The sequence below is a fragment of the Cupriavidus sp. FW306-01-F10A genome (assembly GCF_058782785.1).
The window spans coordinates 1-44,541 of record NZ_JBYSYA010000035.1 but is presented as its reverse complement, the minus strand read 5'-3'; the positions used below and the strand labels follow the sequence as shown (position 1 = coordinate 44,541).

Genomic DNA, 44,541 nt, shown 5'->3' with positions numbered 1-44,541 from the left:
AACGCCATGGTCAGAACCAGCACTCCTTGGGACAAATCGCTTCACCGAACTTGACTTTGAAGACGGTTACTCAGGCGCCGTTGTTCAGGCCGAGGAAGTGGCGGGCGTAGCGCGGGTTCATGTCGTTCACGCGCAGCAGCGTCAGGAAGTCCGCCACGTTGAAGTCCGGATCCCAGGCCGGCTGGCCGCAGATTTTTGCGCCCAGGCGCAGGTAGCCCTTGATCAGCGCGGGCGGCTCGACATCCAGCTGCTGGTTCAGGTCCTCGACCGGCAGCGGCACGCGCGGGAAGGCGTGGTATTCGATCGGCGCCAGCGAGCGCTCGCTGAACAGCCGGTGCAGGCTGGCCGCATAGTGGCCGCCGTCGTTCATCGGCACGCTGGCGCAGCCCAGCATCGATTCGATGCCCCAGCGCTGCAGGTACTCGCCCAGGCCGCCCCACAGCGCCATGATGACGCTGCCCGAACGGTAGTCGCGGTGCACGCAGGAGCGGCCCAGTTCCAGCATCTTGGGGCGCAGGTGGGCCAGGCGCACCAGGTCGAATTCAGACTCCGCGTACAGGCAGCCGAGGCGCTTGGCCTGGTGCGGCGGCAGCACGCGGTAGGTGCCCACCACGCGCAGCGTGGCCATGTCGCGCACGATCAGGTGGTCGCAGTAGGCATCGAACATGTCGATGTCCAGTTCCGGCACCGAAGAGGTCAGGCGCGCGCCCATTTCCTCGGCAAAGACCTTGTAGCGCAGGCGCTGGGCTTCGACTACTTCGTCCTGGTGGCGCGCCCACGCCACGCTGAGAACAGGCGATTCATGTGCCGGTGTATCTGATTGGCGATGAAGACGGCTCCGCGCCGTCTGGCCGCCAAGGCCATTGGGCAGAGAGTCGAAAAGCGGCTGGGTGGGCGTCGGCAGATCTCGCATCAGTATGTCCTTTTGGTGACGAAACTGTTGCGATGCAATGTAGTGAGAGCGGGTGACAGTGCCGTGACCCGGGGATGACGGTTCCGTGACGTCCGCTGCCAGGGCGGATGGTCGGGCGCTTTCGCGAGATGGGTCAGGGTGTGCGTTGCGATCCTCGACAGCAATATGACGATCAGCCGGGCCATTCATGGGGAATCTCCGTGACAACTGCTATCGGCACCGGAAGAGGCGCCAAGGCCACTCTAGTAACGGTAGATTCCGCCCGCCATCAGCTATTTCTGATTTTGACGGGAGAAAATGGGCCAGGTGCCGTCAGGCGGCACCTGGCACGCCGGGGGCTCAGAGGAATTCGGGGTTGATGACGGCGCGCAGCACGGTCTGCGCCTCGCTTTCGCGGGTGCGGCCGGTCAGCCACCAGATGCCGCTCTTGCGCACGCTCCAGTTCATCTCCGAGCCGGCCAGCAGCAGGCTGGCGACGCGGCCGATCCAGGGCTGGTGCCCGACTACCACCACGTGCTCGGGGCGTTCCGGCCACTCGACTGCTGCAAGCACTGCGCTGACGTCGGCGCCGGGCGCAAGGGCGTCAATGATCTCCGCCTCGGCAGACAGCGCGGCCGCCGTTTCACGGGTGCGCAGCGCCGGGCTGCAAAGGACGCGGGTGTCGGCCGGCAGATGCGCGCGCAGCCATTTGGCGGATACCTCCGCCTGCTTGCGGCCGCGGCGTGTCAGCGGGCGCTGCAGGTCGGCATGGCGGCTCAGGCTGAGCGCGTCGGGGAGGTCTTCGGCTTCGGCGTGGCGCCACAGGATCAGGTTCATGTCGGGCAGGGCAATGAGCGAGCTTCGAGTATGGTGAAGCGGCCCGACCGGTGCAAGCGCCAGCTGGCCCGCGCCGATGGCGCAGGCCAGGCTGCGCGCGGCGCGTAAACGGAAGCAGGCTGCCTGTCGGGCAGCCCGCAAGTGTGTCCGGGCGCGGTGTCAGCGGCGTGACAGCGCGTCGGCGCACAACGGCCGCGGCGCGGGCGACAGCCGCGTATGCGGTATCGCCGGGGCCGTGCAGAAACTCAGGACTTGTGGCGGAAGTTGATGCGTCCCTTGGTCAGGTCATAGGGCGACATTTCCAGGGTGACACGGTCGCCGGCCAGGATGCGGATGCGGTGCTTCTGCATCTTGCCCGAAGCGTATGCCCAGATTTCGACACCGTTTTCCAGCGTGACACGATAGCGGTTGTCAGGCAGGGCTTCCGACACCACGCCGCCAAATTCAATGAGTTCTTCCTTAGCCAATCTGTCTTCCTTTTCGGCAGCCCGTGAAGGCTGCGTGGTTGCGATTTCAAAAATCCTGTTCGGTTCGCCCGGCACGGCGCGGAACCGCGGCATGTTTCGCCGGTTGCGGCGAAGCGCGCCTTGGGTTGTTCGGGGCAAGCTCACGCGGACTGCGGCGCGCGGCGCCTGATGCTCGGTCCTGTCAGCGGTATCGCCCAACGGGCGCGGATGGCTTGGGCGACGGCCTGGCCGCTGACGGCCGGGGAGACCGTGTGCTTTGCGGAGCAGGCGGGCAGGTTGTACCCGGTGGTTCGCCAGTTTGGTGTCGTCGCGGAAGGCCCGCGCCGGCGGCTGCTGTTCGCTCGCGAAGAGCGCGCTGGTGAGAACGCCCGGTTACAGGGATGCACGGACACCCCGGGGGCTACTTTGACATTGTATCACGTACGCAGTTGCAGCATGACCGGCACGTTGCGGCAGATCGCCGGCCGCGACGGTTGCACCGTGCCGGGCAGGTCGGCAATTCATGTGCCTTGAAAGGCGTGTCTTGCGGCCTGGCCGGCTTGGTATTTGCCCCGTATGAGCTAGAACTAACTCGTACGGCCTTGCCGGGCCGGATCTCGCAAGGAGACTGCCATGGAACTCCATCTGGAATCGCACCGCTACGTTCGCTGCCGGCCGGACTGGCGGGCCGCAGTGGTGGCGGGGCTGATTGCCGGCGCGGTCTACATGGTGCTGGAACTGCTGACGGCGCGCTTCCTGCTGTATCAGGGGGCCTGGGGCACCGTGAAGATGGTCGCGGCCATCATCCTCGGGCGTGAAGCCCTGTCTGCCGATGCCTTCAACTGGACAGTCGTGCTTTCGGCGGGGACGGTGCACTTCGCGCTGTCGATCATCCTGGCGGCGGTGCTGGCGATGATCCTGTCGTCATTCCGCTTCGATTCCAGCCTGTGGCTGGCCTCGGTGGTCGGGATCGTGTTTGGCGTGGTGGTCTACCTGGTCAATTTCTATCTGCTGGGAACCTACTTCAACTGGTTCGACGAGGCCCGCGGCTGGGAAAGCCTGTTTGCCCACGCGCTCTTCGGGCTGGTGGCGGCCGACGTCTACTGCAATCTCGAGCGACGGCGCGGCGAGGCGGAACAGCAGCCTGCCTGAACCACGTGGTGGGGATGAGGGAGGACCGGCGGCAGCCGGCACCCTCCCGGCCGGCGCCTCCAGCTAGCCCATCTGGTTGATATGACGTTTAACGCGCTCGCACTAACCTAAAGGCAAACAATCAGAGCGGCCGCCGCCAACCATGCCCGCGGACGGCTACACCGGAGTACCGAGCCCATGCGGGTCGCCATCGTCAGTACCGAAACCACCGGGCTCACGCCAGCGGACGAGCCCGTCAGCATCGGCCTGTTGCTTGTCGAAGTGGCGCCGCGGGCTGGCACGCTGTTGCGCGAGATCACCGACTATTACGGTTCGCAGGAGCCCACCGTGCCGATCAGCGAAGCGGCCACCGGCACGCACGGGCTGACCGCGGAGATGCTGCGCGGGCGGCGCTTTGACGTCGATGCCATCCGTGCCATCGTTGACGACGCGGATGTGCTGGTCGCCCACGGCGCCGAATTCGATGCGCGGATGCTGGGAAAAGTGCTTCCCGACATCCAGCACAAGCGCTGGCGCTGCTCGGTGCGCCAGGTCCGCTGGTCCCAGTACTTCCACGTCCCTAACCACAAGCTCGATACACTGTGCGAGCACCTGCGCATCTTCCGGCCCCGTCCGCAGGTTGCGCTGGATGATTGCCTGGCGCTGTCCAAGCTGCTGTTCCAGCACATGGGTGCAGCCGGCCAGGCTACGCCCATGGGCTTCCTGCTGGCCGAGTCCGACTTTGTGCCGCGGGTTGCATTCATCGTGCCTGCGCCGCCCGCGCCGCCGCCGTCACCTGCGGCCCCGGCCGAGGCCGAGGCCGGCCAGTCGTGGATGCCAAAGGTCGAGACCGGCCATGCTGGCCCAAGCCGGCGGCTGGTCATCGTCGCGGTGATGCTGATGCTGTTCGCGGGGGCGCTGATCTGGCCGGACTTGCTGCGGTGGTGAGAACAGATCGTGCCTGTCCGGCTATTGGACGCGGTTGGCAGAAAAGAAAAACGGCTTGGATCTTTCGATCCAAGCCGTTGTTTCCGTTACATATTTCTGGTCGGAGCGATAGGATTCGAACCTACGACCCTCTGATCCCAAATCAGATGCGCTACCAGGCTGCGCTACGCTCCGAAGCCGGCCATTGTAGCCGGCCCCCGCGATCGCGGTCAATCTAATGTGATGATGCCCGCTCTGGCGCACTCAACCTTGCCGGCCTGTTCCCCCTTCTGGCGGGGACGCTTTGGCTTGACTTGGGTTTGCGCGCTGGGATAATCCGCACACCGCACCAGTCCGACCGGCGTGCTTTTGGGAACGCCCGGTTTGCCTATTCCTTCCGGACTGACCTGATCACCACAACAATAACGGCGCTCCCGCCCGCGGCGGGCGCCTCGGCGTGTTTGCGTCTGTCGGCTGGCGGCGCCAGCCGGCCTGAAAACGGGTATGCGGCTTTGATAACAACGGTCCGACACAGGACCGGTAAAGAGCAGGTAACAGCGGCGCCATGCGGTGCACCGCTGGTCGCCTTGGACGGGAATGAAGATGTTTCAGTCGCACATAGTTGTGCTCATCGCGGGGTTGTTCGCCCTGCAGATGGCTGTGGTTTGCGTGGTATTGCGCCGCTCGGCGGGCATGGATCGCAGCGGCCTGACGTCGTGGGCGCTGGGAAGCGTGCTGGCCGCAATGGCAGCGACCCTGGCGGCGGTGCAGGAACTGCGCCCGCTGTGGCTGGTACTGGAATCGAGCGACCTGGCGCTGCTGGCGGCGCTCTCGGTCATGGCCGTGGGCGCGCGGCATTTCGCTGGCCGGCCCGGCCGCGCCGCGCCGTTGCTGGCGCTCAACCTGGCGGCCGCAGCGGCGGTGGCCTGGCACGACCTGGCGCCGCAGTATCTTGCCGTGCCGGCGCTGATGCCGGAGATGGCACCGCTGCTGACGATGTGCCATATCGCACTGCTGCTGGACCTGGCCCGCAGCGCCTTGCCGTCGGTGCCGGCCACGCGCGGCACCGGCCGGCTGGCGGCGTTGTCGCTGGTATTGATCGTCATCGCCGTGGCGGCCATCAACGCATGGACCGTGGCGCTGCCGCTGGCGGCAGTCATGCAGGGCGGCGCCTGGCCGCGGCCGATGCCGTGGGACGGCGAACTCGCCATGCTCAACGTCTTTGCACTGGTGGGCGTGTCGGTCAGCTTTGCGCTGATGGCACACGACCGGCTGCGGCGTATGCTGGAGCGGCGCGCGCGCCATGACGACCTGACCGATGTGCTGCTGCGCGGCGCGTTCTGGGAAGAGCTGGAGGCAGCCTGCCTGCGCGCCGAGCGGCAGCGCAAGCCCCTGACGGTGGCCTTTGTCGACCTCGATCACTTCAAGGCAATCAACGATGTCTACGGCCACCTGGCGGGCGACAGCGTGCTGCGGCATTTCGCCGGGCAACTGCGCAAGAATTTTGGCCAGCTCGAGGTGGCGGGGCGCCTGGGCGGCGAGGAATTTGCCATCCTGATGCCGGATACGGCGCTGGAGCAGGGCCGGCTGGCCTGCCTGCGGCTGGCCACGGCGGTGCGCGCCACGCCATGCCCGTCTGAACCCGATCCGATCGCCTATACCGTCAGCATCGGCCTGGCGGCGCGGCAGCCGGGCGAAGGCGCCGATGTGCTGATGCGACGCGCGGACCGTGCGCTATACGACGCCAAGCTGAAAGGGCGCAACTGCGTGTCCCTGCATCCGGCAGGCAGCGAGGCGGGCGCCGATGGCGGCGCGGACGATGGCCACTACATCACGCGCGGACAGCCGCGTGCCGCCTCCTGATATGCGCCGCTTGTCACTGCGCAGCGGCGCTGCGGTAGAATGCACGCCTTCGCGTCCTTAGCTCAGTTGGATAGAGCACTCGCCTTCTAAGCGAGCGGTCAGAGGTTCGAATCCTCTAGGACGCGCCAGCCCCTTGGGGTCATCCCATGGATTCAGGTTACTGATTCCCGCCGGGCGATTCCCCGCCTGGTCTGTCACGCTCGTGGCACCGACGTCCTTCCCATGTAGCGATTGGCATACGTCTTGAGGTTGTTCCGGCCGGGTCACTCGTCTAGACTGGATTTCACCTTCCCAAGAGACCGGTACTTAACCCGGCTTGGTGAGGGCCGGCGGTGAGGCTGCCGATCCGATACCTTTGCGGTGATCTGCAGGGAGACCAGCGATGTTGCCCACGCCCACTTCAGAGAGAGCGCTGTCCCGCGGACTACTCGATGTCCTGATCCGTGCCGGGCTGATCGCGGTGCTGGCCATCTTCTGCTTCCGGATATTCCGCCCCTTCCTTGATCTCATTGTCTGGTCCGTGATCCTGGCGGTGACCATCTACCCGCTGCAGGTCAGGCTCAGGCGCCGGCTGGGCAACAAGGACGGCCGCGCCGCCACGCTGATCGTGCTGGCCGCCATTGCCATCATTGCGCTGCCAGCCTACCTGCTGGGCGCCGCCATGATTGACTCGATGGAGCATGCGATCGCCATCGTCAAGAGCGAAGGCATTCATATTCCGCCACCGCATGAGTCGGTAGCCAGCTGGCCGCTGGTTGGCCAGCGCCTGTATGACTTCTGGCTGCAAGCCGCCTCGGACCTGGCCGGCCTGATGCAGACGCTGGCGCCTCAGCTCAAGGCAATCACTCTGGCCGTGCTGGCCGCAGCCGCCGGCATCGGCAAGGGGCTGCTGATCTTCGTCTTCGCGCTGATTATCGGGGGCATTTTCATGGCCTACGGCGAGGCCGGCAACCGTAGCGCCGTGCAGATTGCCTCGCGCATTTTCGGCCTGGAGCGGGGCCAGCGCATCGCCACGCTATGCACGGCGACCATCCGCGCGGTGGCGCAGGGTGTGGTCGGCATCGCCTTCATCCAGATGCTGCTGATCGGCATAGGCTTTGTGATCAAGGGGGTTCCTGCCGCGGGCGTGCTGGCCATGGCAGTGCTGCTGCTGGGCATCGCGCAGTTGCCGGCCACGCTGATCACGGTGCCGGTAATCATCTATGTCTTTGCCACGGAAGGTGCCAGCGTTGCCACCATCGTCTTCTCCATCTACGTCTTCGTTGCGGGACTGGCCGACAACGTGCTCAAGCCACTGCTGCTCGGGCGCGGCGTCGATGTGCCGATGCCGGTGGTATTGATCGGTGCCCTGGGCGGCATGGTGACAGGCGGCGTGATCGGCCTGTTCATCGGTCCGGTGGTGCTTGCGGTCGGGTATCAGCTGTTCTGGCAATGGGTGGAAGACCCGCCGCTGCAGGCGGATCCCGGCAACCAGCAACAGACCTGAAGTGGTCCGGGCCGCCCATGTCGCGCTGGAATCATCCATTGCGCGCATTGCTGGCCGGCGCCTGCTGCCTTGGCGGCTGCGCGCGCCTGGGGCCCGATTTCCAGCCGCAGCATGAACCCTGGACGCAGCAGTGGCACAGCCCGGCGCTTGAGCAGGCGACCGAGCAGCGGGCCCAGCCCGACATCCGCGAGTGGTGGCAGGTCTTTGCCGACCCGACGCTCGAACGCCTGATCGCCGAAGCCGACGCGCACAATGCCAGCCTGCGGATTGCCGGCCTGCGCGTGATGGAAGCGCGCGCCCAACTGGGCATTGCCCAGAGCGGGCGCTTCCCGCAACTGCAGCAGGCCGGTGCCGATGCCCTGTACACGGACCGCCGGCAGGCCGGCGGCCTCAACCCGCAGAACAGCCGCTTCTGGCAATACAGCGCGGGCTTCGATATCGGCTGGGAACTCGATTTCTGGGGTCGCTTCAGCCGCGCCATCGAGTCTGCCGATGCTGTCTATTTTGCCGCCCGCGCCAACCGCGACGATGTGCTGGTGCTGCTGCGCGCCCAGGTGGCAGAGACCTACTTTGCGCTGCGCACGGCCGAGGCACGGCTGCGCATCGCTCGCGAAAACGCGGCGCTGCAAAAGCGCAGCCTTGAAATCACCGAGCGGCTGTTCAAGAGCGGCGAGACCGACGAGCTCGACCTGCAGCAAGCGAAGACGCAGTACCTGGGCACCCTGAGCACCATCCCTGAGTTTGAAAGCCAGATCATGCGCACCCGCAATGCCCTGGCGGTGCTGATGGGCCGCCCGCCAGGCCCGTTGCCGGAGCTGCCGGAACTGGCGGGCAAGGAAGGGGTGATTCCACTGATCGATCGCGCGGTACTGCAGGACGTGCCCGCCAGCCTGCTCTCGCGCCGTCCGGACATCCGCGCCGCCGAGCTGCAGATCGCCGCGCAATCGGCGCTGATCGGCGTGGCCGAAGCCGATCTCTATCCGTCGCTGACGCTGCTGGGCAGCATTGTCTGGTCTGCCAGCACGCTGGCCGGTACGCCCAACAGCCTGGCCCTGATCGGCGGCCCCAGCCTGCGCTGGAACGTGTTCGACTATGGCCGCATCAAGAACACCGTGCGCGTGCAGGACGCCCGCCTGCAGCAGCTGATCGTCGCCTACCAGGATGCCGTGCGCCAGGCGGCGCGCGAGGCCGACGATGCCGCCAGTGCCCTGATCAAGGCGCTGGAGCGCGAGCAGATCCTGCGCGACAGCGCGCTGGCCGCCAGGCGTTCGCTGACGCTGGCCAACGCGCTCTACCGCGAAGGCTACTCGGACTTCCAGCGCGTGCTGGATTCCCAGCGTGCGCTGGCCGCCCAGCAGGACACCTACCTGGTCAACCGCAGCAATGCCGTCAGCAACCTGATCGCGTTGTACAAGGCGCTCGGCGGCGGCTGGCACAGCGAGCAGCCACTGGTGGACCCGGCCACCCGTGAGCAGATGCAGCACCGCACCGACTGGGGGAACCTGCTGGATGAACCAGGCCCGCCGTCCGCCGGTGCCAGCCTCCCTGTGAAGCAGAGGTAGATCTCCCTGAGCGAGTGCCGATGAGCGATGCCCCGCAACCCCCCGCAGCCCCAGCGCCCAGCGCACCGCCGCCCGCCGCCGACCCGGCAAGGAAGGGCGTGCGCTGGGTGCTCTTGCTGATCGTCATCAGCCTGGCCTGGTACCTGTTTGCCGACCGGTTGACCCCGTACACGCAGCAGGCGCGGGTACAGGCTTTCGTGGTGCCGGTTGCGGCGGAAGTGTCCGGGCGCGTGACCAAGGTCCATGTGCGCAACAACCAGGACGTCGCGGCAGGCACTGTCCTGTTCGAGGTCGATCCCCAGCACTACAAGATTGCCGTGGACCGCGCCCGCGCCGATCTGGAGTCGACACGCCGGCAGATCGGCGCCAGCACCGCCGGCATCGAATCGGCGCAGGCATCGCTGCGCGCAGCACGCGCCAACGAGCTCAAGGCGCGCCAGGACAGCGATCGCCTGGAGCGCCTGTACAGCGATGATCCCGGCACCATCTCCCTGCGCCGTCTGGAGGTGGCGCGGGCCAGCCTCGAGCAGGCTGTCAGCCAGGTCGCCGCCGCCAAGGCCGAGGTCCAGCGTGCGCGCGAACAGCAGGGGGGCAGCGAGGAAGAGAACGCCAAGCTGCGCAGCGCCGCCACCGCCCTGGAAAAGGCCGAACTGGATCTTGCCAATACGCGGGTGCGGGCGCGCGCCGCCGGGCTGGTCACCGACCTGCGCACCGACGCCGGCCAGTTTGCCGCAGCCGGCAACCCGGTCATGACGCTGATCGCGATCCACGATCTGTGGATCAGCGCGGAGATGACCGAGAACAACCTGGGCCGTGTCGAACCCGGCACGCCGGTTGCCATCGTGCTGGATGCGCTGCCGGGCAGGATCTTCGAAGGCCGTGTGCGCAGCGTTGGCTATGGCGTCAACGTCGGCCCGAGCACGCCGCCGGGCAGCTTGCCGACGGTGCAGAACAGCCGAGACTGGCTGCGTCCGGCACAACGCTTCCCGGTGGTGGTCGAGTTTGCCCAGGGCGAACTCGCCTCGATGCGGGGCATTCGCGTGGGCGGGCAGGCCGAAGTCATGGCGTTTCCCACCCAGGGCAACCCGCTCAATCCGCTCGGCCGCGTATTCCTGTACCTGATGAGCTGGCTTTCCTATGTCTACTGACGCCCCGGCGCTGCCGTTGCCCGCGCGCGATCCACGCGCCCAGCGTTCGCTGCGCCTGGCCAGCGGCACCGCGCTGTGCCTGGCGGCCAGCTTCGGCCTGGGCCTGCCGATCCCCATGCTCGCGCCGGTGCTCGGCGTATTCCTGCTGGCCAGCGTCAACCAGCCGATGTCGGCCAAGGCCGGGCTGGGCCTGGTGCTGGTCGTGATGCTGACCACCGGCACCGGCCTGCTGCTGATCCCCTTGCTGCGCTACTATCCCGTCAGCGGCGTGCTGATGATCGGCCTGTGCCTGTTCCTGGCCTTTCGCTACGGATTGCGCGGCGGCAATAACCTGGTCTCCACCTTGCTGGTGGTCGGCCTGACCATGATCTCGGCGGCGGGCACCATCGATTTCGGGCTGGCGGTCATGGTCATCGATGCCCTGGTCAAGGGACTGCTCGTCGCGGTCGCGGTGCTGACACTTGGCCACTGGCTGTTTCCCGAACCGTCCGGCGCGCAGGCGCGGCCTGCGGCCAAGGCTCTGCCGGATGACCAGGCCGCCTGGATTGCGCTGCGCGCGGCGCTGGTGGTGATGCCGGCCTTCCTGCTGGCGCTGAACGATCCGGCCGCGTACATCCCGATCATCATGAAAGCGGTCAGCCTCGGCCGGCAAAGCTGCACCACCACGGCACGCGGCGCCGGGCGGGAGCTGCTTGGCTCGACCATGTTCGGCGGCGTGCTGGCCATCGTGTTCTGGTGTGCACTCAGCCTGTTCGTACATTTGTGGATGTACTTCCTGTGGATGCTGCTGTTCGGCCTGCTGGCGGCGCGCAAGCTGTATGGCCTCAGCCCGTCGCGGTACCCGCCAGGCTTCTGGGTGAACACTCTCGTGACGCTGATCATCCTGCTGGGCCAGTCCGTGCAGGACAGCGCGGCCGGAAAGGATGTCTATACCGCCTTCGCCGTGCGCATGGGCCTGTTTATCGGCGTCACGCTGTATGCCTGGCTGATGATCGAGCTGCTCGACCAGCCGCGCGGCGCACGACGGCGCGCCCGCTGAAGAGGCCGGTCGTGCTGAGCAACCTGCTGATCGGCCTTCCCGTAATGCTGCTGTGCCTGCTGCTGCAGGCGCTCTTCGTGGCCATCTGCCTGCGCTACTACGTGCGCTTCAAGCATGCCCGGCAAGGCCGCGAATCGCTGTGGCAGGACGTCCTGCTGTTGTCGGTTGTGATGATGCTGATGCTGCTTGGCAATTTCGTGCAGATGGCGATCTGGGCCGTCTTGTTCATGCTGCTGGGCGAGTTCGGCGATTTCGCTACCGCGCTCTATCACTCGGGCGTGAACTTCGCCACGCTGGGCTACGGCGATATCGTCATGTCCGAAGCCCGGCGCTTGCTGGGGCCGCTCGAGGCGGCCAACGGCATCCTGATGTTCGGCGTCTCCACCGCAGTGATGACCGCGGCGGTGCTGGACGTGATCAAGCGCAACCCGGCCAGGCTGCGGCAGGACGAGCGGCCATAGGGATGGGGGCGTCGGGCGCAGCCCGGGCCGGGACTGGGACGGTTCTAATATCGGATGCCGAATCGCGGGCGGGGCTGGGCAATCGATGCATCCCGATCTCTGCGAAAGCTGGCCCGCCGCGCTGCGTTTTTCCGGTCAGGAAATCGTGTAGGTGGTACGTTCCCCGGGGTTGTAGAGGTCCCTGGCCAGTTGCAGGATCTGGTCCCGATGATGGTCGAAGGTGGCGAGAAGGGCGGATTCTTCCGCGGCACCCTGGTGGCTCAGGCGCAGAAGGATTTCGTCAGTGACCTGAAAGGCCACTTCGCGCGCGTTGTCGTAGCCCCAGAAGCAAACGCAGTGCCGCGCCGCATCGTAGCTGCGGCTGGGATTGGGAAAATTCAGTGCCATTGCAGACTCCTGTCCGGTCACGGTACGCCGTGCGTGTTGGGCTTGCTGGCGCCAGCCGGTGCTGCCGCCCCTAGTATGCGCCTGTTTCCCGCGAGCTGGGCATGTGTCCCCGCGGCCTGCTGGAGCGCATGGCCGCGGTCTTCGCGAAAGATATTTCTTTCGCCGGCGATTTAGCGCGTATGCTGGGATTGCCATTATCTCCAGGCAAGCCATTCAGGAGCCCATCATGGCCAAGAGTCAACTACGCAGCAGCCGCGAAGCCAAGAAACCCAAGCAACCGAAGAAGCCATCCGTGCCGGCCTCACCCTTCAGCACGGTCCAGTTTCGCGGGCACGATGAGGTCGCCAAGAAGAAGAAATGACTGAGACCGACAGTGCAGGGATCGTCTGGTCCCTTGTGTTCCTGGCCGTGTTGGTCGGGGTCTACGGCTACATCATCCGGGTGGGCATCCACCACAAGCCGGTGTTCGGCATAGCGAAGCACTCGCTTCGGTACTGGTGGCACCGGCTGGTCCACGTGACCAAGTAAGCAACGCCGGCCAGTCAGGCCGGCGCGGGCAAGATTTGCGGTTTTGCCGCACAATACAGCCTGCGCGCCGCACAGGAGCACGCTGGATCGATCAGAGGCGAGGGCACTGACCTCGCCCGTCAGCGGGCGGCATTTTGTTGAACATCCTGCAATCCTGTACATGGCCGCCCCGCATGCACATTCCGCCGCGGATCCCGTCCGCGGCGCAGACGCTTCCGTTTCTTCCCGCGATCGCAATCCATCCGGCCGCCTGCCGCTGCTGGCGCTCGGGGTCGGCAGCTTCGGCATCGGCACCGGCGAATTCGTCATCATGGGCCTGCTGCCCGATGCCGCCAGCGACCTCGCCATCTCCATCCCGCAAGCCGGCCACCTGATCAGCGCCTATGCGCTGGGCGTGGTCATCGGCGCGCCGCTGCTGGCGGTGCTGGGCGCGCGCTGGCCGCGGCGCAACCTGCTGATCGCGCTGATGGCGGTGTTTGCCGCCGGCAATATCGCCAGCGCGCTGGCGCCTTCCTATCTGTCGATGATGGTGGCGCGCCTGCTCACGGGTTTTCCGCATGGCACGTACTTTGGCGTGGCGGCGCTGGTGGCCGCCAGCCTGGTCCCGCGCGAACGGCGCGCGCAGGCGGTGGGGCTGGTGATGCTGGGCCTGACCACTGCCACGCTGGTGGGCGTGCCGATCGCCGCCACGGTCGGCACCTGGCTGGGCTGGCGCTCGGCCTTCCTGATTGTCGGTGCCCTCGGCGCACTGACGGCGCTGCTGGTGTGGCGGTGGGTCCCGTTCGTGCCGGCCGACCGGTGCGCCAGCCCGCTGCGCGAACTGTCGGCGCTCAAGCGCAAGCAGGTCTGGCTGACGCTCGGTATCGGCGCGATCGGCTTCGGCGGCATGTTCTCGGTGTTCAGCTATATCAAGCCGACCATGCTGGAGCTGGCGCATATGCCGGCGGCGGGCATCCCGGTGGTGCTGGCCTTGTTCGGCATCGGCACGGTGGCGGGCAACCTTGCCGGCGCGAAGCTGGCCGACAAGGCATTGATGCCGACCATCGGCGGCGTGCTGGTGTGGGCGGCGCTGGTGCTGGGCGCCTTCGCCTTGACCGCGTCGCATCCCTGGCTGGCTGCCATCAATGTGCTGCTGGTGGGCACCACGGTGGCACTGGGCCCGGCCTTGCAGATCCGGCTGATGGATGTCTCCGGCGACGCGCAGACGCTGGCCGCGGCCCTCAACCACTCGGCCTTCAACATGGCCAACGCGCTCGGCGCGTGGCTGGGCGGGGTGACCATTGCCGCCGGCTACGGCTGGGAGTCCACCGGCTGGGTCGGCCTGCTGCTGGCGCTGGGCGGCCTGGTGGTCTATGCGTGGTCGATGCTGAGCATGGGTCGGCAGGGCGCGCCAGCCGCGGCGCAAGCGTGATGCAGGCGGACCTGGTGTGCGCACCAGGTCTGCAAGGAACAAAAAAGGGGTGCCTCATCGGGCACCCCTTTTTCATGCATCCGCTGGCGGGACGGGCTTACTCTGCGTCCGCGACGCTGGCGCCGACCACGTTGAAGCCGCCGTCGACATAGGTGATCTCGCCGGTCACGCCGCTGGCCAGGTCGGACAGCAGGAAGGCGGCCACGTTGCCGACTTCTTCGATGGTGACGTTGCGGCGCAGTGGCGCGGCCTGCTCGAAGTGGCCGAGCAGCTTGCCGAAGCCTTTGATGCCCGAGGCGGCCAGGGTCTTGATCGGGCCGGCGGAGATGCCGTTGGCGCGGATGCCGCGCGGACCGACCGACGAGGCCAGGTAGCGCACGCTGGCTTCCAGCGAGGCCTTGGCCAGGCCCATGGTGTTGTAGTTGGGGACCACGCGCTCGGCGCCCAGGTAGGTCAGCGTCAGCAGCGAGGCCTTGTCCGACAGCAGCGGCAGCGCGGCCTTGGCCAGCGCCGGGAAGCTGTAGGCGGAGATGTCATGGGCGATGCGGAAACCTTCGCGCGACAGGCCTTCCAGGAAGTCGCCGGCGATCGCCTCGCGCGGCGCGAAGCCGATCGAGTGCACCAGGCCGTCGAACTTATCCCAGCGCTGGCCCAGCGCGGCGAAGGTCGCGGCGATCTGCTCGTCGCTGCCGACGTCGCATTCGAACACCAGGTCGCTGCCGAATTCCTTGGCAAAGTCGCTGATCCGGTCCTTGAACCGTTCGCCGACATAGGTGAAGGCTAGTTCGGCGCCTTCGCGTTTGCACGCCGATGCGATGCCATAGGCGATCGACCGGTTAGAGAGCAAGCCGGTGATCAGGATCCGCTTACCTGCCAGAAATCCCATAAGTTCTCCAAGGTGGTGTATCAGGCACGCTTCGTGCGTCCGCCGTGCGGCCGTGTGCGTGCCTTTGCTGTCTTGCGGTCGTTTTTATTGCGCCGCGCAGAGGGAATGTCCGGATGGCTGGCGCCACCCCGGACGCATGTAAAATTGTCTCATACTTGGCCCGGCCACAGAATGCCGGGCCCCACAGGTCATAGTGGAGGAATCCAACGGGATGCCTATTCAAGCACGTTGGCCGCTTCAGGCGGCATGGCAGTGCTTCCGGCGGGATGCGGTACTGCGCGGTTGGGTTGCAAGCGGGCTGGCCATGGCGCTGGCGGCGGGGGTCTCTCTCTTTTCCAATCCGGCGCTGGCGGCGCATGGCTTCGCGCTGCACGGGGACCTGAAGTACCAGGCGGATTTCCGGCATTTCGACTATGCCAATCCCAATGCACCCGCCGGCGGCACGCTGACACTCGCCAATCCGGACCGGCGCACCAGTTTCGACAAGTTCAATCCGTTCACGCTGAAGGGCACGTCGGCGCCCGGCCTGAACGCGCTGATGTTCGAGTCGCTGCTGATCAGCAGCGCCGACGAGAGCGCGAGCGCCTATGGCTTGCTCGCCGAGGACGTCACGGTGGCGCCGGACGAGCTGTCGGTCACGTTCACCATCCGGCCCCAGGCGCGCTTCTCCAATGGCGACCCGGTGCTGGCGTCGGATGTCAAATATTCTTATGACATGCTGATGAGCAAGGCCTCGAGTCCGGGCTATCGCAGCATGTGTACCGATGTGAAGGCGGTGATCGTCGCCGGCGAGCGCACGGTGCGCTTCGAATTCAAGCAGCGCAACCGCGAGCTGCCGCTGATCGTAGGCTCGCTGCCGGTGTTCTCGAAGAAATGGACGGCCAAGGTCCCGTTCGAGAAGCTGACCTTCGAGCCGCCGGTCACCAGCGGCCCCTACCTGATCGAGCGCTATGACGCCGGCCGCGGCATCATCTTCCAGCGCGACCCGAAGTACTGGGGCAAGGATCTCGCGGTGCGCCGCGGCACCTTCAATTTCGCGCGCGTGGCCTACCGCCTGTACAAGGACGAGACCGCCAAGCTCGAGGCCTTCAAGGCAGGGGAGTTCGACGCCATCGTCGAATACAAGGCCAAGAACTGGGCCAAGAGCTACCAGGGCACCCGCTTTCGCAACGGCGAGCTGCTGAAGACCGAGTTCCCGCACCGCAACGGTGCCGGCATGCAGGGCTTCGTGATGAATATGCGCAAGCCGGTGTTCCAGGACGTGCGCGTGCGCCAGGCCCTGATCCTTGCGCTGGACTTCGAATGGCTGAACCGGCAGTTGTTCTACGGCGCCTACAGGCGGCTGGACAGCTGGTTCTCCAACAGCGAGCTGGCCGCCAGCGCCACCTTCGATGGCCGGCCCGGCCCGGGCGAGCTGGCGCTGCTTGAGCCGCTGCGCGCGGAATTGCCGCCGGAGGTGTTCGGCCCGGACGTGGTCCAGCCCAGCACTGCGGCGCCGCGTTCGCTGCGCGACAACCTGCGCCAGGCACGGCGCCTGCTGGCCCAGGCCGGCTGGACCTATACGGATGGCGCGCTGCGCAACGCCAAGGGCGAGACGCTGGTGTTCGAGTTCCTCGACGACGGCGGCGCCATGAGCCGCGTCATCACCACCTATGTGCGCAACCTGGAGAAGCTTGGCATCCAGGTGAACCAGCGCACCACGGACTTTGCGCTGTACCAGAAGCGGCTGGAGGATTTCGACTTCGACATGGTGTCGATCCGCTTTCCCGACTCGCAAAGCCCCGGCAACGAGCTGCGCGACCGCTTTTCCAGCGAGGCGGCCGGCACGCCGGGCTCGGACAACCTGTTCGGGCTGAAGTCGCCCGTGGTCGACAAGCTGGTGGACAACGTCTTGCACGCCCATACCCGGCAGGAGCTGGTCACCGCCGGGCGGGCGCTGGACCGGGTGCTGATGCATGGCTACTACATCGTGCCGAACTGGTACAGCGCATCGCACCGCGTGTCATACCGCAAGACGCTGGCCTACCCGGAGCGCCTTCCCTATTACTACACGGCCGAAGGCTGGATCCTGAGCCAATGGTGGCGCACGGACCTGCAGCCGCAGGCGCGCTGACGCGCCCGCCGCGACCAAGACAAGGAAGAGGACCGGCCGATGCTTGCCTACCTGCTCAAGCGCATTCTGCTGATGATCCCGACGCTGATCGGGGTCATCACGCTGACCTTCGTGGTGATCCAGTTCGTGCCGGGTGGCCCGGTCGAGCAGATGATGATGGAACTGAAAGGGCGGGGCGGTGCCGGCGAAGCCAGCGGCGGCGGCGCCGAATACCGCGGGCGGCGCGGCGTCGACCCCGAGAAGATCAAGGAGATCCAGGCCCTGTACGGCTTTGACAAGCCGCCGCTGGAGCGCTACTTCCTGATGCTCAAGCGCTTTGCCCAGTTCGACCTGGGCCAGAGCTATTTCCAGCACCGCAGCGTGTGGGAGCTGGTCAAGTCCAAGCTGCCGGTGTCGGTCAGCCTGGGTTTGTGGACCTTCTTCCTGACCTACCTGATATCGGTGCCGCTGGGCATTTCCAAGGCCATCCGCGCGGGCAGCCGCTTTGACGTGGTGACCAGCATCATCGTGCTGGTGGGCTATGCCATCCCCGGCTTCGTGCTGGGCGTGCTGCTGCTGGTGCTGTTCGGCGGCGGCACCTTCGTGCAGTGGTTCCCGCTGCGCGGGCTGACCTCCGACAACTGGGAGCAGCTCTCGCTGATGGGCAAGGTGATGGACTACCTGTGGCACCTGGTGCTGCCGATCACGGCATCGGTGGTGGGCAGCTTCGCGGTGGTCACCATGCTGACCAAGAATGCCTTCCTCGAGGAAATCCGCAAGCAATACGTGCTGACCGCGCGCGCCAAGGGCCTGGGCGAGCGCCGCGTGCTGTGGAAGCACGTGTTCCGCAACGCGCTGATCCCGCTGGTGACGGGATTCCCGGCCGCGTTCATCGGCGCCTTCTTCACCGGCTCGCTGCTGATCGAGACGCTGTTCTCGCTCGACGGGCTGGGCCTGCTGTCCTATGAGGCGGTGCTGCGGCGCGACTATCCGGTGGTGCTGGGCACGCTCTACCTGTTCACGCTGATCGGGCTGGTCACGCGCCTGATCTCCGATGTCTGCTACGTGCTGGTGGATCCGCGCATCCATTTCGAGGGCTTGCACCGATGAAACTGTTCACGCACGCGGCCCCCAACGGGCTGCCGCATTCGCCTTCGCCGCGCCAGCGCGCCTGGCAGCGCTTTCGCCGCAACCGGCGCGGCTACTGGAGCCTGGTGATCTTCGTGGTCATCTTCGTGCTGAGCCTGGGCGCCGAGCTGCTGTCCAGCAACCGGCCGCTGGTGGTGCACTACAAGGGCGAATGGTATTTCCCCATCGTCAAGGTCTACCCGGAAACCACCTTCGACGGCGATTTCGCCACGCCCGCGGACTACCTCGATCCGTATATCCGCGACCGCATCACCACCAACGGCAACTTCGCGGTGTTCCCGCTGAACCATTATTCGTACGACTCGCTCAACTACTTTGCCAAGGAGCCCAACCCGGCGCCGCCGTCGGCAGAGAACTGGCTGGGCACCGACGACCGCGGCCGCGACATCCTGGCCCGTCTGCTGTACGGCTTCCGCGTGTCGGTGCTGTTCAGCCTGGCGCTGACCGTGATCGGGGTGCTGGTGGGCACGCTGAGCGGGGCGCTGATGGGCTTCTTCGGCGGGCGCTTCGACCTGTTCTCGCAGCGTGCCATCGAGATCTGGAGCTCGATGCCGGAGCTGTACCTGCTGATCATCTTTGCCTCGATCTTCGAACCCAGCCTGGCGCTGCTGATCATCCTGCTGTCGCTGTTCGGCTGGATGGGCCTGTCCGACTACGTGCGCGCCGAGTTCTACCGCAACCGCTCGCTCGACTACGTCAAGGCCGCGCGCGCGCTGGGCCTGTCCAATGTGCAGATCATGTGGCGCCATATCCTGCCCAACAGCCTGACCCCGGTGATCACCTTCCTGCCGTTCCGCATGAGCGCCGCGATCCTGGCGCTGACCAGCCTGGACTTCCTCGGCATGGGCGTGCCGCCGACCACGCCCAGCCTGGGCGAGCTGCTGGCGCAGGGCAAGGCCAACCTGGATGCGTGGTGGATTTCGCTGTCGACCTTCGCGGTGCTGGTGGTCACGCTGCTGCTGCTGACCTTCATGGGCGACGCGCTGCGCGATGCCTTCGATACCCGCCTGGGCCTGGCGGCGCTGCGCGGCCGGGTCGAACCCAAGATCCCGGCCGGCGCGCCGACCGGGGCGGCACCGGAGGCCACGCCATGACCGCGGTGTCTCCCGTGATCCAGCCGGCCGAGGCGCCGGCCGCGGCGCCGGCGCCCGGTTCCACGCTGATGTGCGTCGACAAGCTTTCCGTCACCTTCGGCCACGGCGAGCATGCCACCCGTGCCGTGCGTGAAGTCAGCTTCGACCTGCGCGCGGGCGAGCGCTACGCGCTGGTGGGCGAGTCGGGCTCGGGCAAGACCGTGACCGCGCTGGCGATGCTGCGGCTGGTGGAAGACGCCTACTACGACGGCGCGATCCGCTTCGAGGGCAAGAACCTGCTGGAGGTGTCGGACCGCGAGATGCGCGGCATCCGCGGCGCCGAGATCGCGATGATTTTCCAGGAGCCGATGACGGCGCTCAATCCGCTGTACACCATCGGCAACCAGATCGTCGAGACGCTGGCGCTGCACGAGGGCCTGGACCGCCGCGCCGCGCGCGAGCGCGCCATCGCGCTGCTGGAGCGCACCGGCATCAGCGACGCCGCGCACCGCTTCGACAGCTTCCCGCACCAGCTCTCGGGCGGCCAGCGCCAGCGCGCCATGATTGCCATGGCGCTGGCCTGCCGCCCCAAGCTGCTGCTCGCCGACGAGCCGACCACGGCGCTGGACGTAACCATCCGCGCCCAGATCATGGACCTGCTGCGCGACCTGCAGGCCGAGTTCGGCATGGCGGTGATGCTGATCACCCATGACCTCAACCTGGTGCGTTCCTTTGCCCAGCGCGTGGGCGTGATGGAGAAGGGCGTGCTGGTCGAGACCGGCGAGACCGCGCAGCTGTTTGCCGCCCCCCAGCACCCCTACACCCGCAAGCTGATCGACAGCCGCCCCAGGCGCGAGGTGCTGCCGCTGGTGCCGCTGGCGCCGGTGCTGCTGGAAGCGCGCAAGCTGAGCGTCAACTACGCGCGCAAGCGCCGCGGGCTGGCCGGCTGGTTCGGCAAGGACCAGTTTGCGGCGGTCAAGGACGTGGACTTCCAGCTGCGCGAGGGCGAGACCGTCGGCATCGTCGGCGAGTCCGGTTCGGGCAAGACCACGCTGGCGCATACCGTGCTGGCGCTGCAGCGCAAGAGCGGCGGCACCATCCATTTCCTCGGCCGCAGCTTCGACACCGCGACGCGCGACGATCGCCGCCAGTTGCGCGCGCGCATGCAGGTGGTGTTCCAGGACCCGTTCGGCTCGCTGGCGCCGCGCATGACCATCGAGCAGATCGTCGGAGAAGGCCTGGCGCTGCACCAGCCCGGCCTGTCGCACGAGGGCACGCGCCAGCGCGTGATCGAAGCCCTGCGCGAGGTCGGCCTGGACCGCACCGCGCTGGGCCGCTATCCGCACGAATTCTCGGGCGGGCAGCGGCAGCGCATCGCGATTGCCCGGGTGCTGATCCTCAAGCCGCAGATCCTGGTGCTGGACGAGCCCACCTCGGCGCTGGACGTGTCGATCCAGCAGCAGGTGCTGGCGCTGCTGTCCCAGCTGCAACACAAGTACAACCTCACCTACCTGTTCATCAGCCATGACCTGGCGGTGATCCGCGCCATGGCGCATCGGGTTTTCGTGATGAAGGCAGGGGAGGTGGTCGAGGCCGGCGACACCGAAGCGGTGCTGGGCGCACCCCAGCACCCCTATACGCGCAAGCTGATGGCGGCGGCGCAGGTCGGCGCTGGCTGACCCGCAGGTGTGCGGCGCAGCAACGCCGCGGCCCCGCCTGGCTAGCATCCGGTGGTTCGGATCAATCCGATAAACAAGGTGCGAATTCCCGCCTATATCCTTGATTCGCCAGTCAAATCCGGCGAATTTGTAACGAACTTTGACATGTGAATGACAACCCTTTACCATCCCGCGAGAACTAGTTTTGGGGTGGTCCGTCCGACGCATTGGATCGTGCATGGCACGATTGCGGTGCAAAACAGGCCCGGTAAGCCTGGTGCGGATGTTGCATAGGGTTCACCCCGCAGGTTCACATGAATTTCTCGCGAAGTTCACGCGAATTTCACAAATACCCAGCTGCCCCGGACTTGTGCCGGGGCTTGCTGTGGAACGATCAACGGGAGAACCAATGCAGCGATCGGTACTTCATTCCCTGGCGCGTGCCGCCGTCGGAATTGCCATTGCCTGCGGTGCGACTGTGTCGAATGGAGTGCTGGCGGATACGGTATTCAAGGATGCCGACGCCCGTATCGATGCCACGGCCCACGCCGCGGATTCGCATGCGGAAGGCAAGCGGGGCTTGCTGTCGTCGGTGGTGAATTCCACCAGCAACGTTGCCAGCAAGGCTGGCGACCTGGTCATGAATGCGCTGGGCCTGATTGGCGTGCGTTACCGCTTCGGCGGCAACAGCCCCGAATCCGGCCTGGACTGCAGCGGCTTCGTCCGCTACGTGTTCCAGGACACCTTCGGCTTCATGCTGCCGCGCCGCTCTGTCGAAATCAGCCGTGTCGGCACCACCGTGGCGGCCACCGACCTGCGTCCGGGCGACCTGGTGTTCTTCAACACCATGCGCCAGACCTTCTCGCACGTCGGTATCTATATCGGCGACAACAAGTTCGTGCATGCCCCGTCCACGGGCAGCAAGATCCGTGTCGACGACATGCGTGCGTCTTACTGGGTGACCCGCTACAACGGCGCCCGCCGCATCGAGGATGGCAAGGAGGGCGGCGCCGATGGCCTCAGCGACATGGTCGAGACGCTCAAGCGCTACGACCCCAAGGTCGTCCGCGCATCGATGTACGGCGGCTGAGGTTCCGGCACGCTTCAAGCAAAAAGGACTGCTGCGGTAGTCCTTTTTGCTTTGGCGAGGCGTGCTCTCCCGGCTATTGCACTGCGACCGTTCCGGCCGGTGCCAGGCGGGCCTGTTCCAGCCGCTGCCGCAGCGTTGCCATCACCGCCGTGGTGGCCTGTTCGCCGGCCAATATGGCCCGGTTGCGGGCGTTGAAGTCGCTGCCGCCCATATCGGGCAGCTCGGGGCGGATCACCACGTCGGCGCGCGCCAGTGCCATCTTGTTGATCGACTGGCCCATGATCGCGGTGGTCTGCAGCAGCACGCCGCTCTGGCCCGCGTTCTTCTGCGCCGACGGGTCGGCCGAGATGTTGACCGCGATGACAAAGTCCGCGCCCATGCCGCGCGCGGAATCCACCGGTACCGGCTCGACCAGGCCGCCGTCGACATAGTCGTGACCCTGGATCGACACCGGCTGGAACACCCCGGGCACGCTGCTCGACGCGCGCACGGCCTGGCCTGTGTTGCCGCGGCGGAACAGAATTTTCTCGCCGCTCTTGAGATCGGTGGCGACAATGCCCAGCGGCAGCTTCATGGTCTCGATGGTCCGGTTCTGCACCAGCCGGTTGATGTAGTTCTGCAGCGCCTCGCCCTTGAGCCAGCCGCCGAAGCGGGTGCCGAAGGGCAGGGCCCAGTCGGCGATGGCGGCCTCGTCCATGGTCAGCGCCAGCTTGTTCAGCTGGAAGCCATTCAGTCCGCTGGCGTAAAGCGCCGCCACGACTGCGCCGGCGCTGGTGCCGGTGACCAGGTCGGCATGGATGCCTTGCGCTTCGAGCGCCTTGATCACGCCGATATGGGCAAAGCCGCGCGCCGCGCCGCCGCCCAGCGCCAGGCCGATCTTGACGGGCCGCGGCGCGGGCGGGGTAGTGGCGAGCGGCGGCGCGGGACGCGGGCCGAACGAGCAGCCCGCCAGCAGGGCGGCCGCGGAGATGCCGAGGAAATGACGTCGTTGCATGAAGCGGGATCAGTAATCAGGTGGGACCGGCGGATACGGGATGTGATGCGGGCGCTCCTCCAGGGAGGCTGGCATCGCATAGCCTGAATCAGCGGCATCACCTCAGACCGGCGCAAGCATAAATGATTCCGCGCGGCGCCGGCACGCCGGGCGGGGCGAGGGATGCGCGTTGGTATAATGCAAGGCCTGCACATACACCAGCCTGCGCGCCGCTGCGCGCGGGCTTTCTTGTTTCTGCCCCTGACCATGACCCAACGCGTCCGCACCCGCTTTGCGCCGAGCCCGACCGGTTTTATCCACCTCGGCAATATCCGCTCCGCGCTCTATCCCTGGGCCTTCGCCCGCCGCATGAAGGGCGACTTCATCCTGCGCATCGAAGACACCGACGTCGAGCGTTCGTCGCAGGAAGCGGTCGACGTGATCCTCGAGAGCATGGCCTGGCTGGAGATGGATATCGACGAAGGCCCGTTCTACCAGATGCAGCGCATGGACCGCTATCGCGAAGTGGTCGCGCAGATGGTCGAATCCGGCCTGGCCTACCGCTGCTACATGAGCACCGAAGAGCTGGATGCCCTGCGCGAAGCCCAGCGCGAGCGCGGCGAGAAGCCGCGCTACAACGGCTTCTGGCGTCCCGAGCCGGGCAAGGTTCTGCCCGAGCCGCCGGCAGGGGTCGATCCGGTGATCCGCTTCAAGAATCCGATCGGCGGCAGCGTGGTGTGGGATGACGCGGTCAAGGGCCGCATCGAGATCTCCAACGACGAGCTCGACGACCTGGTGATCGCGCGCCCGGACGGCACCCCCACCTACAACTTCTGCGTGGTGGTGGACGACCTCGACATGAAGATCACCCACGTGATCCGCGGCGACGACCACGTCAACAACACCCCGCGCCAGATCAACATCATCCGCGCGCTGGGCGGCACGCCGCCGGTCTACGCCCACCTGCCGACCGTGCTTAACGAGCAGGGCGAGAAGATGAGCAAGCGCCATGGCGCGATGGCCGTGACCGGCTACCGCGACGAGGGCTATCTGCCCGAAGCCGTGCTGAACTACCTGGCGCGCCTGGGCTGGGCCCACGGCGACGCCGAGATCTTCTCGCGCGAGCAGTTCGTTGAATGGTTCGACCTGGAGCACCTGGGTAAGTCGCCCGCCCAGTACAACCCCGAGAAGCTGGCCTGGCTGAACAACCACTACATCAAGGTCGGCGACAACCAGCGCCTGGCCACGCTGACGCAGCCGTTTATCGAGGCGCTCGGCGGCAAGGTGGAAGGGGCGGACCTGGCCGGCGTGGTGGCGCTGGTGAAGGACCGCGCCAATACGCTGAAGGAGGTCGCGCAGGCGGCGCTGCTGTTCTATCGCGGCGAGCCGCAGGCGGAAGCCGCGCTCAAGGCCGAGCACCTGACCCCGGAAATCCAGCCCGCGCTGGCGGTGCTGGCCGCCCAGCTGGCCGCGCTGCCGGAATGGAAGCGCGAAGCCATCAGCGCCACCTTCAAGGCCGTGCTCGCCGAGTTCGGCCTGAAGATGCCCAAGCTGGCCATGCCGGTGCGCCTGCTGGTGGCCGGCCAGCTGCAGACGCCGGGCATCGATGCGGTGCTGGAACTGTTCGGCCGCGACACGGTGCTGCGCCGCCTGGCGGCAGCTGCATAAAAAGTCGTAAAAAGTCCGCGCCGGGGGCTTGCGCTCCGGGCCGGACTTGCGCATAATCTCTTTCTCCCTGCAGCGCGGTCCCTGACCAAGCTGGCTGGTGGATCCGCAAGGATCTTCGCAATCTCCGAACTGATTTTTGAAGTGACGGGAAAGCGAAAAAAGCTGAAACGGGAGCTTGCAAAGATTAATGGTTGATATATAATCTTGGCTTCGCCTGAAACGGTAGTTAATTCAGGCGAAAGCGCAGCAAGTTGCAGTAAATGGCAGTACCATGGGGCTATAGCTCAGCTGGGAGAGCGCTTGCATGGCATGCAAGAGGTCAGCGGTTCGATCCCGCTTAGCTCCACCAAGATTTAGGTGTCATCCAGGTTGTTTGGGGTGGCGCCAGACGGAACGTGTTGAAAGACAAGTTTCTGTCCCCTTCGTCTAGAGGCCTAGGACATCACCCTTTCACGGTGAGTACAGGGGTTCGAATCCCCTAGGGGACGCCATAACAACAGGGCGTAATCAGACGCCCAGTCGACTGAAGCGAAGCTTCGGAAGACGCCGACTAAGGAGTGGTAGTTCAGTCGGTTAGAATACCGGCCTGTCACGCCGGGGGTCGCGGGTTCGAGTCCCGTCCACTCCGCCAAAACTGAACCCGCATGGTTTGCACCATGCGGGTTTTTCTTTGGGTGAGGGATTATGTCGTTAATCGCTGCAAACGCAATAAAAAATGTTGCATTCGTTGCGAAATTCGCTATATAATCCTGTCTTCGCTGCAAATGCTGCGGTAAGCGGCAGGCAGCGAAGGTGGTTCCAGCAGTAACCGTCCAGCCGTACCGGATACGGGGCTATAGCTCAGCTGGGAGAGCGCTTGCATGGCATGCAAGAGGTCAGCGGTTCGATCCCGCTTAGCTCCACCAGAATTTGGGAAGCGTCTGAAAAGAAGCTTCCCAGGCGCGAAAAAGCCTGCTATGATGGCGGACTTTCCAGCGCAAGACAGAAAACGCGTTGTAAAACAAGTTTCTGTCCCCTTCGTCTAGAGGCCTAGGACATCACCCTTTCACGGTGAGTACAGGGGTTCGAATCCCCTAGGGGACGCCATAACAACAGGGCGTAATCAGACGCCCAGTCGACTGAAGCGAAGCTTCGGAAGACGCCGACTAAGGAGTGGTAGTTCAGTCGGTTAGAATACCGGCCTGTCACGCCGGGGGTCGCGGGTTCGAGTCCCGTCCACTCCGCCAAATTAGAACGCCCGCGCAAGCGGGCGTTTTTCTTTTCCGGCTGCTGAAATCGCGGCCGCCGCCCTTGCGGGCGGCCAGTGCCAGAGTCAGTTTTCCGGATCCTTGCTGACCCGGCTGAAATACCGCACCAGCAGCACGCCTGCAATCGCCAGGCTGATGCTGTTGGCCAGCCAGAAGCCGCTGGCGCCGCGCGTGAAGGCCGGCATGCCCTCGATCAGCCCGAAGCCCAGCACATAACCCCCGCCCAGTCCGATGCCCCACAGCGAGCCGGCGTAGATCAGCGTCGGAATCAGCGCGATCTTGTACGCGCGCAGGATAAACGCCGTCATCACCTGCACCGCGTCGAAGGCCTGGTAGAACGCCACGAACAGCACCAGCGGCAGCGCTGCCGCGACCACCGCGGGATCGCTCGCGTAGGCATGCAGCACCGGCTTGCGCAGCAGCCACAGCAGGGCACCGGTCAGCACCGCCAGCGTCACCGCCATGCGGATGCCGCGCCAGGCAAGGCGGCTGGCGCCGGCCAGGTCGCGCGCGCCGAGATGCTGTGCCACCAGCGTCGAGGTGGCAATCCCCAGCGACAGCGGCAGCATGTAGGCCACCGCGCCCAGGTTGGCGATGATCTGGTGCCCGGCCAGCGTGACCGTGCCCAGGCGCGTGATGAAGATCGACATCAGCGTGAACGAGGTGATCTCGATCAGGTAGGTCAGGCCCATCGGCAGGCCCAGCCGCAGCAGCGCGCGCAGCGGGGCGGCAGCCGGCCAGCTCCACATACTGAAGATCCGCAGCGGGTGATAGGCGCTGCCATAGCGCAGGATCAGCAGCCCGGCGATGCACCAGGCCCAGCTGATCAGCGTTGAGGCCAGGCCGCAGCCGGGGCCGCCCATGGCCGGCACGCCCAGGCCGCCGTGGATGAACCAGGCATTGAGCGGCACCTTCAGCGCCAGCCCGCCGATCTGCAGCACCGTCACCATGATCGGGCGCGACAGCGCATTGTTCAGCGCCGAGTAGATGCGGAAACCCAGCGCCGCCGGCAGCCCGAAGGCTCCGAAGTGCAGGTAGGCAGTGGCCTTCTCGACCAGTTCGGGCGGCGCCTTGGCGAAAGCGAGCAGCGGGGCCGGGAAGGCCAGCAGCAGCACGCCCGGAATCGCCAGCGCGGCGCCCAGCCATGCGGCCTGCCGGACCTCGGCGCCGATCGCTTCGATGCGGCCGGCGCCATAGAGCTGGCCGGCGATGGGCGACAGCGCCTGCAATACGCCCATCAGGCTGATATAGATGGTGACATAGATCGAGCCGCCCAAGCCCACGGCGGCCAGGTCGGTCGCCGAGGCGCGCCCGGCCATTGCGGTATCGATGACGCCAAAGGCAATAACGGCAAGCTGGCCGGCCAGCACTGGGCCGGCCAGGCTGGCAATACGGCGAAGGTCTTGGAACAGGGTCATTCAGGGCTCGGCAGGCTTGGTCAGGGCTGGATGGTCAGCCCCGCAGCCGCCTGCGGCCGGAATGGTTCGATGGTGCGACAGGCGCTGCGGTGGTAGTGACGCCGGAAAGGGCTCAGGGCTGGCGCGGCAGGCGGCGCCGCGGCAGGTCGGGGCGCGGATGGACGGCGCGCGCGGTATCGACCAGCCGGTACATGCGGAAGCGCTCGTCGCGGTCCGCGGGGCGGCGGCCTTCCCAGATCAGCCGCCACTCGAAATGCGAGATATTGCCCGGCTCGCCATAGTCGACCGCGTCATGGCGCAGCAGCACGTCGCAGCCGTCGTTGGGGCCGCCAAAGCGGATATGGCCGAAATAGGCAAACGACGCCAGCTGCGCATCGCCCATGCGGATCGGCTGGACGCACTGGTAGGCAGGCGGCAGCGCCATCGCCGCAGCCTGGGCCACGTCGCGGTAGGTCTTGCCGTAGTTGATCGAGGGCAGCCACAGCGTCATGGCCATGACCCACATCAGGGTGGTGCCGGCGGCGGAAATCACCACCGGGCGCCAGATCTGCTTGGGCGCGCGCGACAGCCGCCAGCGCACGATCAGCACCCACGCGACCGTGGCCGCCAGCGCGAACACCACCGCGGCGATGGTGAACTCATGCTGGTAGCCGGGCAGCTGGCGGAAGACGTTGCGTGCGATGCGCGGCGGCCAGCCGGTGGTCTTGGCGATCCACATGAACCAGACCGTGCCGCCGAAGATGGTGAAGAACAGCAGCGCGAACCAGTCGATCGCGTTGATCACGCCGCGCGCCAGCGTGGGCAGCGCGAATGCGGCCAGCACGGCCATCGGCGGCAGCAGCAGGATGAACTGCACGTCGCCGGCACTGCGCTGCAGGAACAGCAGCACCAGCACCGGCAGCAGCAGCGCCAGCGGCGCCGCCACATGGGGGGCGCGGCGCATGCCGGTCCATGCGATCCAGGCCCAGCCCGCGATCGGCCAGACCGGCCACGTGTACAGGAACAGGTTGCGCACGTTGAAGCCGAAGGTCGCCACATTGGGCGAGCCGTAGCTGCGGCGGTCATAGCGCGACCATTCGCGGATGAAGGTCACCGCCTCGTCGCGGTCGGCCGCGCCGAAGTAGGCGGCCGCCAGCCACGCCGACACCATCAGCAGCGCCAGCGGAATGCCGATGGCGGCCAGGCGCCGCCACGGCAGCGGCTTGCACACCAGTGCGCAGACCGCGCTGCCTCCCAGCAGCGCCAGCGGCAGCAGGGGCCCGCTGGCCAGCGCCAGCCCGCCCAGCGCGGCACCATAGACCAGGCTGCCCTGGATGGGCTTGTCGAGGCTGCGCACCATGCCGTACAGGGCCAGTGCGATAAAGGCGACCTGGCCGACCTGCGGCGTGGTCTCGTGCCCGCGCATGGCCAGGCCCACGCAGGCCAGGAAGATCAGCAGCGCGCCGTCGGCCAGCGTGCGGCCGTAATCGCGCGCGTTGGGCTGGCCGCCGAAGGCGTAGGCAAATGGCTGGACCTCGTCGCGCCGGCCCAGCAGGTAGGTGGTGTACCAGATGCAGGCGCAGGTCGCGAAGAAGAACAGCGCCGTGGCCAGCCGCGCGGCGTCGGCCGCGCCCAGCCAGCTGCCGAAGCCGCGGATCATCAGCGCGCCGATCCAGAACACCAGCGGGCCGTCCTCGCTGTACGGGCGGCCGACGATATTCGGCATCAGCCAGTCGTGCAGGTTGCCGGTGGCCAGCTGCCACATCACGCCAAAGCCGGCGGCGTCCTCGTTCTTCCACGGGTCGCGGCCGAACAGGCCGACCAGGCCATAGATGATGCAGATCGCCAGCAGCAGCGCGCGCGGCAGGGCGCCGGTCGCGGCAGCGGTCAGCTGGACGGGGGAGGTATTGGCTTGACGCATCGATGCTCAGGTCGGGCCGTGGCGCAATGGCGCGAAGGCCACAGTATCGCGCATGCGGCGGCCGCGCGGGCCGTGGCATGGCGTGGAAGCCTCACGGGGTGTGGGGTAAATCCAATGAATGCGGCGGTACCGGTCGTGGTCCGGCATAAAAGCAAAGAGGCAGCCGATGCTGCCTCTTTGCTGTTTCGCACAGGCCCCGGAGCATCTGTCCGCAGGCCTTGCGAAGCGGGGTTCGCTGAAAGCGATTTACTTCGCAGCCTTGCCCAGCTTGTTGCCGAACTTCTGGCGGAACTTTTCCACGCGGCCGGCCGTGTCCATGATCTTCTGGGTGCCGGTGTAGAACGGGTGCGATTCCGACGAGACTTCGATCTTGGCCAGCGGGTATTCCTTGCCGTCCTTCACGATCTTGTCCTTGGTCTGGATGGTCGAGCGGGTGATGAAGCTGAAGTCGCTGGACATGTCCTGGAACACGACTTCGCGGTAATTCGGGTGAATGCCTTCTTTCATGATGAGTCCTTTCTGGTTGGGTAGCCAGTCCGTTGCAATCCGCTGTTCTCCGCCGAGGGCGAGAGCGTGCATGGCGCGGCGACGAACGAACCACTTGCCGGTAACGGGCAAACCGGGATTATGGCAGAAAAACAAATACTTGGGGAAGAGGCAGCGCCACGCGCGGCACAGAAAGAGTGGCGCAGGAATATGGCAAAAGCATCACATGGAGGCCGGGTCCTGGCGATAGAAGACGGCCAGCGACTGGTATACAACCGGCCAGTGCCGCGCCAGCCCGGTCGGCTCGACAAAAAATGCCTCTGACGTCACGGCAAAGAACTCGCTCGGCGCCTCGGTCCCGTATGGGTCGATGATGCGCAGTGCCGGCGGCAGCCGCTCCGGGTGCTCCCAGTCGGCCTCGTCGCGTGCCTCCCAGGCCTCGGCAAAGCGGTCGTACTCGGTCAGGAAGGTCTCGGCCCAGGCTTCCGCGTCGATGTCCGGGTGCAGCACGCGCGAGAAGGGCGGCACGCCGTCGGGCTCGCCGTCGAGCATGTCCAGCTTGTGGGCGAACTCGTGGATGACCACGTTGTAGGTATCGGCCGGCAGTTCGTGGTCGCTGTCGATGCCGGCCCCGGGGGTGTGCACGTCGGGCCAGGACAGGATCACCGGCCCGTGCTCCCAGGCCTCGCCGCTGGCTTCCTCGACCACGCCGTGCACCAGGCCGATCTCGTCCTGCACGGTCCGGCGGATGATGAACTCGCCCGGGTAGAGCACGATGCCGTGCCAGCCCCGGTACCAAGGCAGCCCCAGCTTCAGGATCGGCACGCAGGCCTGCACGGCAACGCTGGCCACCATGTCGTCGGCCAGCGGCAGGTCGTGCGCGGTGGAGTATTCCTTGTCAGCGATGAACAGCGTGGCCAGCTCGCGCAGCGCCGCGAGGTCTTCGCTGCCGTAGCGTTGCACGAACGGCAGCGTGGCGACCGTGCGCGCCCACAGCGCATCGGGGATGGCGTAGTGCTCCAGCTTGCGGGCCCGCGAGCGGGTGCGCAGGAATGAGGTCAGTTTGCCGAGCATGGGCGTAGCGCGGTGCGCTGTGAAATGGTCCGGCAACAAAAAAGGTCGGGCAACAAAAAAAGGCGTGCCGTGGCACGCCTTCCTGTCCGCCTTGCGGCGATGCTGCGTTGACGCTGCAGCGAGGGCTCAGCCGCCTCTGCGCATCATATCGAAAAACTCGGCGTTGTTCTTCGTGGCCTTCATCTTGTCCATGATGAATTCCATCGCCTGCACTTCATCCATGTCGGAGATGAACTTGCGCAGGATCCAGATCTTCTGCAGGATTTCCGGCTTGATCAGCAGCTCTTCGCGGCGCGTGCCCGACTTGTTCAGGTTGATCGACGGGTAGACGCGCTTCTCGGCCAGGCGGCGTTCCAGGTGCACTTCCATGTTGCCGGTGCCCTTGAACTCTTCATAGATCACGTCGTCCATGCGGCTGCCGGTTTCGATCAGCGCGGTGGCGATGATGGTCAGCGAACCGCCTTCTTCCAGGTTGCGCGCGGCACCGAAGAAGCGCTTCGGGCGCTGCAGCGCGTTGGCGTCCACGCCACCGGTCAGCACCTTGCCCGAGGCCGGCACCACGGTGTTGTAGGCACGCGCCAGGCGGGTGATCGAGTCCAGCAGGATCACCACGTCGCGCTTCAGTTCGACCAGGCGCTTGGCCTTCTCGATCACCATTTCGGCAACCTGGACGTGGCGGATGGCCGGTTCGTCGAAGGTCGACGCAACCACTTCGCCGCGCACCGATCGCATCATCTCGGTCACTTCTTCCGGGCGTTCGTCGATCAGCAGCACGAACAGGTCCGCTTCCGGATGGTTGTTGGCAATCGCGTGGGCGATGTGCTGCAGCATCACGGTCTTGCCGGACTTGGGCGATGCCACCAGCAGCGCACGCTGGCCGCGGCCGATCGGCGCGATCATGTCGATGATGCGGCCGGTGATGTTCTCTTCAGCCTTGATATCGCGTTCGAGCGTGAGCGGCCGGTTCGGGTGCAGCGGCGTCAGGTTCTCGAACATGATGCGGTTCTTGACCGCTTCGGGCGGCTGCCCGTTGACCTTGTCCACCTTGACCAGTGCAAAGTAGCGTTCGCCGTCCTTGGGCGTACGCACTTCACCCTCGATCGAATCGCCGGTGTGCAGGTTGAAGCGGCGGATCTGGGACGGACTGATGTAGATGTCGTCCGTGCTGGCCAGATACGAGGTTTCGGGCGAGCGCAGGAAGCCGAAGCCGTCGGGCAGCACCTCCAGCGTGCCGTCTCCAAAGATGGTTTCGCCCATCTTGGCGCGCTTCTTCAGGATCGCAAACATCAGTTCCTGTTTGCGCATCCGTTGTGCGTTGTCGATCTCGAGCGTAGCCGCCATTTCGAGAAGCGCAGACACGTGAAGCGATTTGAGTTCTGTCAGGTGCATAGACGAGGGGTACAGATGGGCCCGGACGGGCGAGACCTAAAGGGAAGGGGGGAAATGAGCGAACGCTCGGGGAGTTGTTGGTGGCATCTTAGCACAATCCGACCGGCGCGCCAGGATGTGGCGCACGCACGTCGGACCGTGACAAAACCGGGACCGTGGGTCAGGTCCCGGCGCGCAGCTTACAGGTTGCCGTCGAGGAAGGCGGTCAGTTGCGACTTGGACAGCGCGCCGACCTTCTGGGCCGCGACTGCGCCGTTCTTGAACAGGATCAGCGTCGGGATGCCGCGGATGCCGAACTTGGCCGGCACCTGCTGGTTTTCATCGACGTTGATCTTGGCGATCTGCAGCTTGTCGCCGTAGTCCTTGGCGACTTCGTCCAGGATCGGCGCGATCATCTTGCAGGGGCCGCACCATTCCGCCCAGAAGTCGAGCAGGACGGGTTTGTCGGACTGGAGGACGTCAGCATCGAAGGAGGCGTCGCTCACATACTTGATTTGTTCGCTCATGGCGGAAAACCTCTGGTTTCGCTCTGTTTATGTTGAAGGCTGGAGACTTCGGAGGGCCGAACCGTTACCTTACACGAGATTGCGCGGACCCGTCGGGCTGCCTCCTCAGCCCGCAAACAGGCTGTGGGGGCCGCTGCCGCGCCCGGTGCTGCCGATATGTTACCAGTTTGCCGATTTTCAAGACCGGCCTGGCAAACACTCGAAAGCGCGCCGGCACGGAAATGATTCTGCTGCAAGCGGGGGATTCATTGAAATGCTTATTTTCTATGGCGCCGAGAGATTCGGGTAATCGCTTGCGGCGTGCGGGAGGGTGTGTCATAGAATGCACTTGTGCGCGCCGCGCGGTGCCGATTGCGTGTGGCGTGCGCGTAGAATAGAAAGCGGTTCGCGGGCGGCGCCAGCGGACCAATCTTGCATCCTGCGCCACTGACTAGGTCATCGACATGAACACCGATCCCCGCAAGCCTTCGCAGCCCGAGCCCGAGCCCGGCCAGGCGCCGGACGTGGACCACCTGAGCGATGCGCTGGACCATATCAGCAGCGCCGTGGAGACCAACAGCATCGCCAGCGGTGCCGCACGCGGCCTGGTCTACAGCATCATCGAGACCCTCGGTACCCTGGTGGGCGACCCGGACCTGCCCGAGCATGCGCGCTCCGGCTATGAGGGCCTGCTCGAGACCGCGCGCGAGATCCGCGCCCGGCTGGAAGGCGGTTCGGACTGAGCCGTTCCGCCTGCCCCTGCATCACACTTGCCGCCAGCCGCCCAGGCCGGCGGCGCCCGTATTGTTTCCGTTGCATCCTGACGCTTTCGCCGACCGACGCAGTTCGCGCAGCCATTCCGGGCTGCGCCCCACGCGCCCATGACGTCGCTACGTTTCCGCCCTGGCCCTGATTTCCTCGACCAGGCCGCCACCGCTGCCTGGTATTTCCTCGACCGCTGCGGCGCGCCGGAGGCGGGCGCGCACGTGGTCGTGCCCACCGCGGCGCAGATCCCGGGCGTGCGCCAGGCACTGGACGCCGCCGCGCGCGCGGCAGGCAGCCCGCGGCTGCTGCCGCGCGTGCTGACGCTGGGCCACTGGCTGCTCGACCTGCCGCCCGAGGGCGCCCCGGTGCGCAGCCCGGCCGCACGCCTGCTGGCCGTGCAGCAGGCGGTGCGCGGGCAGGACTGGCTGCGCCGCGCCTTCGGCGCCCAGAACGAGACCGCCGCCTGGGGCCTGTCGCAGACGCTGCTGTCGATCTGCGACGAGCTCAACGCGCGCTGGCTCGAAGACGCCGCCATCCGCGACGATGACGAGATCGACGGCGACGATCGCGCCGGCCTGCTGCAGGGCGCGCTGGAACGGACCTATTCGCATCTGTCCGAGCGCTTCCTCGGCGAAGAGGCGCGCATCGTGCTGGCATTCTGGCAGGCGCTGTCCGGCCCGGACGATCCGCTGCCGGCGCGGCGCCGCGCCTTGCGCGAGCTGTCGCAGCAGCTGCGCGGCCCGGTGATCTGGATTGCCCCGACCCCGCCCACGCCGCTTGAAGCCGCGTTCCTGCGCGATGCCGCCGAGCTGGTGCCGGTGCTGCAGGTCGGCTATGACTGGACCGGGCAGGGCGAGAGCGATGCCGACTGGTACCAGACGCTGCTGGCGCTGTGGCCGGAAGCAAGGATCGCCGACGATGCCGAAGCCGTCGCCCCCGCGCCGGCCATGCCTGCGCTGCCGCCGCAGCGTTCGTCGATCCGCGTGATCGGCAGCGCGCGCTTCGAGGACGAAGCCGCCGCGGCAGCCGCGCAACTGGTGCAGTGGCTCAATGAAGGCCGCCGCCAGGTGGCGCTGGTCGCGCACGACCGCGTGGTGGCGCGGCGCGCCCGCGCCTTGCTGGCGCGCGCCGGGGCACCGGTGCGCGACGAGACCGGCTGGAAGCTTTCCACCACGCGCGCGGCCGCCGCGCTGATGCGCTGGTTCGACCTGCTGGTGCGCGACGGCGACACCGCCGCGCTGCTGGACCTGCTCAAGAGCCCGTTCTGCCTGCCGGAGGTTGCCGGGCGCGGCGCGGCCATCGCGCTGCTTGAGCGCCAGGTGCGGCGCGAAGGCATTACCGGCGGCTGGGCGCGCCTGCGCCAGCTGTTCGGGAGCGCACCGACTGCCGCGCAGCAAGCTGCCGCGGAAGACGAGGATGCCGCCGAAGCGCCGCGCCGCGCCGCGCACGCGCTCGTCGCCGTGCTCGCCGACGAGGCGGCGCGCTGGCCGCGCGGGCTCGCGCAGCATCCGCTGGCAACCTGGCTGGAACGGCTCGACGGCATGCTCGACGGCCTCGGCATGCGCGCGGCGCTGGCCGCGGACGATGCCGGCAGCCAGCTGCTCGATGCGCTGGCGCGGCTGCAGGAGTTGCCGCTGGACGAGACTGGCGGCCATGCCACGCTGTCGCAGGGCGAGTTCCGCGCGATGCTGTCGGCGCTGCTGGAATCGGTCGCCTACAAGGAGCCCTCGGCCAGCGGCCCGGCGCGCATCACCATCCTGCCCCTGAACGGCGCGCGCATGCGCCGCTTCGAGGGCGTGGTGATCGTCGGCTGCGATGACGCGCAACTGCCGTCCAGCGCCGCCGAGCTGATGTTCTTTTCCAACCAGATGCGGCGCGAGCTGGACCTGGAAGACCGCGAGGCCCGCTTTGCCCAGCAGGCGCGCGACCTGGCCGAGGTGCTGCTGAACAACGACGACGTGGTGCTGACCTGGCAACGCTACGGCAGCCGCGGCGAGCCGCATCATGTGTCGGGCTGGATCGAGCGCCTGGCGGCGTGCTGCGCGCGCGCGGGCGTCAGCATCGAAGCCGCCGCCGCAGCACAGGCGCACGAGACCTTTGCCGATCCGCAGGGCATGCCGGCGCCGGCGGCGGAGCCCGCGCTGGTGCCGGTGCGCTGGAGCGCGCAGGCCTACAACATGCTGCGCCGCTGCCCCTACCAGTTCTTCGCCGGCCGCATGCTGGGCCTGGCCGGGCTGGAGACAGTCAGCGACGAGCTGGAGAAACGCGAGATCGGCGAACACCTGCACCACGTGCTGCTGCGCTACCACAAGGACCTGCAGGCGCGCCGCGAGCGTGGCGAGACGCTGGCGGAAGACCAGCGCCTGGCCCGCCTGGCCGAGATTTCCGAAGACGTGTTCGGCGCGCTGATGGCCGAGGACGGCAATGCCATTGCCTACTACCGGCGCTGGCGCGAGGTGATGCCGTCGTATGTCGCCTGGCAATCCGCGCGCGAGGCCGAGGGCTGGTTCTGGCGCGGCGGCGAGCTCGACGCCGGCATCGACCTGCCGATGCCCGACGGCCAGCCGCTGCGCCTGACCGGGCGCATCGACCGGCTTGACCAGGGCCCGGGCGGGGCGCATGCCGTGCTCGACTACAAGACGCAGAGCGCCACCCGCCTCAAGCGCAAGCTGGCCGAGGTCGAGGAAGACTGCCAGCTGCCGTTCTACGGCCTGCTGCGCGCCGATGCGGCAGCCGGCAGCTGGGTATCGCTCGAAGGCGCGCGCGAGGGCGCAGCGGCGGCGCAGCGCGAAGTCGGCCTGCCCGATTTTGAAGCCGCCGTCATCTGGCTGGAACGGCAGATGCGCGACGACGTCATGCGCCTGCGCCAGGGCGCCAGGCTGCCGGCCTTCGGCGATGCCTCCGCCTGCCTGTATTGCACCGCCCGCGGCCTGTGCCGCAAGGGCTTCTGGGAATCCACCGCCGTGCCGGCGCTGACATCATGACGCCCCACGATCCGCACCACGTCCAGCCTTACCAGCGCGACGGCGAACCCGTTTCCGAGACCGAGTTCACGCGCGCCGCCTGCGATCCCGCGCGCTCGGTGGTGGTTGAGGCCTGTGCCGGCAGCGGCAAGACCTGGCTGCTGGTGGCGCGGCTGGTGCGCTTGCTGCTGGCCGGCGCCGCGCCGCACGAGATCCTGGCCATCACCTTCACGCGCAAGGCCGCCGAAGAAATGCGCGACCGCCTGCTTGAGGTGCTGGCACAGCTGTCGCGCGACAGCGACGACGACGTGATCGCCGCTCTGGTGCAGCGCGGCCTGACGCCCGACGCCGCGCGCGAGACGCTGCCGCGTGCGCGGCGCCTGCATGCGCAGGTGCTGGCCGCGCCCGGGCGCATGGCCATCGATACCTTCCACGGCTGGTTCGGCACGCTGCTGCGCGGCGCGCCGCTGGCCTCGGGCATCGTGCCGGGCGCGGCGCTGCGCGAAGATGCGCTACGCATGAAACGCGAAGCCTGGGCCCCGGTCTGGCGCGCGCTGGCCACGGAGCAATACACCGACTTGCGCGCCGCGTGGGAAACGCTGGTCGATACCGTGGGCGACTTCCAGGCACGCGCGCTGCTGGACGCGATGTTCCATGCCCGCAGCGAATGGTGGGCGATGCAGGAGAGCGGCGACCCGCTGCAGGCGCTGTCCGACTGCCTGGGCGAAGACGCCCGGGGCGACGTGCTGCTGCAGGCGCTGGCCGACGAAGGCTGGCGCGATGCCTGCGAGTCGCTGGCGCTGCGCCTGGGCGCGGCCGGCAAGACCGAGCAGACCCACGCCGGCCGCATCACCGATGCGCTGATGGCGATCACCGCGTGGCGCGAAGCGGGCGCGGTGCCCGGCAAGCCCGCCGAACGGGCGTTCGCGCAGTTGCGCGCCGCGTTCTTCACCACCACCGGCGGCCCGCGTTCGCTGCGGCGCACCGCGGCGCTGGTCAAGGCCGCCGGCGGCGAAGGCATGGTCGATGCGTTGCTGGACGAGCATGCATCGATCTGCGCCATGCTTGACGACATCAGCGCGCGTTGTTGCGAAGCCGCGGTGCTGGCGATCAACCGCGCGCTGTTCTGCATCGGCGATGCCTTGCTGACGCGCTACCAGCGGCACAAGGACGAGCAGCGCGCGATGGACTTCGCCGACCTGGAATGGCAGGCCGCGCGCCTGATGTCGGACGAAGAGACCGCCACCTACCTGCAGGTGCGGCTCGACGCGCGTTACCGCCATCTGCTGCTCGACGAGTTCCAGGACACCAACCCGCTGCAGTGGCGCATCCTGCAGGGCTGGCTGGCCGGCTATGCGGGCCTGGGCGAGCGGCCGACGGTGTTCCTGGTGGGCGATCCCAAGCAGTCGATCTACCGTTTCCGGCGCGCCGATGCACGGCTGTTCGGCGCGGCCGGCGAGATGCTGCGCGATGCGTTCGGCGCCACCGTGCTGCGCACCAACCGAACCCGGCGCAACCGTGCCGAAGTGCTGGACTGGGTCAACGCCGTGTTCGACAGCGCGCGCGCCGAGGGCCGCTATCCGCTGTACGCGACCCAGACCACGGCACTGGCCGGAGGCAACGGGCCGGTCTGGCTGCTGCCGCTGGTGGAGCCCGAGGACAAGGCCGAAGACGCCGTTGACGATGGTGCAGAGGACAAGGGCGCCGAAGCCGCCTCCGCCCATCGCGACACGCTGCTGCAGCCACGCCGGCAGGCCGGCGATTCGTTGCGGCTGGAAGAGGGCCGGCGCGTGGCCGCGTGGCTGCGCCTGGTGCGCGACACCGTGCCGGTCCATGAGGGCGGCGAACAGCGCCCCGCGCGCTGGAGCGACATGCATCTGCTGGTGCGCCGCAAGACCCATCTGGCTGACTATGAGCGCGCGCTGCGCGAGGCCGGCATTCCGTGCCTGAGCCCGCGCCGCGGCGGCCTGCTGGCCACGCTCGAGGCGCTGGACCTGTCGGCGTTGCTGGCGTTCCTGATGACGCCGGAATCGGACCTGGATCTCGCGCACGTGCTGAAGAGCCCGCTGGTGGGCGCGACTGACGACGACCTGCTGGCGCTGGCCCGGATCGAATGCGAGGGCGGCTGGTGGGCACGCATCGAGTCAGGCGGCCTGCCCGAACACGTATCCGATGCGCTGCGCGAAGGCGTGCAGCGCTTGCGCCAGTGGCTGCGCGTCGCGCCGCACCGGCCGGTGCATGACCTGATCGACCAGATCTTCCACGGCGGCGAAGTGCGGCGCCGTTATGCCGAGGCCGCGCCGCCGGATATCCGCGAACAGGTGCTGGCCAACCTCGATGCCTTCCTGAAGCTGTCGCTGGACCTCGACGGCGGGCGCTATCCGAGCCTGCCGAAATTTATCGACGAGCTGCAGGAAATCCGCCGCGGCGACGAGGGCGAAAGCCCCGATGAAGGCGGCATGGGCGAGAGCGCCGAAGACGTGGAGCCGGCCGAGGACGATCCGGCGTTTGCCGGCCTCGACGCGGTCCATATCCTGACCGTGCATGCAGCCAAGGGCCTGGAGGCGCCGTTCGTGGTGCTGCTCGATGCCAATCACAGCGAGCCGGCCGCGGACCGGGGCGGCATCCTGGTCGACTGGCCGCCGTCGTCGCCGGTGCCTCGGCATTTCTCGGCCTACGGCAAGCGCAGCGAGCGCGGGCTGGCGCGGGCGCCGTTGTTCGAGTCAGAGGCGGCGCTGGGCGAGCGCGAGAACTGGAACCTGCTGTACGTGGCCATGACGCGCGCGCAGCAGGGCCTGCTGGTCAGCGGGGTCAAGGGCCGGGCCAGCCGCAGCGGTTCGGGCGAGGGCAATGCCGAGATCGCCGGCAGCTGGTATGTGCGGCTGCAGGCCGCGGGCGTCGGCGAGATGGTGCCGGCCTATCCGGGCGAGCTGGCCGATGCGCAGGACCAGGCCCCGATGCCCGCGCGCCTGAGCGAGCCGGTGCGCTTTACCGACTTCCGGCTGCGCTATCGCGATGCAGTGGATGCGCGGCAGGGGACCGCGCTTGAAGAAGAGGGCGAGGCCGAAGCCGAAGACGAGTCCGACGGCATCGTCTTCAACGCCGCGGCCGCCCGCCACGGCGAGCTGGTGCATGCTTTGCTGGAGCGCCTGACGCGCTATCCCGAAGCCTTTGCCGACGTGCCGGGGATCGACACCGCATTGCGCTGGTTCCCGCTGACGGGCGCGCACACCGGGGCGGCACGGCAGGCGTGGCGGCAACAGGTGGCGCAAGCGCTGGAGGCGGTGGCTGCGATGCTGCGCGCGCCGGCGCTGGCGCCGTTGCTGGGGGCGGGGGACGCCCGCAGCGCGCGCAATGAAGTCGAACTCTATGACGCGCGCGGCCGGCTGCTGCGCATCGACCGGCTGGTGGAATTCGACGACCGCGTGGTGATCGTCGACTACAAGCTGCGGCTCCTGCCGCAGGAGCATGCCGCCTACCGCGCGCAGCTGGGCCGCTATGTGGCCGCGCTTGCGCCGATGTTCCCGGGCAAGCGTATCGAGGCCGGCGTGGCCACCGCGGACGGCGAATGGATTCCCGCCGAGCGAATGGCGCCGCCGATGCCGCAGCAGGGCTCGCTGTTCTGACGGCTGGCGTGGCACCCGGACAGGGTGCCAGAATCGGCGCAAAATGGGGTGTGCAGCGCGCGCGCTCGCGGCCCGGCTGTACTAAAGTGACAGGGACTGCGCTGCGAACGACTCGTGCGTGCGGATACAGCGGGAGGGGTACGGCAGGAGGGGGTGTGAGGTGGACGAGCCTGACCCTCGGCACTGGCGGAAAACGGCTGTGGCTGCTTCGTTCCCGACCTGACCAGGTTGACCGCGCCACCATGCGAGGAGGCCCGTCCGAGCGGCATTGTACCCCAGACCGCGATATCGCGGAGAAATTGCGTTGAATGCCCTTTGCAGTGGTGGGTCATTGCCCGCGGCAAATGCGTCGGCTTGATCTGGCGCAGGTAACGCGGGCCGCGGCGGCCCGACCATTCACCGACCCAGACCGTGGTGAGCCAATACATGAACGCAAACGACCAGATCATTCGCGGCGCCCTGGCGCCGCAGGAAATCTCCTCCGAAGTCCTGATCGAGAAGTACGCCAAGGGCGAAGAGCGCAGCATTGCCGATGTCAGGCAACGCGTGGCGTGCGCGCTGGCGCAGGCCGAACCCGAGGACCAGCGCGAGGCCTGGAGCGCGCGCTTCCTGTGGGCGCAGGAAAACGGCTTCGTGCCGGCCGGACGCATCAACTCGGCGGCGGGCACCGGCATCCAGGCCACGCTGATCAACTGCTTCGTGCAGCCGGTGGGCGATTCGGTGTCGGAGCCGCGCGAGGGCCGCCCAAGCATCTATACGGCGGTGGCGCAGGCCGCCGAAACCATGCGCCGCGGCGGCGGCGTGGGCTATGACTTCTCGGCGATCCGACCGGCCGGCGCGCTGGTGCGGGCCACGCATTCGCGCGCCTCGGGGCCGGTGTCGTTCATGAAAGTGTTTGACGCATCGTGCGCCACCGTGGAATCCGCCGGCGCCCGCCGCGGCGCGCAGATGGGCGTGCTGCGCTGCGACCATCCCGATATCGAGAGCTTTATCCACGCCAAGGACAAGGGCGACCTCAGCAACTTCAATATCTCCATCGGCGTCACTGACGCCTTCATGCAGGCCGTGCAGGCAGACGGCGAGGTCGAACTGGTGCATGAGGCCGAGCCGGGCGCCGATATGATCGCCGCAGGAGCTTATCGCCGCGACGACGGCCAGTGGGTGTACCGGCGCGTGCCGGCGCGCAACCTGTGGGACCAGGTCATGCAGGCCACCTACGACCATGCCGAGCCGGGCATCCTGTTCCTGTCGCAGATCAATGCCGACAACAACCTTTATTACTGCGAGCGCATCGAGGCCACCAACCCGTGCGCCGAGCAGCCGCTGCCATCCTATGGCTGCTGCTGCCTGGGCTCGATCAATCTGACGCGCTTCGTGCGCCAGCCGTTCTCGCCGCAGGCCGAATTCGATTTCGATGCCTTTGCCGAAGTGGTGCGTGTGGCCACGCGCATGCTCGACAACGTGCTCGACGTGACCTTCTGGCCGTTGCCCGAACAACAGGCCGAGGCCCACGCCAAGCGCCGCGTCGGGCTGGGCTTCCTGGGGCTGGGCAGCGCGCTGGTGATGCTGGGCCTGCGCTATGACACCGAGCCGGCGCGGCAGCTGGCGGCGCGGATCTCGGAGCGCATGCGCGATGATGCCTACCTGGCGTCGACCGAACTGGCGGTGGAGAAGGGTGCCTTCCCCCTGTTCGATGCCAACGCCTACCTGCAGAGCGGGTTTGCCGGCCGGCTGCCTGAACGCTTGCGCGATGCCATTGCGCGCAACGGGCTGCGCAATTCGCACCTGCTGTCGATCGCACCCACCGGCACCATCACGCTGGCCTTTGCCGACAATGCCTCTAACGGCATCGAGCCGGCTTTCTCGTGGACCTACAACCGCAAGAAGCGGATGCCGGACAACAGCTACCGCAGCTTCGAAGTGGCGGACCATGCCTGGCGGCTTTACCGTCACATGGGGGCCGACATGGCCCAGTTGCCGGATGCCTTCGTCACCGCGCTGCAGATGTCGGCGCTGGATCATATGCGGATGCTGGAAGCGGTGCAGCCGTATATCGACACCAGCATCAGCAAGACCGTCAACGTGCCGGAGGATTATCCGTACGAAGCTTTCCGCAACCTGTACCTGGAGGCGTGGAAGGCCGGCCTGAAGGGGCTGGCGACCTATCGTCCCAATTCGGTGCTGGGGGCCGTGCTGTCAGTAGAGGCGCCGGCGGCGGCACCCGCTGCCATGGCCGACGACAATCCGCTGGTGCGCCCCTTCGGCAGCCGGCCGGTGGGCGACCTGGAGGGCGTGACGTCCAAGGTCGAATACCTGACGTACGAGGGCCACAAGACCGTCTACCTGACCGTCAACTTCATGCGCGTCGCCGGCGTTGCCGACGGCAAGCCGGTGGAGATCGAGCGCCCGGTGGAGTTCTTCATGCCGGCGGGGCAGCGCAGCGAGGGTCAGCAGTGGATTACCTCGACCATGCGGCTGCTGTCGATGGTGGCGCGCTCGGGCGGCTCGGTGGCCAAGGCACTGGCGGACATGCGCAACGTGGTGTGGGACAAGGGCACGGTGCGCTACGGCACGCTGGTGCGCCAGGACGGTACCGAGGTGCCGCGCTTCCATGACTCCGAAGTGGCCGCGCTCAGCTACGCGCTGCAGCGCATCCTGATCAAGCGCGGCTTCCTGGATGCCGACGGCGGCCAGGTGCCGGTAGCCGCGCTGGCGGCCAGGCTGGCCCAGCGCGAGGGCGGGGGGCAGGCGCCGGATGCCGGGGCGGATCTCGCCAGCCCGGTCCGAGTCCCCGGCACCCCCGGTGTCGGCACCGGCAAGCCGTGCCCGGAGTGTGGCGCGCACGCCCTGCACAAGGTCGACGGATGCGCCAAATGCGCCAATTGCGGCTACGTGGGCGAGTGCGGCTGAGCCCCGCCGCGGGCGGGTTGCGGCCACCGGAGCCAGCCCGCGCGGCGCGTGGCGAATAAAGACCGCGAGGTCGGGGCGGCGGCGGCCGGAGGGGGGCCGCATTTTGCTACAATCGCCGCCATGAGTTATCAAGTTCTAGCGCGCAAATGGCGCCCCAGGGATTTCACCACGCTGGTCGGCCAGGAGCACGTGGTCCGCGCGCTCACGCACGCGCTGGAACAGCAGCGGCTGCACCATGCCTACCTGTTCACCGGCACGCGCGGGGTCGGCAAGACCACGCTGTCGCGGATCCTGGCCAAGGCCCTGAACTGCACCGGCCCTGACGGCAACGGCGGCATCACCGCCCAGCCGTGCGGGCAGTGCAAGGCCTGCCAGGAGATCGACAGCGGCCGCTTCGTCGACTACATCGAGATGGACGCCGCGTCCAACCGCGGCGTCGACGAGATGGCGCAGCTGCTGGACAAGGCGGTCTACGCCCCGACCTCCGGGCGCTTCAAGGTCTACATGATCGACGAAGTGCACATGCTCACCAACCACGCCTTCAACGCCATGTTGAAGACGCTGGAAGAGCCGCCCGGGCACGTCAAGTTCATCCTCGCCACCACCGATCCGCAGAAGATCCCGGTCACGGTGCTGTCGCGCTGCCTGCAGTTCAACCTCAAGCAGATGCCGCCGGGGCATATCGTCTCGCACCTGGACCATATCCTGGCGCAGGAAGGCATCGGCCACGACGGCAATGCGCTGCGGCTGCTGGCGCAGGCCGCGCACGGCTCGATGCGCGATGCGCTGTCGCTGACCGACCAGGCCATCGCCTACAGCGCGGGCCAGGTCTCGGAAGACGCGGTGCGCGGCATGCTGGGCGCGATCGACCAGGGCTACCTGGTGCAGCTGCTCGATGCGCTGGCCGCCGAAGACGGCGCCGCCATGCTGGCGATTGCCGATGCCATGGCCGACCGCAGCCTGTCGTTTGCCGGCGCGCTGCAGGACCTGGGCTCGCTGCTGCACAAGGTGGCTCTGGCGCAGGCCGTGCCGGCCTCGGTGCAGGACGAATGGCCCGAAGCCGATGAGGTGCGGCGCCTGGCTGGCGTGTTCGACGCGCAGGAAGTGCAGCTGTTCTACCAGATCGCCAACCTCGGCCGCAGCGAGCTGGCGCTCGCGCCGGACGAGTACGCCGGCTTCACCATGACGCTGCTGCGCATGCTGGCGTTCCGGCCGTCGTCTGAACCCACTACGACGCAAGGGCAGGGCGGTGGTGCCGCGCCTGCGCGCCAGCGTGGTGCCGAAGCCGCGCAAACCGTTGATACCCGCCATGCGACGGCTGTGGCCAATGCCGCCGAACAGGCCAAGGCCGGTGCTGCGGCGGCACCGGTCCCTGCCCCTATGCCCGCACGGGCGGTCCAGCCCGCGGTAGTGGCCGAACTCGCTGCCGCACCTGCCGCTGTCCCTGCATCCCCTGAAGCTGCGCCGGCACGGCCGGCCGCTGGCGCCGGCAACGGGGCCATGTCGCCCGCCGCCGCCGCGCTGGCGGCCGCCCGCCAGGCTTCCGCTGCCCGTGGTGGCGGCCGCAAGGC

The 44,541-nt window shown here is 67.1% G+C and carries 34 protein-coding genes, 8 tRNA genes and 1 other RNA gene; 29 read left to right on the top strand and 14 right to left on the bottom strand.

Annotated elements, in window-relative coordinates; translation table 11 throughout:
- Window positions 1-70 precede the first annotated feature (70 nt).
- The 3 genes from AC3WLF_RS29575 to infA all read right to left on the bottom strand — a co-directional run bounded on the left by AC3WLF_RS29575 (window position 71) and on the right by infA (window position 2,196).
- Window positions 71-913 carry a GNAT family N-acetyltransferase gene (locus tag AC3WLF_RS29575; protein ID WP_456808364.1) on the bottom strand — a complete coding sequence of 281 codons (843 nt, stop codon included), beginning with the start codon at window positions 911-913 and terminating at the stop codon, window positions 71-73.
- A 339-nt stretch (window positions 914-1,252) separates the two neighbouring features.
- On the bottom strand, window positions 1,253-1,729 hold the full coding sequence (locus AC3WLF_RS29570) for a SixA phosphatase family protein (protein ID WP_492320604.1): 477 nt from the start codon (window positions 1,727-1,729) through the stop codon (window positions 1,253-1,255).
- A gap of 245 nt (window positions 1,730-1,974) precedes the next feature.
- Window positions 1,975-2,196, bottom strand: a complete 222-nt coding sequence (gene infA, locus AC3WLF_RS29565; RefSeq protein WP_008641674.1) for a translation initiation factor IF-1 — start codon at window positions 2,194-2,196, stop codon at window positions 1,975-1,977.
- Window positions 2,197-2,808: 612 nt separating this feature from the next.
- Between infA and AC3WLF_RS29560 the strand changes: the two genes are divergently transcribed.
- Both AC3WLF_RS29560 and AC3WLF_RS29555 read left to right on the top strand, forming a co-directional pair.
- Window positions 2,809-3,327: a hypothetical protein gene (locus AC3WLF_RS29560; protein ID WP_492320605.1), complete on the top strand. Its 519-nt coding sequence runs from the start codon at window positions 2,809-2,811 to the stop codon at window positions 3,325-3,327.
- Window positions 3,328-3,504: 177 nt separating this feature from the next.
- Window positions 3,505-4,254, top strand: coding sequence for an exonuclease domain-containing protein (locus AC3WLF_RS29555; RefSeq protein ID WP_492357587.1), 750 nt, complete (start codon window positions 3,505-3,507; stop codon window positions 4,252-4,254).
- Window positions 4,255-4,351: 97 nt separating this feature from the next.
- Here the strand turns inward: AC3WLF_RS29555 and AC3WLF_RS29550 are convergent.
- A tRNA-Pro gene (locus AC3WLF_RS29550) sits at window positions 4,352-4,428 on the bottom strand.
- A 408-nt stretch (window positions 4,429-4,836) separates the two neighbouring features.
- On the opposite strand from AC3WLF_RS29550, the gene AC3WLF_RS29545 reads away from it, so the two are divergent.
- The 7 genes from AC3WLF_RS29545 (at window position 4,837) to AC3WLF_RS29515 (ending at window position 11,792) form a co-directional block, all read left to right on the top strand.
- Entirely contained in the window at window positions 4,837-6,096 is a 1,260-nt protein-coding gene (locus AC3WLF_RS29545) for a GGDEF domain-containing protein (protein ID WP_492359213.1), read from the top strand.
- Window positions 6,097-6,147: 51 nt separating this feature from the next.
- A tRNA-Arg gene (locus tag AC3WLF_RS29540) sits at window positions 6,148-6,224 on the top strand.
- Between the two features lie 254 nt (window positions 6,225-6,478).
- Window positions 6,479-7,582 carry an AI-2E family transporter gene (locus AC3WLF_RS29535; protein ID WP_492320608.1) on the top strand — a complete coding sequence of 368 codons (1,104 nt, stop codon included), beginning with the start codon at window positions 6,479-6,481 and terminating at the stop codon, window positions 7,580-7,582.
- A gap of 17 nt (window positions 7,583-7,599) precedes the next feature.
- Window positions 7,600-9,144 (top strand): efflux transporter outer membrane subunit, encoded by a 1,545-nt coding sequence (locus tag AC3WLF_RS29530; protein WP_492359212.1) that lies wholly within the window; start codon window positions 7,600-7,602, stop codon window positions 9,142-9,144.
- 20 nt (window positions 9,145-9,164) lie between these two features.
- Complete coding sequence (locus AC3WLF_RS29525) at window positions 9,165-10,292, top strand: HlyD family secretion protein (protein ID WP_492320610.1); 1,128 nt, start codon at window positions 9,165-9,167, stop codon at window positions 10,290-10,292.
- Window positions 10,282-11,331 carry a DUF2955 domain-containing protein gene (locus AC3WLF_RS29520; protein WP_492351915.1) on the top strand — a complete coding sequence of 350 codons (1,050 nt, stop codon included), beginning with the start codon at window positions 10,282-10,284 and terminating at the stop codon, window positions 11,329-11,331. The genes AC3WLF_RS29525 and AC3WLF_RS29520 overlap by 11 nt, the downstream gene beginning before the upstream one ends.
- An 11-nt stretch (window positions 11,332-11,342) precedes the next feature.
- Entirely contained in the window at window positions 11,343-11,792 is a 450-nt protein-coding gene (locus tag AC3WLF_RS29515) for a potassium channel family protein (RefSeq protein WP_492320612.1), read from the top strand.
- 135 nt (window positions 11,793-11,927) lie between these two features.
- Here the strand turns inward: AC3WLF_RS29515 and AC3WLF_RS29510 are convergent, their stop codons facing one another.
- Window positions 11,928-12,179, bottom strand: a complete 252-nt coding sequence (locus AC3WLF_RS29510) for a DUF1488 family protein (RefSeq protein WP_010814281.1) — start codon at window positions 12,177-12,179, stop codon at window positions 11,928-11,930.
- A gap of 226 nt (window positions 12,180-12,405) precedes the next feature.
- Here AC3WLF_RS29510 and AC3WLF_RS29505 point away from each other — a divergent pair, with 226 nt between their 5' ends.
- From AC3WLF_RS29505 to AC3WLF_RS29495, 3 genes are all read left to right on the top strand, one after another.
- Window positions 12,406-12,540 carry a hypothetical protein gene (locus tag AC3WLF_RS29505; RefSeq protein ID WP_013957262.1) on the top strand — a complete coding sequence of 45 codons (135 nt, stop codon included), beginning with the start codon at window positions 12,406-12,408 and terminating at the stop codon, window positions 12,538-12,540.
- A complete protein-coding gene (locus AC3WLF_RS29500) occupies window positions 12,537-12,707 on the top strand; it encodes a hypothetical protein (RefSeq protein WP_492320613.1) in 171 nt (56 codons plus the stop codon). The genes AC3WLF_RS29505 and AC3WLF_RS29500 overlap by 4 nt, the downstream gene beginning before the upstream one ends.
- A 160-nt stretch (window positions 12,708-12,867) precedes the next feature.
- Window positions 12,868-14,118: an MFS transporter gene (locus AC3WLF_RS29495; RefSeq protein WP_492320614.1), complete on the top strand. Its 1,251-nt coding sequence runs from the start codon at window positions 12,868-12,870 to the stop codon at window positions 14,116-14,118.
- A 97-nt stretch (window positions 14,119-14,215) separates the two neighbouring features.
- On the opposite strand, the gene fabI is transcribed toward AC3WLF_RS29495, so the two are convergent.
- The gene (fabI, locus tag AC3WLF_RS29490) at window positions 14,216-15,004 is read right to left on the bottom strand and encodes an enoyl-ACP reductase FabI (protein ID WP_010814278.1); all 789 of its coding nucleotides are present in this window, start codon (window positions 15,002-15,004) and stop codon (window positions 14,216-14,218) included.
- Between the two features lie 211 nt (window positions 15,005-15,215).
- Between fabI and AC3WLF_RS29485 the strand changes: the two genes are divergently transcribed.
- From AC3WLF_RS29485 to AC3WLF_RS29465, 5 genes are all read left to right on the top strand, one after another.
- Window positions 15,216-17,117 (top strand): extracellular solute-binding protein, encoded by a 1,902-nt coding sequence (locus AC3WLF_RS29485; protein WP_492320615.1) that lies wholly within the window; start codon window positions 15,216-15,218, stop codon window positions 17,115-17,117.
- 39 nt (window positions 17,118-17,156) lie between these two features.
- Window positions 17,157-18,206, top strand: a complete 1,050-nt coding sequence (locus tag AC3WLF_RS29480; RefSeq protein ID WP_010814276.1) for a microcin C ABC transporter permease YejB — start codon at window positions 17,157-17,159, stop codon at window positions 18,204-18,206.
- Window positions 18,203-19,339 carry an ABC transporter permease gene (locus AC3WLF_RS29475; RefSeq protein ID WP_492320616.1) on the top strand — a complete coding sequence of 379 codons (1,137 nt, stop codon included), beginning with the start codon at window positions 18,203-18,205 and terminating at the stop codon, window positions 19,337-19,339. Before AC3WLF_RS29480 ends, AC3WLF_RS29475 begins: the two co-directional genes overlap by 4 nt.
- Complete coding sequence (locus AC3WLF_RS29470; RefSeq protein ID WP_492320617.1) at window positions 19,336-20,997, top strand: ABC transporter ATP-binding protein; 1,662 nt, start codon at window positions 19,336-19,338, stop codon at window positions 20,995-20,997. Before AC3WLF_RS29475 ends, AC3WLF_RS29470 begins: the two co-directional genes overlap by 4 nt.
- A 388-nt stretch (window positions 20,998-21,385) precedes the next feature.
- Window positions 21,386-22,066 (top strand): C40 family peptidase, encoded by a 681-nt coding sequence (locus AC3WLF_RS29465; protein ID WP_492359211.1) that lies wholly within the window; start codon window positions 21,386-21,388, stop codon window positions 22,064-22,066.
- 73 nt (window positions 22,067-22,139) lie between these two features.
- Here AC3WLF_RS29465 and AC3WLF_RS29460 read toward each other — a convergent pair whose 3' ends face one another.
- Window positions 22,140-23,060 carry a patatin-like phospholipase family protein gene (locus AC3WLF_RS29460; RefSeq protein WP_492351914.1) on the bottom strand — a complete coding sequence of 307 codons (921 nt, stop codon included), beginning with the start codon at window positions 23,058-23,060 and terminating at the stop codon, window positions 22,140-22,142.
- A gap of 246 nt (window positions 23,061-23,306) precedes the next feature.
- Between AC3WLF_RS29460 and gltX the strand changes: the two genes are divergently transcribed.
- From gltX to AC3WLF_RS29425, 7 genes are all read left to right on the top strand, one after another.
- Window positions 23,307-24,707: a glutamate--tRNA ligase gene (gene gltX / locus AC3WLF_RS29455; protein ID WP_492320619.1), complete on the top strand. Its 1,401-nt coding sequence runs from the start codon at window positions 23,307-23,309 to the stop codon at window positions 24,705-24,707.
- Window positions 24,708-24,980: 273 nt separating this feature from the next.
- Window positions 24,981-25,056, top strand: a tRNA-Ala gene (locus AC3WLF_RS29450).
- 66 nt (window positions 25,057-25,122) lie between these two features.
- Window positions 25,123-25,198 (top strand) — tRNA-Glu (locus AC3WLF_RS29445).
- Between the two features lie 63 nt (window positions 25,199-25,261).
- Window positions 25,262-25,338, top strand: a tRNA-Asp gene (locus tag AC3WLF_RS29440).
- Window positions 25,339-25,536: 198 nt separating this feature from the next.
- A tRNA-Ala gene (locus tag AC3WLF_RS29435) sits at window positions 25,537-25,612 on the top strand.
- Window positions 25,613-25,717: 105 nt separating this feature from the next.
- Window positions 25,718-25,793 (top strand) — tRNA-Glu (locus AC3WLF_RS29430).
- 63 nt (window positions 25,794-25,856) lie between these two features.
- Window positions 25,857-25,933, top strand: a tRNA-Asp gene (locus tag AC3WLF_RS29425).
- Between the two features lie 86 nt (window positions 25,934-26,019).
- Here AC3WLF_RS29425 and AC3WLF_RS29420 read toward each other — a convergent pair.
- The 6 genes from AC3WLF_RS29420 to trxA all read right to left on the bottom strand — a co-directional run bounded on the left by AC3WLF_RS29420 (window position 26,020) and on the right by trxA (window position 32,727).
- Window positions 26,020-27,372 (bottom strand): MATE family efflux transporter, encoded by a 1,353-nt coding sequence (locus AC3WLF_RS29420; RefSeq protein ID WP_492351913.1) that lies wholly within the window; start codon window positions 27,370-27,372, stop codon window positions 26,020-26,022.
- A gap of 112 nt (window positions 27,373-27,484) precedes the next feature.
- Window positions 27,485-29,272: an ArnT family glycosyltransferase gene (locus AC3WLF_RS29415; protein ID WP_011615638.1), complete on the bottom strand. Its 1,788-nt coding sequence runs from the start codon at window positions 29,270-29,272 to the stop codon at window positions 27,485-27,487.
- 246 nt (window positions 29,273-29,518) lie between these two features.
- Window positions 29,519-29,779 (bottom strand): type B 50S ribosomal protein L31, encoded by a 261-nt coding sequence (locus tag AC3WLF_RS29410; protein ID WP_010814268.1) that lies wholly within the window; start codon window positions 29,777-29,779, stop codon window positions 29,519-29,521.
- Between the two features lie 201 nt (window positions 29,780-29,980).
- Window positions 29,981-30,832 carry a M90 family metallopeptidase gene (locus tag AC3WLF_RS29405; RefSeq protein ID WP_492359210.1) on the bottom strand — a complete coding sequence of 284 codons (852 nt, stop codon included), beginning with the start codon at window positions 30,830-30,832 and terminating at the stop codon, window positions 29,981-29,983.
- Between the two features lie 126 nt (window positions 30,833-30,958).
- Complete coding sequence (rho, locus tag AC3WLF_RS29400) at window positions 30,959-32,221, bottom strand: transcription termination factor Rho (RefSeq protein ID WP_010814266.1); 1,263 nt, start codon at window positions 32,219-32,221, stop codon at window positions 30,959-30,961.
- Between the two features lie 179 nt (window positions 32,222-32,400).
- Window positions 32,401-32,727 carry a thioredoxin TrxA gene (gene trxA / locus AC3WLF_RS29395; RefSeq protein ID WP_010814265.1) on the bottom strand — a complete coding sequence of 109 codons (327 nt, stop codon included), beginning with the start codon at window positions 32,725-32,727 and terminating at the stop codon, window positions 32,401-32,403.
- A 443-nt stretch (window positions 32,728-33,170) separates the two neighbouring features.
- On the opposite strand from trxA, the gene AC3WLF_RS29390 reads away from it, so the two are divergent.
- The 3 genes from AC3WLF_RS29390 to AC3WLF_RS29380 all read left to right on the top strand — a co-directional run bounded on the left by AC3WLF_RS29390 (window position 33,171) and on the right by AC3WLF_RS29380 (window position 40,060).
- Window positions 33,171-33,449, top strand: coding sequence for a hypothetical protein (locus AC3WLF_RS29390; protein WP_010814264.1), 279 nt, complete (start codon window positions 33,171-33,173; stop codon window positions 33,447-33,449).
- Window positions 33,450-33,587: 138 nt separating this feature from the next.
- The gene (locus AC3WLF_RS29385; protein WP_492351911.1) at window positions 33,588-36,455 is read left to right on the top strand and encodes a PD-(D/E)XK nuclease family protein; all 2,868 of its coding nucleotides are present in this window, start codon (window positions 33,588-33,590) and stop codon (window positions 36,453-36,455) included.
- Window positions 36,452-40,060: a UvrD-helicase domain-containing protein gene (locus AC3WLF_RS29380; protein WP_492359209.1), complete on the top strand. Its 3,609-nt coding sequence runs from the start codon at window positions 36,452-36,454 to the stop codon at window positions 40,058-40,060. Before AC3WLF_RS29385 ends, AC3WLF_RS29380 begins: the two co-directional genes overlap by 4 nt.
- 160 nt (window positions 40,061-40,220) lie before the next feature.
- Here AC3WLF_RS29380 and ffs read toward each other — a convergent pair.
- Window positions 40,221-40,319, bottom strand: an RNA gene (gene ffs, locus AC3WLF_RS29375) — signal recognition particle sRNA small type.
- 167 nt (window positions 40,320-40,486) lie between these two features.
- Here ffs and AC3WLF_RS29370 point away from each other — a divergent pair.
- Window positions 40,487-42,970 carry an adenosylcobalamin-dependent ribonucleoside-diphosphate reductase gene (locus tag AC3WLF_RS29370; protein ID WP_492359208.1) on the top strand — a complete coding sequence of 828 codons (2,484 nt, stop codon included), beginning with the start codon at window positions 40,487-40,489 and terminating at the stop codon, window positions 42,968-42,970.
- Between the two features lie 120 nt (window positions 42,971-43,090).
- Window positions 43,091-44,541, top strand: a 1,451-nt coding sequence (locus AC3WLF_RS29365) for a DNA polymerase III subunit gamma/tau (RefSeq protein WP_492359207.1), incomplete at its 3' end; no start/stop codon positions are given.

Bases quoted from the DNA above. Each gene is read 5' to 3' on its own strand.
- AC3WLF_RS29575 (WP_456808364.1), bottom strand. From the start codon at position 913: ATGCGAGATCTGCCGACGCCCACCCAGCCGCTTTTCGACTCTCTGCCC.
- AC3WLF_RS29570 (WP_492320604.1), bottom strand. From the start codon at position 1,729: ATGAACCTGATCCTGTGGCGCCACGCCGAAGCCGAAGACCTCCCCGAC.
- AC3WLF_RS29560 (WP_492320605.1), top strand. From the start codon at position 2,809: ATGGAACTCCATCTGGAATCGCACCGCTACGTTCGCTGCCGGCCGGAC.
- AC3WLF_RS29555 (WP_492357587.1), top strand. From the start codon at position 3,505: ATGCGGGTCGCCATCGTCAGTACCGAAACCACCGGGCTCACGCCAGCG.
- AC3WLF_RS29545 (WP_492359213.1), top strand. From the start codon at position 4,837: ATGTTTCAGTCGCACATAGTTGTGCTCATCGCGGGGTTGTTCGCCCTG.
- AC3WLF_RS29535 (WP_492320608.1), top strand. From the start codon at position 6,479: ATGTTGCCCACGCCCACTTCAGAGAGAGCGCTGTCCCGCGGACTACTC.
- AC3WLF_RS29530 (WP_492359212.1), top strand. From the start codon at position 7,600: ATGTCGCGCTGGAATCATCCATTGCGCGCATTGCTGGCCGGCGCCTGC.
- AC3WLF_RS29525 (WP_492320610.1), top strand. From the start codon at position 9,165: ATGAGCGATGCCCCGCAACCCCCCGCAGCCCCAGCGCCCAGCGCACCG.
- AC3WLF_RS29520 (WP_492351915.1), top strand. From the start codon at position 10,282: ATGTCTACTGACGCCCCGGCGCTGCCGTTGCCCGCGCGCGATCCACGC.
- AC3WLF_RS29510 (WP_010814281.1), bottom strand. From the start codon at position 12,179: ATGGCACTGAATTTTCCCAATCCCAGCCGCAGCTACGATGCGGCGCGG.
- AC3WLF_RS29505 (WP_013957262.1), top strand. From the start codon at position 12,406: ATGGCCAAGAGTCAACTACGCAGCAGCCGCGAAGCCAAGAAACCCAAG.
- AC3WLF_RS29500 (WP_492320613.1), top strand. From the start codon at position 12,537: ATGACTGAGACCGACAGTGCAGGGATCGTCTGGTCCCTTGTGTTCCTG.
- AC3WLF_RS29495 (WP_492320614.1), top strand. From the start codon at position 12,868: ATGGCCGCCCCGCATGCACATTCCGCCGCGGATCCCGTCCGCGGCGCA.
- fabI (WP_010814278.1), bottom strand. From the start codon at position 15,004: ATGGGATTTCTGGCAGGTAAGCGGATCCTGATCACCGGCTTGCTCTCT.
- AC3WLF_RS29485 (WP_492320615.1), top strand. From the start codon at position 15,216: ATGCCTATTCAAGCACGTTGGCCGCTTCAGGCGGCATGGCAGTGCTTC.
- AC3WLF_RS29480 (WP_010814276.1), top strand. From the start codon at position 17,157: ATGCTTGCCTACCTGCTCAAGCGCATTCTGCTGATGATCCCGACGCTG.
- AC3WLF_RS29475 (WP_492320616.1), top strand. From the start codon at position 18,203: ATGAAACTGTTCACGCACGCGGCCCCCAACGGGCTGCCGCATTCGCCT.
- AC3WLF_RS29470 (WP_492320617.1), top strand. From the start codon at position 19,336: ATGACCGCGGTGTCTCCCGTGATCCAGCCGGCCGAGGCGCCGGCCGCG.
- AC3WLF_RS29465 (WP_492359211.1), top strand. From the start codon at position 21,386: ATGCAGCGATCGGTACTTCATTCCCTGGCGCGTGCCGCCGTCGGAATT.
- AC3WLF_RS29460 (WP_492351914.1), bottom strand. From the start codon at position 23,060: ATGCAACGACGTCATTTCCTCGGCATCTCCGCGGCCGCCCTGCTGGCG.
- gltX (WP_492320619.1), top strand. From the start codon at position 23,307: ATGACCCAACGCGTCCGCACCCGCTTTGCGCCGAGCCCGACCGGTTTT.
- AC3WLF_RS29420 (WP_492351913.1), bottom strand. From the start codon at position 27,372: ATGACCCTGTTCCAAGACCTTCGCCGTATTGCCAGCCTGGCCGGCCCA.
- AC3WLF_RS29415 (WP_011615638.1), bottom strand. From the start codon at position 29,272: ATGCGTCAAGCCAATACCTCCCCCGTCCAGCTGACCGCTGCCGCGACC.
- AC3WLF_RS29410 (WP_010814268.1), bottom strand. From the start codon at position 29,779: ATGAAAGAAGGCATTCACCCGAATTACCGCGAAGTCGTGTTCCAGGAC.
- AC3WLF_RS29405 (WP_492359210.1), bottom strand. From the start codon at position 30,832: ATGCTCGGCAAACTGACCTCATTCCTGCGCACCCGCTCGCGGGCCCGC.
- rho (WP_010814266.1), bottom strand. From the start codon at position 32,221: ATGCACCTGACAGAACTCAAATCGCTTCACGTGTCTGCGCTTCTCGAA.
- trxA (WP_010814265.1), bottom strand. From the start codon at position 32,727: ATGAGCGAACAAATCAAGTATGTGAGCGACGCCTCCTTCGATGCTGAC.
- AC3WLF_RS29390 (WP_010814264.1), top strand. From the start codon at position 33,171: ATGAACACCGATCCCCGCAAGCCTTCGCAGCCCGAGCCCGAGCCCGGC.
- AC3WLF_RS29385 (WP_492351911.1), top strand. From the start codon at position 33,588: ATGACGTCGCTACGTTTCCGCCCTGGCCCTGATTTCCTCGACCAGGCC.
- AC3WLF_RS29380 (WP_492359209.1), top strand. From the start codon at position 36,452: ATGACGCCCCACGATCCGCACCACGTCCAGCCTTACCAGCGCGACGGC.
- AC3WLF_RS29370 (WP_492359208.1), top strand. From the start codon at position 40,487: ATGAACGCAAACGACCAGATCATTCGCGGCGCCCTGGCGCCGCAGGAA.